The following is a 57671-nucleotide window of genomic DNA, read 5'->3' as shown; positions in this document are numbered from 1 at the left end:
CTCTAAGGATATGAGCACTAAATATAATTTGATTGAAAAATTCAAATATTTTCCACCCGAATGTTGGTTCCGGCAGGAAATCCCTCCTTCTCCTGCTTCCCCCTCCATGGACGTCTATATATTAGGTGTCATGATGAGTATTTTGCAAACAAAAAATAAGCTATCAAACACGGAGATTACTCAACTAATGAATGCCTGTACAAATCAAGTGATCGAGCAGCGCCCTTCATTGGATGAGTTAGAAGTAACATTGACTAATCTTTTAGAAAAAACAGATTCTTTTTATGATGAGTTTAGATCAATAAAAGATATAGAAGAAGCAACGAGACATAAAGATCATTTATTAGCTAAATATCCTACAGAGAGAGAAGATATTTTAAGTAATTATCAACAAAGAAAAGCGATCATTCGAAATGCGGAAAAAATTATTAAGTACACTGTATTAAGCCTCTTGGATTTACCAATAGATGCCAAAACTAAAAACAAGATGATGTTATTAATTAACGACAAAAAAGTACAGCAGGCTTGTGAAGAATTAGGGTTACAAGAGTCTGATGATATAAACTCAGCCAGGAATCTGGTAGAAGAAAAAATAGATCAATTCCAAAAAAATAAGATTCAAGAAATAAATAGTGCACAATTTTTTTCTCCATCAAAAGAAATAAAAACGAGTTCTTCATTGAAGAAAAAAATCGGTTGCTCCCTATGTTAACAGGACTGTTGAAATCAATTTAAACAGGAATGACAGAACAGCTTTTAAATAGTTGCGATATTTTAAGAAATAATTTAAATTTATTGTTTCCTAAGCATCCAGAATTGTTATTCATTTCTGCCAAGCTTGAATTTTCTCCCAAAACCTGCCTAAAAGCTCATGCATGGCAACGCTTAAATAAAACAGATTATACGGATTAGGCAAATAGGTTTTTACCCATCGCTCATCATCCCAGTAAAAAGTAAAATCGGTAGGTGCCGCGATTGCCTGTAGATTGGCTTCTTTACAAAGTTTCATTGCACGAGGCATATGAATTGCCGAGGTGACTAAATAAAAAGGGTCATTATGAACTATCTGTTTAATAGCATTCACTTCATCCACGGTATTGATTGATTTTGTTTCCAACACCATGTCGCTCGCAGGAATCGCAAACCAGGAAGCTAATTCTGACAAATGAGTCGCTTCAGGAACTTCAAATCCATACCCTCCTCCTGACAACAAAAGTTTAGCCGCAGGTAGTTGACGATATAACCGAACACCTTCAATCAAACGTTTGATACTTACAGTACTTAACAATGAATTGGTTGGCATATTAATAATGTTCTTAGCCTGACCACCACTAAAGACAACTACCCAACGTACTGTTGGATCAACGGTTTTTACTGCAGTATATTGATCTTCCAATCGACGTGTTAAATTTTTAGCAACCCACCCCGTACTGAATAAAAGCAACAAAACCAATATCCATAAAAAACCATGTCTTACAACCCGAGTATCCCCATTCAGCCATAATAATACAACGAGAGCGGCAAACACTAACAAAATCAGGAAAAAAGGATTCAGCAAAAACTCCATCACGTGCCGAAAAATAGCCATTATTTTACCTTTTTCATGAGATAAACACCCAATAAAGCAAAAAGGCAGGTGGGACCCAACGCTGCAATTTCTACAGGCCATTGAAAAACCTGACTTAAAGGACCGAAAAAACGATTAACAATATGAAATCCGAAACCAGCGGTAGCGCCTGTCAAGAGCTTTGAACCCATCGTAGAAGAGCGCAGGGGACCAAAAATAAAAGGAATAGCCAGAATCATCATGACTACGGTGGTTAATGGCTGAATCAAACGTTGCCAATAAGCCAACTGATAGTTATAAGCATTTTGATGGCTTTGTTTTTGTGCACGCAAAAATTGTCGTAATTCATGTAAAGTCATCTCATCAGGTTCACTACTGCTTACGCTAAGGATATTGGGCTTTACCGACACATCCCACACCATTTCAGGAAGTCGTTGGGCCTGAGTGTTTTCCCGATTAATAACCGTTTCCTTAACATCATAAGCCCGCCATTGACCATTATCATAGTCTATATGGTTAATCTCTCTTGCCCGTTGCAAATGATACGTTTCATCAAAACGAAATTGGTAGACTTGCCATAATTTATTACCTGGTAAAATCATCCCAATAAAAATAAAATCATTTTGATGCCGTAACCAGACACCTTGTGCTGTGCGTAAGGTTTGTCCGTTACTTAATGCTTGCATTTTCTGATTATTGGCAAAGTAAGCCAACCTGGGTATCAGCACCTCTCCCGTTACCGTTACAATAAGAATTACAATTAAAGCGGCTTTTAACACAGCACCTGTAACTTGGGCAATAGACATCCCGGCTGCGCGCATCACTATCAGCTCGCGGTGATTCGCCATAATTCCTAATCCAATCAGGCAACCCAACAAACTTGCCATCGGAAAAAACAAATACACTTGATAAGGCATCTGTAGAAAAACATACAAGGCTGCCTGTACAATGTTATAACCTCCTTTGCCCAGATCATCCAGCTGATTCACAAAAAGGATGAATATCTGTAAACCAGCCAACATCAAAGTCACTAAAGCAATCGCAGCAAGCACTGTTTTGGCAATATAACGATCAAGCAGCTTCATGACAATTTCATCCGATTACGCCAGAGTAAAAACAAGCCAATCAAAGCGACACTTAAATGAAGCCACCACATGCCAAGCCATAAAGGAATTTTGCCCGCAGCTACCCAGTCACGTGAAATAAACATAAAATTGGCGTAAACAATATAGAGAACAATAGCCGGTAATAATTTTGCATATTTCCCGGAACGAGGATTAACGCGGCTAAGAGGAACGGCAACCAAAGCTAGAACGAGGACCATTAGAGGTACAGACAAACGCCATTGTAATTCAGCAACCTTTGCTCTATCAGAATTGGTAAACGGCAATAAGCTTGCGGTGGGTATGGTTCGCAAGTCTTTATCCAAACTCTTTATTTTAGGATGAGGCAAACGGGCTTTATATTGATCAAATTCCGCAACCTGATAATCGGCCTGTCCTGGCAACCCTTCATATTCATGTCCCCGTTGTAAAACAATATAATCTTCCTGTGTGCTGGCATCAGTTTCAGCAAAAGCACGCTCTGCCCACAAAACATCCCAACGGGGAAGGTTATTCTTCATAGTTAACCGGGCTAAAAATACATTTCTGGCTTTCGTGTGATCACGGTTCATTGCTTCAACATAAAAAACATGCTTACCACTCGATTCCGCGCGAAATCGTCCCGGAACTATGAGTTGGATGAGCGTTTGTACACCCGAAGTTCGTAATAACTTTGCTCGTTCGGTAGCAATGACCGGGCTAAGCCAAATCATAATCATGCCTACGAAAAAACTGATACCTACAGCCATAATCAAACTGTGCTTAAGCAGTTGAGACGGCCCGTAACCACAGGCCTGCAAGACAGTCATTTCACTTTCTGCATATAAACGACCATAGGAAACCAGTAAAGCAACATAAAAACCAAGAGGTAACAGTAACCCCATAAGATTAGGTAATTCAATCATCATTAATTTCATGATAATCATACCAGGTATGTTGCCACTGGCCGCACGATTTAGATAACGTACAAATTGATTACTCATGAAAATTAACAACAGTATTGTTGTTAATGAGACTAAAGTAATAAATACCTCTTTGGCCAAGTAACGAAAAATTAACACACGGTTTTCTCTATTTGTTAGGTAATAATTTCCATAAGACAAAATTTAGTACGCTATCCCATCGTTTTATGAATGCTCCCTGGTAATTGCTGAGCAATTTCATCTTTACTTATAACACAAAAACCTGGTAAACCTTCAGTGAGTCCTGCAATCAGGTGATGTTTTTCGGTTTCTTTAGCTAAAGCATCCCGTAAGGATAAACGTACTTTGGGTGAAGGAATATGAATATACCACATACTTTCCTCTGCTTCATTGACAGAAACAAACTGGGACATAGAAATTGGCATACCCTGGGTATCACGCCAGCCTGCCACAGCACCCCGCAAGGCATCAGGCTCTTGCATATTAACCGCATAAAAGGCACTACCATCGTTAAACTGGCATAAAATACCGGTCAGTGGATGCAACGCCTCTTGTGGTTTACTAACCCAAACCTGTTTAAACCATGCCTTGGAAGCTGTTACAAACTGCTCTTTATTGGCCTCACCTATTTGTAAATGACCATTCAGACGTCCGGTTTGATTAACCAGCAATTCCACGCCAGAGCGAAGATCCTGTATAGCAGGCGTACTAATGGCTTCCCTTAACATATCTACTTTGAAATTAAAGCCTTTATCATTTTTTGCTTTTACACCAAATACCCAACTGTTATTAATTGGATTAAATTGCATAAAAATACGCTCTGCCCGCCAATTCGTTGCTTCAGGATGGTCCAAAATCGTGCTGGCCTCCTCAAAGAGCAAGACTTCCCTGGTTTGACTATCAATCAATGTTGCAATCGCCTGTAATTCCTGATCTTTGCGCTGCATTTGAAAATAATAACTGTAATGTTCGCCACTTTCATTAGCTACGATACCTGAAAAAACCCAATAAGCCTGCAACGCATGAAAAGAAGCTGTATTTTCTGTTGGTTCCAATTCTGTTTTTGCAAGCTCTGCGGAATCTGTAGCATTCACATAATTCGCCCCGAGCAGTAAGGTAAAACATACAAATAACTCACGCAATCCTGTTCGTTTCATTTCAAATGTAACCTTGTAATTGTTCATGTGTCCATAACGTCTGCCAGAAGGAGTCGCTTAATTTTGCCTCTACAGGTAAAAAATACCAGGAGTCCATTGCAAAAGCCTGGCATTTAACCGCATCCTTTTCAGTCATTAATACGGTTTTTTCAAAAAATTGTAGTTCATTTTGCTGAAAATTGTGATGGTCAGGAAAAGGATATTTTTTAAAAACAATACCTGATTTTTCTAATAAATTGAAAAAACGTTGTGGATGACCAATTGCAGCAACAGCTGCTACGGGAGATGATAAGGTATGCAATTCCCTGACTTCACCTGTTGCAAGATGAGTAAGTTTCCCTGGCTCCAGATTCATTGCATGAGCGTTAGGCCACTCGCCACCATTAACTACCAGAATAACCTCTTGATTTAAACGGCTGATTTGCTCTCGCAAAGGCCCGGCAGGCAAGCATAAACCATTACCAAACTTTCTTACGCCATCAATAACCACAATTTCAATGGCTCGCCCCATCGTGTAATGTTGCAAACCATCATCACTTAAAATAATTTGACAGGCATGCTTTTCTAACAGATAGTTAACCGCTTGCATGCGCTTTGGCGCAATAACGACAGGACATCCCGTACGTTTTGCTATTAACAAGGGTTCGTCACCCACTAAAGCAGCGGAGTCATTAAGAGACACTTCATGAGGAAAACGCTTGATGCCAGCGCCGTAACCACGACTGACGATTCCCACATACAAACCTTTGTCTCGCATTTTTTTTGCCAAGGCAATAACCAAAGGAGTTTTCCCAACACCTCCTACGGTCAAATTACCCACTACAATGAGAGGTACAGCAATTTTTTGTTGGCGAAAACGTAGCAAATAACGACGACGCAATCGGACAACGAATGCATAAATAAGGGATAATGGCCATAGAACCCAGCGTATAGGGTGTTTACGATACCATAACTTATCAATTAAAAATGTCATCAAGCAACAACTTCTTCGTTATCTACGCTTAATTGTTGTACACGATACAACTGAGCGTAGTGACCATCCAAAGCCAATAATTGGAGATGGCTCCCTTGTTCGACCACTCGTCCTCGTTCCATAACAATAATCCTGTTCGCTCGTTTAATCGTTGATAATCGATGAGCAATAATTAAAGTGGTACGTGCCTTCATCACCTGCTCCAGAGCCATTTGAATGTAGCGTTCTGACTCTGAATCCAGAGCTGAAGTCGCTTCATCAAGGATTAGGACAGGAGCGTCTTTTAAAATGGCACGAGCAATTGCCAAACGTTGACGTTGTCCTCCTGATAATAAAACACCATTTTCGCCAATCCGTGTATCATAACCCTCTGGCAAACGACTGATAAATTCATCCGCAAAAGCAAGTTTCGCTGCGCGAACAATTTGCTCCCGACTGACATTAAAACATCCATAGGCAATATTATTGGCCAGGCTATCGTTGAATAAAGTCACATGCTGACTGACCAGAGCAATTTGTTTGCGCAAACTGGGCAAGGATAATTGGTCAATGGCTTCATCGTCCAAAGTAATACGACCACTTTTTGGCTCATAAAAACGAGGAAGCAAGCTGGTAATAGTCGTTTTACCGCTACCTGAATGCCCCACCAAAGCCACTGTTTCACCGGCAGCAATACTGAAACTAATGTCATGTAAAACAGGCTGCCCTCGGCGATAAGCAAAATTTACCCGGTCAAATTCGATAGCACCTTTTACCCGTTGTTGCAGCATCTTACCCGCGTTTGGTTCAACAGGTTTATCCATTAAATCAAACACACTCTCGGCACCAGCCAACCCTCGCTGAATAGTCGCATTCAAGGTTGTCAAGGTTTTCATCGGTTTAATAAGTTGCAGCATGGCTGCTATGATAGCGAGAAAAGACCCTGCTGTAATAACAATGACCGTTGAGAGTTTAATTGCAGCCAGGATGATGAGTGCAATTCCCACTGCAATAACAAACTGCACACCGGAAACATTGATCGCTTTGCTGATAGCCACCTTCATGTCATTGCGGCGTGAAATTTCTGTCGCCTCATTAAATTTATTCATCTCATGTTGCTCACCACCAAAAATCCGCACCACTCGATACCCTTCAATGACTTCGCTTGCTATTTCGGTAACAGCCCCCATGGACCGCTGTACTTTATGACTAATGCGACGAACCCGCTTATTCGTATAATTAACAATTAATCCTACAAAAGGTATCGTTAGCAAAAACATGAGCGATAATTGCCAGCAAATAACGAACATGACCGTTAAAAGACCTATTACCAGGCAGGTATTCTGCACAAAATCGGTCAAGGCATCCGCACTAACCTGAGCCACTTGCTCTACATCATAAAGAATTTTGGATAATAATTGTCCTGAAGTGGCTTCATCATAATAATCAGCAGGCAATTTAACGATATGAGCAAAAACGCGTTGACGTAATACTTTCACTACGGAGCGAGCTACCCAGGTCATGCAATAACTGCCTGAAGAGCTGACTAAACCTCTTAGGGCTATCCCTGACAAAACTATAAAAGGAATTTTTTTAACAAAATCCATATCAATATCAATAAAACCTTTATCAAGAAAAGGACGCATCATATAAGTAAAACTGGCATCGATTAGGGAATAAAGAATATTGGCAAAGATGCCTAACAAAAGAACAGGCCAGAAAGGCTTCACATAAGAAAGTAATCGTTTATAAAGCAGACTGGTTTTGCCATGAGGCTTTTTTTTCATCAGTATGAGATATTCTTGATATAAAGTGGGACAAATTGTACCGCTAAATCACCCTATGCGCCAAGTCTTCTGCAAATAACTTATCAGGGGTGCCCTTCACCTGTTTTTGCAAGTTAAAATTTGCGCTAATCAGCGCGATTGTAAACCTTCCACCAACGTCCTCACTAATCCAGGACCTTTGTAAATCAGTCCACTATAAACTTGTAACAATGAGGCTCCTGCCTGTAATTTTTCCCGGGCTGCTTCAGGACTGTCAATTCCACCGACACCAATCAGCGTTAACTCATTGCCCACCACCTGCTTTAAAAGACGCAGGCATTGTGTAGATCGCTCCCTCAGAGGCTTACCACTGAGACCTCCCTCCTCCTGGCCATGAGGCAGTGAAGCCATTTTATCACGTGCACAGGTTGTATTGGTTGCAATAATGCCTGAAATACCTTTTTGAACGCTAATATCAGCGATTTGTTTTAATATCTCATCCGGCTCATCGGGTGATAGTTTAATCACCAAGGGAACAAAACGCTGGTAGCGGTCTGTTAAACGTTTTTGTGTTTCAATTAACTGATCAAGTAAATCACCCAAAAAGGCTTCCTGTTGTAACAATCGAAGCTCAGGCGTATTCGGCGAAGAAATATTAATGGTCACATAAGAAGCGTATTGATAGACTTTTCGTAAACAATAAGAGTAATCTTCCGCGGCCTGAGCCAGAAGCGTCTCTTTATTTTTACCTATGTTAATTCCTAAAATGCCTTTATAAGACGCTTGTTCAATATTGCTAACTAAAGCGTCTACTCCCGGATTATTAAAACCCATACGGTTAATAATTGCTTCTGCTTGTGGTATGCGAAAAAGCCGGGGTTGCGGATTTCCTGATTGAGGACGGGGAGTAATTGTTCCTACTTCAATAAAAGAAAAACCAAGCTTGCTTAAAGCATCCAGATGTTCGCCATTTTTATCCAGACCTGCCGCTAAACCAATCTGATGTGGAAAAGTCAATCCCATAGTCCGGATTTCAAATCCTTCAGGTCGCTTAAAACAGAAACGAGGTAACCAGCGCAGAGCGGCTAAACTTAAATCATGCGCTTGTTCTGTATCCAGGCAAAAAAGTAAAGGACGAATCAGTGAGTACATGCCTGCCTGTTTGGGAAGTCATTAAGAAAATAAATTATACAGATTATTTTGATAAGAGAAATCCCCATCATTTATTACCAAATAATACAAATATTGTTATATTTTTAACCTTTTATGTTGGTTACAAATAGCTTCAACAATGTCGGGGCTAATATCTCGTTCAGGTTTAAAAAAACCAGTTATATATCCCCAACATCCTTTTTTGGACATAGCAAGAGAAAGAGGGGTATCACCGTGATCATTTTCCGCATAGATATCAGCATCTCTTTCTAATAAAGCATTAACAATATCGACTCGTTGTCCATGCAAAACAGCCGCATGAAGCGGCGTTTCACCTATTCTATTCATTTGATTAACATCGGCATCATGTTCTAACCAAAATTTAACTACATCCAACTGTCCTTTTCTTACAGCGATATGAAATTGTGTGTCCTGCGCTTTATTAATGACCTGATTAATATTAGCGCCATGCTCCAACAGGAACTGGACTACCTCAAAATAGTGCTTTTTAACAGCAGTATAAAGTGATGTTTTTCCTTTTGTATCAGGTTGATTCACATCAGCATTGTTTTCTACATGAAGTTTTACCAAGTCGAAGTGACCTTTTTTAGCAGCTACATGAAGTGATGTTTTTCCAGTAACATTAGGTCGATTAACATCAGCATTGTTTTCCAACAATAATTTTACTATGCCATAATGACCATTTTGGGTAGCAATATAAAGAGGAGTTTTCCCATTACTCAACTTATCCACATCAACATTTTTTCCCAACAAAAACCTGACCACATCCAACCGCCCATTTTGGGCAGGAACATAAAGCGGGGCTTCTCTATAGAATCCTACTTTATAGAATTCTATATGCATACCGCTACGAAGATTCACTCCTTTCTCAACCAATGGAATAATAATTTCTTGTAATGACTGCTGACATTGAAGAGCCCAATGAAGAAGCCCTGTATTCTTTTTAATATCACTAATATCAGCTTCAGTGTATATCTCTACAGCAAGCTGGTAAAAATAATCGAGTAATAATTGATGGCCTTTTTCCCGGGCCCATTGCAAAATAGAGATTGCGTTACTGTCCGCTCCCCTTAATTTTTGCAGTTTCTCTACTCCCGACATATTGAGCTTTTTTATTTCATCAACTATTTCCTCAATATGACCTTCTTTAATCAGCGATAATAATTTTTTTCGAAAAGAATCTTCAGGATATTCCTTCTTATAAATTTTATGAAATTCATCCAACCAGTTAACTTCTCCTTCTCTCGCATTTAATTTATCCAAAGCATGAGGGAAATGTTGTTTAAATTTTTCTTTCCAAAATAGATTGTCCGTAACAAAAAAACTTGCAAAGTTTTTATTAATTTTCCTCATTTCCAAAGCATTTTCTGGCCTTAGCTTTAGGTATGAAATTATTTTAACCAGAATTTCTGGAGGTAATTGAGATAGATTAAACATGATACAAGTACTGAATAAATTGCTAATGTTATACTAAAAGGGATCATCTTTTCAAAAAAATAACTTTTTCCTCTACTATCGGCTTCTTTCCAGGAGTGTTGCAACTTGAATTTGATTCGGTATAGTCTAACTCTTTAACGAATACGGGATAAAATCTCAATAACAGGAAGCGATGATGCACACTGATTTACAATATCAACTGGGAGAAACTTACGACCTTTTACGTGAAAGCGTTCATCAGTTTGCCCAAAAAGAAATTGCCCCTCTGGCAGCTCAAATTGATAGAGAAAATGCGTTTCCTAATCAATTATGGCGACAATTCGGCGATATGGGCTTGTTAGGCATTACGGTCAGTGAAGAATACGGGGGGGCCAATATGGGTTATCTTGCCCATGTTATAGCCATGGAAGAAATTTCCCGTGCTTCAGCCTCTGTCGGTTTAAGCTATGGTGCTCATTCCAATCTTTGTGTCAATCAAATTTATTTAAACGGTACAAGTGAACAAAAACGACGCTATTTGCCTAAACTCATCAGCGGTGAACAGGTTGGTGCTTTAGCCATGAGCGAATCAAACTCTGGCTCTGATGTAGTGAGTATGCAATTACAGGCACATGCTGCTGGTGATCAATTTATCCTGAATGGTACTAAAATGTGGATAACCAATGGTCCTGACGCTGATGTTCTCGTAGTCTATGCTAAAACAGACAAGCAAGCCGCAAGCAAAGGAATTACTGCGTTTATTATTGAAAAAGAATTGAGTGGCTTCAGCACCGCCCAAAAACTTGACAAGTTAGGTATGCGTGGTTCAAATACCTGCGAACTGGTTTTTAACGATTGTGCGGTTCCGGCAGAGAATGTTTTGGGCGAAATAAATAAAGGGGCCCGTGTATTGATGAGCGGGCTTGATTATGAACGTACGGTATTGGCAGCCGGGCCTGTGGGTATTATGCAAGCCTGTATGGATGTGGTTCTACCTTATGTCCATGAACGCAAACAATTTAATCAGGCCATTGGTGAATTTCAATTTATCCAGGGTAAGCTAGCCGATATGTATACGGAGTTAAGCGCCTCCCGCGCTTATCTTTATACTGTTGCCCGCGCTTGTGATCAAGGACTGGTTTCTCGTAAAGATGCCGCGGGGGTTATTTTATATGCTGCAGAACGAGCAACGCAGATGGCCCTACAGGCCATTCAAATTTTAGGCGGTAATGGTTATATTAATGAATACCCTACAGGCCGTTTACTGCGTGATGCAAAACTGTATGAAATTGGGGCAGGTACCTCTGAAATAAGGCGAATGTTGATTGGTCGCGAGCTTTTTAAAGAAAACATCCAGTAACACTGCTATTCTTAAAAATAGACATCAGTTACAAGTAAATATTACAGACCCTAAGGAGGAAATTGAAAAATGGAGCCGAATGAGATCGTTATTGTTGCAGCAAAAAGAACCCCTATGGGTAATATGCTCGGTGGTTTATCGCCCTTGTCAGCTCCTGAGTTAGGTGCCGTAGCGCATCAGGCGGTTATTGAACAGGCCGGTATTTCAGCCGCGGAAATTGATGAAGTCATTACCGGTTGTGTGTTACAGGCAGGTATTGGCCAGGCACCTGGACGTCAGGCCGCAATTAAAGCAGGTATTCCTAATTCAGCCAATGCGACAACCATTAATAAAATGTGTGGTTCAGGCATGAAAGCAGTCATGCTGGCTCATGACTTGCTTAAAGCAGGCTCTGCTACCGTTGTTCTTGCAAGTGGTATGGAAAGCATGTCCAATGCACCTTATTTGTTATCTAAAGCCCGCTCAGGATATCGTTTGGGACATGGAGAGCTTAAAGATCACATGTTTTTAGACGGTTTGGAAGATGCTTATGAACGAGGTCAATTAATGGGTTGTTTTGCAGAAGCAACCGCAAGTCACTTTCAATTTTCCCGCCAACAACAGGATGACTATGCCATTCGTTCATTAACCCGAGCGCTGCAGGCACAACATGATAACGCTTTTGTTGAAGAGATTGCACCTGTGACTGTTTCAGGCCGGAAAAGCGAAGTCATTATCACTCAGGACGAAGGCCCTGACGAAAATAAACTGGCCAAAATTCCTCAACTGCGCCCCGCTTTTAAATCAGACGGCACAGTCACCGCAGCGAATTCAAGCTCTATCTCTGACGGTGCTGCCAGCCTTGTATTAATGACTGCAGACAATGCTCATAAACGAGGCATTAAACCTTTAGCACGTATTATAGCTCATGCCAGCCATGCGCAAGCCCCTCAATGGTTTACTACAGCCCCTGTGGATGCCATACGTAAAGTACTCGATAAAGCAGGCTGGCATTCCAGTGAAGTCGACTTATACGAAATCAATGAAGCATTCGCCGTGGTTGCCATGGCAGCGATTACCCAACTGGAACTGGACCCCGAAAAAGTCAATATCCATGGCGGCGCTTGCGCTCTCGGACATCCTATTGGCGCATCGGGCGCCCGAATCATAGTGACCTTAATGCATGCGCTTAAAAGAAATCAGAAAAAGCGTGGCGTTGCATCCCTCTGCATTGGCGGAGGAGAAGCAACGGCTGTTGCTATTGAATTAATGTAACTCTCGTTTGCAAAATTTGCAGGTTGGGCTTTGGCTCAATCTGCTTTCCAGATCCGGACAAATCATTTGTCATCTACACTTTAATTGAAATTAATGAATTAATTATGTACAATATGTGCTTTAAAACACTTATCTTGATGGTTAATGATGCCACGAAATTTATCAGCAGATACCTGTTCTTTTTATGATTTTTTATTGAATTATGGTCATTCAATACCGCTCATTGAAAAACTCGATATGATTTCGCTAATGGCCTTACAGGCCGCTAATAAGAGTCTGTATCAATATATTCTGCATTATTTATTTCAACCAACAAATAAAGAGGCGTTACTGTATCAGAGTAATTGGTTTAAAGTAGCCGTTTCTAACCCCCGGAGTTCATTAAAACCTGATTTTCCAAACAGGAAGTTAATCCAACAGTGGTCTAAGAGAGACGATTTGACAATTGAAATGTGGAGTTATAACTTAATATACAATGCCCGTCAACACAATCTCTCATTACAATTCGATGAAGACGCTTTAAATCTTTTGGATAGCGCCCTGATTAGTCTCAATCAAAAAAATAACTACTATTTACAAATACTGTTACCCCCCTTGTTACCCCTGCTTCCTCTTCACTATAAGAATAATTTGTTTGAACGAATTATCAAGCGAATTGATAATAACAAGCAGGTCAGGCATTTTATTGAACTTATCCCCCGAAATCTGGAAATATTACAGTTAATGATACGGGCTAATTTACTTACTCGACTACAAGTAACCCGGTTAAGTGAAAAAATAGCCCCCTTACTTGAAAACTCCGATCTTGGTATTGCGGCACTCCAGATCCTCTGTTTATTAGTCCCTAAACTTCAAGCAGAACAAGTTAACATACATTTGCCTGTTATTATCAAACTATTAAAAGACAATGATACACGTTCAATAGCAGGCAAAACATTGTCAGTATTATTATCCCGATTATCATCAGAATCTATTGATATTATTTTACAGGATGCTATTGAACCGCCGAAACATCCAAATAGAACTATTCCTCAAACAGCATTATATATTACCACATTATCTGCATTGGCAGACCATTTATCAGCAGATCAAATTAAGGTTATTTGGTTTGATATTATTGACTTGTGTAACGCACATTTGATTGTCTGGCAAGAGGAAATAAACCAACTATTGGCTAAATTATTACCTCGTTTATCCTCAGAACATATTGCCATTATTTTACCGCATGCTATCAAATTACTACAACATCGTTATGAATCTGTACATGAATCTGTACATGAATCTGTACGTCAAGCAGCATACGTAACATTATCTGTATTATCATTCTATTTATCATCAGCCCAAATTAAGACTATCTTGCTTGCCACTATCGAATTACTGAAACGGACTGGCGGTAATGACAAACCAGCGCTCAAAATAATGTCCACACTTTTGTCATCAGACCAAAATACTGTTTGGTCTAATGTTATTACGTTGCTGAAAGATGAAAATGAACAGTTTCAATACGTAGCATGCAAAATATTATCTGCATTAGCACTCTATTTACCATCAAAACACATTGATGCTATTTTGCTTCTTTTTATCAAACTACTAGAAAATACGAATAAGACTTCTCTTCTTCGTGAAACAATAGTCGAAACAGTATTTTCATTATTACCCTGTTTATCATTAAATCACATTGATTCTATTTTACCTGTTGTTATCGACTTGGTAAAAGATACGAATAAGACTTCGGTTTTTAAAACGGCAGGCAAAATATTGTCCGCACTATCCTCTCATTTATCACAAGAACACATTGACACTATTTTGCCTGTGATTATCGAATTAGTAAAAAATACGGATAAGGGTTTGATCCTTGAGACAGCCTACGAAATATTGTCTGCACTATCCTCCCATTTATCACCAGAACACATTGACACTATTTTGCCTGTTGTTATCAAATTGGCAAAAGATAGAGATAATAAATCCATTCTTCGTGAAAAAGCAGTCAAGGCATTGTCCATATTATCATTCCATTTATCATCAAAACAAATTAACGCTCTTTTGCCTGTTGCGATCAAATTACTGAACGATAGGAATGTTCAAGAAACAGCATGCGAAACATTGTCCACCTTATCCCCCCATTTATCATCAGAACAAATTAACGCTATCTTGTCCGATATTGAAAATATGCTATGCAGCAATTACTACTATACTTACTATTCTTATCACGTACCTGAAAAAGTGTTTGAATTGTTGATTACTTTATTACCCAGATTGACACAGGAAGACATTCTTTCAGTGCTGTTTAACGTTAATCAATTGACGCAGAGTAAGAAAGACTTGCCAATCCAGTTATTCAATTTTATTCACAAAGCATTACCCCGAATTAATTTTGCGTTAGTTTCTCAAGAATCATTAAAAAGCGCTCCTCTTTTAATAGTGATGAAATTAATGGCTCAATGGCAACAACAGATTAACAACGCTGTTTCTGTGCCTCCGATTTCTGAGAGGAACAATCGGTTTTTTCCAAAAGCCGTTACGACTCCAAATTTCCAATCTCTAGCGGTAAACCAGAACTCCTCATTAAGCGAGGAACAAAAAAAATGTATTCAAAAATTAATTAATTCGCTGAATAGAGAAGTCCATAGTCGCTGGCCTTACCCAAATAAGACATTAAAACAAATAGAAATGCGAGCATTAGATAGCCTGATTGAATATGCAGATTGTCTTACTTTGAAGGAATCTCTTGCCAGAGTCAAAGCAGAATATCCGCTGGCTCTGGAAGGAAAGATAAGTACTCGTACAAGAAACCTGTTCAATAAACTTGAAAGAGAACAAATTTCATCAAACTCACCCATTGCGATGAAGAAATAATTATAATCCTGGAAAACACATTGACCTATTGCATACAATAGTGAAAACTCGCACTATAAAAATAAATAATCAATAACAAAGGATGGACATGCTTAAACAAAGCCTCATCTACTTATTGTTAAGCATTTTGGTTGTCATTTTTGCCAAATATGCCCATATGCTTCTCGTCTATATAGATATGTTCTATGTTTTCATGAATCTCAAACTGGCTGCTGTTTTTAGCCAGAGTGAATGGGGTATTATTATTCGCAAAGTGCTTCTCTTGGTACTCATACCCGTACTAATTGCTGCAATCCCGGCCCTGATTTATCGATTATTCAAAGGGAAAGAGATGCCTTATTTTATCGAACTCACCTGGTGTTTATGGCTGATTATTGTTCTTAGCACTCTTTTGATACATTTTTAAGGCTCGCCATGGCTAAAATAATCAGTCAGTTAAATCCCGCCAGCAATGAATTTAAAACCAATGAAGCAAGCATGCAGGCTCTGCTTGATGAGTTACGACACACTATTGGAAACATTGCGCAGGGTGGTGATGAGAAAGCACGGGAACGTCATTTAAAGCATGGCAAATTGCTGCCGCGTGAACGTTTGCAACAACTTCTTGATCCAGGCAGTCCTTTTCTTGAATTGTCACAGCTGGCAGCTTATCAGGTTTATGACGATTATGTGCCTGCCGCTGGCATTATTACAGGTATTGGGCGTGTTGCTGATACAGATTGCATGATTGTCGTTAATGATGCCACTGTGAAAGGAGGCACCTACTATCCTCTTACTGTTAAAAAACATTTACGCGCCCAGGAGATCGCCAAAGCCAATCACCTCCCCTGCATTTATCTTGTGGATTCAGGAGGTGCCTTTCTACCCCGTCAGGATGAAGTCTTCCCTGATCGGGAGCATTTTGGACGTATTTTTTATAACCAGGCGATAATGTCTGCGGAAAATATTCCTCAGATTGCTGTAGTAATGGGTTCATGTACCGCCGGCGGCGCTTATGTACCCGCCATGGCCGATGAGTCAATTATGGTTAAAAATCAGGCGACCATCTTTCTTGGTGGACCTCCTTTGGTGAAAGCGGCAACAGGTGAAATAATCAGCGCTGAAGAATTAGGAGGCGCTGATATTCATTGTCGCCAGTCAGGCGTTGCCGATTATTACGCTGATAATGATGCTCATGCTTTACACCTTGCCCGTCTCGCCATTAAACATTTGAATCGGCGCAAACCAGAATCACTCTGCCGTATTCCCAGCCGGGAGCCTCTTTATGATATTAAAGAACTAAATGGCCTTGTACCCGCAGATCCCCGTAAACCTTTTGACATTCATGAACTGATTGCTCGCCTTGTTGATGGTTCTGAATTTGATGAATTTAAAGCGCTGTATGGGACTACTCTGGTTTGTGGCTTTGCCTGGCTTTTTGGTTACCCTGTGGGCATTATTGCCAATAATGGCATTCTATTTGGGGAAAGTGCACTTAAAGGCGCTCATTTTATTGAGTTGTGTACACAACGAAAAATACCCTTAATCTTCTTACAAAACATTACTGGCTTTATGGTAGGTAGCAAATATGAGGCAGGTGGTATAGCCAAACATGGCGCAAAGCTGGTCACTGCCGTTGCCAATGCGAAAGTACCTAAATTTACCGTCATTGCAGGAGGCAGTTTTGGTGCCGGAAATTATGCCATGTGTGGGCGTGCCTATGACCCTCGCTTTTTGTGGTCTTGGCCAAATGCGCGTATTTCGGTAATGGGGGGCGAACAGGCAGCCAATGTATTAGCGCAAATTAACCGCGATAAGCATGCGAAACATGGAACCGAGTGGCCGACAGAAGAAGAGGAGGCATTTAAAGCCACACTAAGGGAACAGTATGAAGACCAGGGCAATCCTTATTATGCCAGTGCAAGACTTTGGGATGACGGCGTTATTGCCCCGGAAGATACTCGAAGAGTTTTAGGTTTAAGCCTGTCAGCCGCTTTAAATGCACCAGTGGAAACCACTCGATTTGGTGTGTTTCGTATGTGAATTCTATTAGAGTCAGTTGACATTTTGCTGGCTTGAGCCAAAATAGGTTGATTTTCGAGCATAAAACGCCGCATACACGAAGTATGTGAGTATCAGAGCACAGAAAATCGGCCTGTTTTGGCCAATGATGACAATGTCAACTGACCCAGGGAGAAAAGGTGACTGACTTATTAAATGAATTACAAGGTCGTATTTATATCATTACTTTAAATCGGGTCAGCAAGCACAATGCCTTTGATGATCATTTATTAGCCGCTCTGCAATGTTGCCTTGATGAAGCAATTAATGATTCACAAGTTCGGGTAATCCTGTTAAAAGCAAATGGGCGTCATTTTTCAGCCGGCGCTGATCTTGCCTGGATGCAACGCATGGCCCAATTTGATGAAACAGAAAATATTAACGATGCTCTGGTACTCGCTCGAGTAATGCGTACCTTACACCAAAGTCCAAAGCCTACTATCGCTATGGTGCAAGGATCAGCCTTTGGAGGCGGAGCGGGTCTTGCAGCAGCCTGTGATATTGCTATTGCCTCCAGGAGCGCGCGTTTTTGCTTTTCTGAGGTCAAATTGGGTTTAATTCCCGCAGTAATAAGTCCTTATGTGGTAAAAGCGATTGGCGAACGCACAGCAAAGCATTTATTTATGACAGCCGAAGTTTTTGATGCTGATTATGCAAAACAGTTACATTTAGTGCAACATTGTGTGGCCGATGAGGAACTATGGCCTTTTACTTTAAATTATGCCGAACAAATTGCAAAATTGGCGCCCCAGGCGGTTAGTGCCTGTAAGTCCCTGGTTGATCAGGTATCAGAACAGCCTGTTAATGAAGATCTCATGCGTCAAACGGCTGTTCTCATTGCAAAAAAACGGGTTTCAGCCGAAGGCCAGCAGGGTTTACAAGCCTTTCTTAATAAAGAGACACCTCACTGGAATTAGGGGATTTTCATGTTTAACAAGATTCTTATTGCCAACCGTGGTGAAATCGCTTGTCGTATTATTAAAACCGCTAAAAAAATGGGCATCCACAGTATTGCCGTTTACTCGACAGCCGATAAAAACAGTCTGCATGTAGAACAAGCCGATAGTGCTTACTGGATAGGTGATTCTCCTGCTCAAACAAGCTACTTGAATATTGAAGCTATTATTTCTGCTGCAAAAACCAGTGGCGCCGAAGCTATCCATCCCGGTTATGGTTTTTTATCAGAAAATCCTTTGTTTGCCAAAGCTTGTGAGAAAGCCGGTATCTTTTTTGTGGGTCCCACTATTTCGGCTATGGAAGCAATGGCTTCCAAACAACTGGCTAAACAACTGCTCGAAAAAACCGATGTCCCGCTTACCCCAGGGTATCATGGTAATCATCAAACTGATGAACAGTTATTAATGGAAGCACAACGTATTGGTTTTCCAGTCTTACTGAAAGCAGCCAGTGGTGGAGGGGGGAAAGGTATGCGTGCCGTCCATAATGAAACCGAATTTGGACAGGCTTTGGCAGGAGCCAGACGTGAAGCACTAGCGAGCTTTGGAGATGAGACGATGATTATTGAAAAATTAATCAATAATCCTCGCCATATCGAAGTACAAATTATGGCAGATAACTACGGACAGGTGGTTCATCTTTTTGAGCGAGATTGCTCGATACAACGAAGACATCAAAAAATAATTGAAGAAGCGCCAGCACCCGATTTGTCATCTACCTTGCAACAAAACCTCGCCAGGGCGGCTTGTGAAGTAGCACGTTCAATTCATTATCGTGGTGCCGGAACCGTGGAGTTTTTAGTGGCTGACACGGGGCATTTTTATTTTATGGAGATGAACACCCGTTTGCAGGTAGAGCATCCCGTTACAGAGATGATTACTGGCTTTGATTTGGTTGCCTGGCAATTAAAAATTGCCGCCAACGAACCTCTACCTTGTACGCAGGATAAAATTACTATTAAAGGCCACGCGATAGAGTGTCGTATTTATGCCGAAGATCCCCATCAGAATTTTGTTCCTTCTATCGGCCAGTTAGACTGCTTAATCGAACCGACAGGTGAAGGCATTCGAATCGACAGCGGCGTTACTGCCGGTTCTATGATCTCTCCTTATTATGATCCCATGATCGCAAAATTAATTGCCTGGGGTGAAACACGAGAGAATGCTCTACATCGTTTACAACAAGCGCTAAGTTATTATGTTGTAGGAGGTATAAAAACCAATATTCCTTTTTTACAGGCCATTTGTAAACATTCCCGTTTTATTAACGGGGATTTAAGTACAGATTTTTTAACTCAGGAAATGATTCACTTGGCTCATCCCGATGAACATTTAGCGCTTTTGATGGCAGTGGGTTATGATTATCTGGCTCTTTTCCAAAAAAACACTGACCCGTTGTCAATCAATTGTTTTGGCTGGCAAATGCATATGACCAGTCAATGGGAGTGGCAATATCTTATTGAAGAAAAACCCATAACCGTTAGGATAACACCTCTTGATTCAAAGCGCTTTCGCTTACAAACAGACCACAAAGAATGCTTGCTCAATGTGCATATTGATAACAACACACTTTATCTTCAAGATAATCAGCAAACACGGCATGCTCTATTTACCAACCAGGCTGAAGCCATTTGTTTTTATTTTGAAGAAGGTCCATTGCAGGTTGAACGTTTTAACTGGCAAAACTATGGCAGCCATACAATCGCGAAAAAAGGTCGACTTACGGCACCGATGCCTTCTACAATAGTCGCCATACTCAAAAAAATAGGCGATCATGTTAAAGAAGGCGATAGTTTGATTATTCTTGAGGCCATGAAAATGGAGCATACAATTCATGCGCCGAAAGATGGCGTACTGAGTGAGTTATTTTATGAGGTCGGTTCGCAGGTCAATGAAGGGGCTGAATTGGTAGCCTTAAAAGATTAAGGATAATTATGAACTATCCATCACAGGTAACAATTGTTGAAGTGGGTCCTCGCGATGGTTTACAAAATGAACCTTCCTTTGTGGCTACTGATTCCAAAATAGAATTAATCAACTTATTGAGTCAAAGTGGTCTGCGACATATTGAAGTGACCAGCTTTGTTTCAGCCAAAGCGATCCCCCAACTTGCCGATAGCGAAATTGTTTTTAACTCCATTAACCAACCGGCTACGGTGCATTTTTCTGCATTAGTGCCTAATGAGCGTGGTATGTTAAAAGCTCTGGAAACTGGCGTAAAAGAGATTGCCGTGTTTACAGCAGCCAGTGAATCATTTAATCAACGCAATATCAATTGCTCAATTGCAGAAAGCATTGCACGCTTCGAACCGGTGATAGCCTTGGCAAAAAAGCATAAAATACAGGTCAGAGCTTATATTTCCTGTGCTTTAGGCTGTCCCTACGAAGGCGAGATCACACCTCGACAAGTGGTTTCTACCAGTCGGCAATTGCTTTCCTTGGGTGCTGATGAAATCTGTCTGGGCGATACAATTGGCGTGGGTACCCCCAAACAAACCAACATTTTAATTAAAGAAATGCTGAATTTTCTTGCGCCTGACCAATTAGCGATGCATTTTCATGATACCTATGGGCAGGCCATCGCCAATATTTTTGCGTCTTTGGAATGTGGAATAAACCGTTTTGACAGTTCTGTGGCAGGGCTTGGAGGCTGTCCTTATGCGCGGGGGGCAACTGGCAATGTAGCAACTGAAGATGTGTTATATCTGATGCATGGTTTAGGCATTGAAACAGGTGTTGATATCTTCAAAATCGTCGCTGCAGGCGATATGATCTGCAAAACATTAGGGAAAAAAAATCAATCAAAAGTTGCCAATGCTTTGCTTGCCAATCAAGGCTAGGGTTAGTTGACATTTCGCGGAGCACAGATAATCGGCCTACTTTGGCCAAGATAGTAGAAATGGGAACTGACCCCGGTGAACAGGTAATGGCATCAACTTAAGAAGAATACCTGCGTTTCTCGGCTTGTCCGCAGAATCCAGGACGCAGGTAATGAAGAATTGTCTTAAGTTGACGCCATGAAGTTAACAGGACAATAAACTATCCAGGGATATTTTCACGATGAAGACAGTAGTATGGGAACCCAGGCAGCCAGAAAAAAGTAATATGTGGCAATTTATGCATTTTGCCGCAAAAAAACATCAGCTAAACTTTAACAATTATCAACAATTGTATGAATGGTCAATTAACCAACCCGCTTTATTCTGGGAAACGCTGCGCAACTATTTTGACTTGACTTTTACTACTCCACCGACCGAACTACTTAATAATTACGAACAGATGTGGCAGGCGCACTGGTTTAACGGCGCGACTTTTAACTTTGCGGAAAAATTGTTACATCGGCGCGATGATCACATCGCCCTTATCGCAATCAACGAAAAGGGCGAGCGACAATGCCTTAGCTATAAAATGCTCTATCAGGAAGTTGCCCGTTGCGCGCAAGGCTTAAAAGAAATTGGTGTAAAAACAAACGATCGCGTGGCAGCTATTATGCCGAATGTTCCTCACACGATTATAGCCATGCTGGCCACAACCTCACTGGGCGCAATCTGGTCGTCTTGCTCACCGGATTTCGGCGCTCAGGCTGCTATCGATCGTTTGGGGCAAATAGAACCCAAAGTGCTCTTTGCGTGTGATGGCCATCAATATTCAGGCAAGCAGCACAACGGTATTGAGAAAATTGTGGACATCAGCAAGGCAATGCCTTCTCTGCATAACATAGTAATATGCCCCATTATTAACTGCCATGTTGATTATAAAACCCTGCCACAGGCAACATCCTGGGATGATTTTTTGCAGCCAGCAGAACATTGCCATTTTGTTTCTCTGCCTTTCGCCCATCCTGTTTATATTCTTTTTTCATCCGGAACTACCGGAAAACCCAAATGCATTGTGCATGGTGCAGGCGGAACGCTATTACAACACTTAAAAGAATTAAGTTTACATAGCAATTTAACTGAACAAGATAATCTCTGTTTCTATACCACGTGTGGCTGGATGATGTGGAACTGGATGGTTTCAGCCCTGGCTTTAGGGTCAACACTGACGCTTTATGAAGGCGCACCCCATTACCCCGATACCAATCGCCTCTTTCAGCTGATTGATGAGGAAAAAATTACTGTTTTTGGTACCAGCGCCAAATTTATTTCATCGGTAGAAAAAGCAAATATTAAACCGATTAGCGAGTTTTCTTTACAAAGTCTGCATACCATTTTGTCCACTGGTTCGCCTTTGTTGCCAGGAAATTACGATTTTGTCTACCAACAAATTAAACCTGATGTACAATTAAGTTCCATTTCTGGCGGTACCGATATTATCTCTTGTTTTGCTTTGGGTAATCCCCTCCTTCCGGTTTATCGCGGTGAATTGCAGTGTATTGGTCTTGGCATGGCAGTCAACATTTTTGATGAACAAGGCCACGTTCTTCATGAACAACAGGGGGAACTGGTGTGTACCCAACCTTTTCCTTCCATGCCAGTGGGATTCTGGAATGATCCTGAGCAAAACGCTTATAAAAAGGCTTATTTTGAACGTTTTCCCAATGTGTGGGCGCATGGCGATTTTGCTGAATTGACAGCCCATAATGGCCTTATCATTTATGGGCGTTCTGATGCCGTATTAAATCCGGGGGGAGTGCGGATAGGTACTGCCGAAATCTATCGTCAAATTGAAAAAATCCCCGAAATCCTGGATAGTGTGGTAATAGGGCAAAATTGGCAGGATGATGTACGCATTGTTCTTTTTGTCAAATTAAGAGAAAATGCCAGGTTAAATGAGCAGTTGAGCGAAACGATTCGTCAAACAATACGCCACAATGCATCACCGCGCCACGTTCCTGCTAAAATCCTTCAAGTGAGAGATATCCCACGGACTATAAGCGGCAAAATAGTAGAAGTCGCAGTACGCCGGATAGTACATGGTCAATCCATTAATAATCTGGGCTCCCTGGCCAATCCAGACTCACTCAATGAATTTAAAAATAGAAAAGAATTGCAGGAATTATAGAGTAGTAGATTACTTGATATAGACTTCATTCAGGTAGCAACCTCCATTATCTCTCTTTACCAATGACAATCTACTGGATGAATCCTGTTATTTGGTGTATTATTTTTACTTGCGCCGATTTGAAACTCAGCTTGCGGGCGCTCATCTGTCTGGTTCTACCAGCATTTGAAAATACGGCTAAAGCGGTGGGCACTTCCCTCCCTGGCATTCCGCACGCTACTAAATTTCCGGGTTAACTCATGATTGAACTGAATGGATTAACAAAATCCTATGCAGGAAATATTGCCTTGAATAATATTAATTTATTTATACAGGAAGGCGAGATTTTTGGCATAATTGGTAAAAGTGGGGCTGGTAAATCCACCTTACTTCGTAGTATTAATCTACTGGAACAGCCTGATAGCGGCGAAGTTATTATTGATAATCAGGACATCACCAGACTGAGTCCCGCTAACTTGCGAAAAGCCCGCCACAAGATGGCGATGATTTTTCAACATTTTAATCTGCTGAACTCTAAAACTGTTTATGACAATATCGCTTTACCTATGCGCATTCAAGGCATGGATGAAACAGTAATTAAAAACAAAATCGCTGAATTACTCCCCTTGGTAGAACTTGCTGAAAAAAGACATGCTTACCCGGATCAGCTCAGTGGTGGGCAAAAACAACGAGTAGCTATTGCCCGGGCTCTTGGGTGTTCACCCAAGATTTTACTTTGCGATGAAGCAACTTCCGCGCTGGACCCTGAAACTACCAATTCCATATTAGAGTTACTAAAAAAAATTAATAGTCTTTATGGCATCACGATCGTCCTGATTACTCATGAAATGGATGTGGTTAAACAAATTTGCCATCGTTTGGCAGTTATGGACGCCGGAAACCTGGTTGAAACGGTTGCGTTGGCTTCTATTTTTAATCAAGAAAACAGTATAGCCCGTGCCTTATTGTATGCTCAATTAAGCCCTCAATTACCCGTTTGTTTAAGTGCTCACCTATCCCCGAATCCCACTAATAAGCCTTTATTGCGTTTATTTTTTCAGGGTGAAGCAGCTACTATTCCTTTTATCAGTAAAACCAGTCGTGAGTTGCAATTGGATATCAATATTCTCCTGGCAAATATTGATCGCGTTGATACGTTAACCTGTGGCGTATTGATTGTTGAACTCACAGCAAACCAGACTTTACTCGAACAATTTATTCAGCGATGTGAAGAATCCAGGCTAACTGTGGAGATTTTAGGGTATGTCAATGACAGTATATTATGATTTACTTTGGGCGAGTGGCGAAACGGTTTATATGGTTATTGCCAGCACCTTATTCTCTACTTTACTAGGCTTACCGCTGGGCACACTTCTTTTCGTCACTACCCGAATTAAACCTCATGCCTGGGTAAGTCGCTTTATTTCCAGTACAATCAACATAAGCCGCTCCATCCCTTTTATTATATTACTTGTAGCTTTGATACCATTCACACGTTTACTGGTAGGAAGTTCCATTGGTATTCATGCCGCAATGGTCCCTCTTACGTTGGGCGCAATTCCTTTTTTTGCCAGGCTGGTTGATAATATCTATCAAACCTTACCTGAAGGTTTGATAGAAACAGGGATATCGATGGGAGCCAGTAGCTGGCAAATGATTCGCCATATTTTACTGCCAGAAGCCCTTCCCGCTCTCATTCAGGCAATAACAGTCACTGCAATTACTCTGGTTAATTATTCAGCAATGGCAGGAACTGTTGGGGGCGGTGGTTTAGGAGATTTGGCCATTCGTTATGGCTACCAGCGTTTTAATGTAATTATCATGCTGGCTACCGTATTTATATTAATTCTACTCGTTCAATTGTTACAAATGGGCGGAGATCGTCTGGCACGTCATCTGACGCGTCACTAAGTATTGAAGAGATTTAACAGGAGATTTTAATGCGTATTTTGAATGTGATTATCCTCACCCTGAGTCTGTTGGCCTGTCACAAACCCGCCTCTAATACATTAACGATCGGAACCATTGCCGGCCCTGAAACTGATCTGGTCGAAGTTGCTCGAGATGTTGCGCAAAAAAAATACGGATTGACGATAAAGATTATAGAGTTCAATGACTACAATCTCCCTAATGAAGCGTTACAGGATGGTAGTCTGGATGCCAATGTCTATCAACATTTGCCTTATTTACAAGCAGCCATGAAAGCCCACCGTTATGATTTGGAAATAATCGGTAAAACGTTTGTTTATCCGGCAGGGATTTATTCAAATAAAATCAAGTCGTTAGAGCAAATTCCTGTTAAAGCAGTGATAGCTATCCCCAATGATCCCAGCAATGAAGCACGCGCTTTATTATTATTACAAAAATCAGGTTTAATTCATTTGAAAAAAAACACGCTGGTGTCTGTAGAAGATATTACCAATAATCCTAAAAATCTGGTTATCAAAGCACTGGATGCAGCTCAGCTACCCCGAATTTTGCCAGATGTGGATGCTGCAGTTATCAATACTAATTTCGCTGTTCCCGCTGGTTTAAATCCCTTACGAGACGCCATTTATAGAGAAACCAAAGACTCACCCTATGCTAACCTGATTGTTACTCGTCGAAATAGTAATAAAAAAGTTCAGTTAAACGAATTTGTAAAAGCATTGAATTCACCCGAAGTGAAAGAAAAAGCAAAAGAACTCTTTAACAATGCGGCCATACCAGCCTGGTAAAATGCAAAAGTCTAACTTCTCTTAAAAAAATAGGGTAAACTCATCAAAATTCGATTTATACACGTTGGATTAGGATCAAAAATTTGTAGATTGGCCTTGGTCAATCTACTTTATTTAATATGAACTAACAGGTATGAAATTATACTTTGGTGAAAATTTTATTAATTTTAAGTTAATTTATTGGTGTTATACTTTAAATTAAATTAACATTGATGGTGATGAATTATGGCGCCCAGGATACCCGACCAATCTGATCTTACTTCAAGAGATTCATTCAGTACCCATGAACGTATTAAAGCAGCCAATCTTTTTGATGAAAGTCTTGAAAGTAGTAAGGAAGAATTAAAATCAACCACAGCGTTTAAAGATTATTATGCTAAACGAATAACGGGACTTTCCGGATTTTCTTCTTTAAAAAGAGGCGACACAAGCTATGCAGAACTATTTAAGGCAGATTCGGAAGATAATAAAACAATCAAGGGCGAACTGGCAAAAGCATTAGAGTTCACTCCTTTAAATCAAAAACGTTACAATAAATTAAATTCTGATCTTAAATCGCTTGGCGACAGAATGAAGAGTGGACAATCCTGGCCACCAGGAGCCGTTGCTTCCTACTTGGCCGATACCAAAGCCAAGTCAGAAAAAGTATTGCAAGCTCAGCATGCTGAAGAAGAAAAAAATATTAAAAATTTATTTACACAACCTCAATTTGTTAACGCACTAAAAACGAGCTTACATTTAGAAAATGACACCCAGGTTGATGATATCAAGAATGATATGCTTAACCATTTAAAAAAGGGGCAGGAAGAAAGAGTTCAGGAGTTTCAAAAATCAATAAATGACGATATTACCCAAAAAAAAGAGGAAGCACGTAAGGAGTTTGAGCGGGTTTCTTATTTTGCACAAGCATTTTTGCGTAAAGGGGTAATGCAAGATGAGATTAATAGAATAGCTCATGAAAAAAATCCACTAGACGAAGAGGTATTAACTACCAATCAACAAGGCATAAGCGCTCATCTTAAAGGCATTGAAGTTAACGATCTAAAGAAGCTTGAAACGATTAGAGGGACAGAAATTTCTAAAAATGGAGATTCCTATAGTGTGAAGATAGATGGGCCAAAAATGTTATTTTCATGGCCCTGGCCGCTCTCGGCACTGGCTGAAGATGCGATATTAAAAGATTTAACCAGTCTGGCTATGACAATAAAAGCAAGTGGTGCAAAAGGAATTACCATGAATGTTCATCATTCTGATCCTAAAAAAGCAGAAGAATTAGCCCGGCATTCTTATGAAGCATGTATTGATGCAGGTTTTCCGCCAGAAGCGATTACCATTCAAGTCAATGGTGAAACCAAAGTATCTCCCAAAGGGAAAAATCAAGAAGCAAAAAATGAACTATTCAATAATCATCCCCATCGCCTGCAAAAACTCAAAAAGAAAGCAGCTACTATAGCAGAAGACGCCAAGGCGCAAGTGGATGAGAATTCAGCATCCAACAAAGCAGGGGCAGCTCAAATAAAAAAAGAATTGAAACAGGGCCGGACAGCAGCTAATAACCCGATACCACCATCTAATGCGCCGAAACCTTAGTTATTTTCCTGACAATCGGCTCGAGTAAACTTCGTTCACTCGAGCTTGTTTTTCGTGCAAACCAATTGCTGTGCATAAAAAAATCAGCCGCTATTTTACAATAAAATACCCGATTTTTTTCTGTTCCTTATCGGAGAATTCTGGTACCTTCAATAGGTCGAAATTGATCTTTTCATTTCTAACATAAGACGTTTAACTAAAGGACCAGGGAAGGATAATCAGCAAGGAGATTGCAATGAGCACTCGACGTTTTAATGATTTTGAAACAGAAATTGAAGAATACATTGACTCTCAGGATAATATCCATGAAACCAGTTCGAGCGCCCGATTGGATCGCCGTCGACGTATCGAAGAATTATTTGAAGAAAAACGCCTGCGCAAGGAACTGGAAGAGTTTTGATTAATCGAGATCGCCGGTAAAATTAGGGTTACTGACTCATTTCGACAACCGAACCCGATGAATCGGTAATCCAAAAATTTCTGGCAAGCAAATTCATTCAATATTGCAAGTATGGGCAATGAAATCTACTTGCAAATGAATAAACCAGCTTGGCAGTATTTCAACATCGAACCTTAGACCTAATGGAACCATTTTTCGCTACTCTCACTAGACTGTCTTTCTGAATCAAAATCGTTCACAGGTGCTTCCATATGTGCAAGAGAATTATTTTTCCTCTCTTCTGTATATTTTTTAATTAACTTGTTTAGTAGGTCTGTCCGTTCGTTCTGATCCTTTAGGTACAGGCGCCAATCATTATGCGATCCTATTTCTTCACAATATTTAAGGAATAGTTTTTTATCTGGATGTTTGTGATGTAAAATCGCCTGCTGGGTCATTTTTATAAAAAATTTAAACTTGATGATTTCAAGCTGTACGTCCGAAGAGTTCTGTAAACGTTTTCCGTGACGATCAGTTTCTATTTTTTTAACAAAAAAACGGCCTGGATTACTTAACTCAAGTTTCATCGGAGTAAGAAAGTACTTCTTTTCCTTAGAAGAATCAGGGTCGATAGTAAAGCACATATTCACATGCAGTTTCTTTATGGGATCAAAATCAACTCGATAGCTGATCGAAAATGAAGATAGAGTGGCTGTCAATCCGATAATTAAACCTTGATTGAAAAGAGGTGAATGAGGTTTGTTCATGTCTCCTGCTTTGGGACAAATATGACCAAATTCTTTTTTTGCTAATAAACCGAAGATAGTATCGGGATTACTTGTGTAAAATTTAGAATCGCTATTGAATGAGGTCAGGATGTCTTCCAAGCCAGACTTTCTTTGTTCCGAATGCTTTTCAGACAATTTTTTGAGTGTCCGGGTTATTCTCTCTATATCGACTTTATCTAAATTGAACATGAAATCATGTATGTGGCGTAATAACGTAGGGAAGCTAAACTGAGTATCCATACAAATTTCGTGTGTATTATTCATTGTTAACCTTTTAAAAAGGTTGGATTGTACCTATGTTGTCCTTTCAATACCAGGGCTTGTTTATGATAAGATACGCCATTAAATCTCTTTAAGAAACTGACTTTGAGTAATAAAAAATATCATTATCAGGATTTGATTACCCTTTTCAATAATTGTTTTGCTTTGGATTACAATACGCGATTAGTTAAAGGCGGCACTGAACCACTTTATCTTCCAGCGAACGAGACATGCGCCCATCATACTCTTTTGTTCGCCCATGGTTTTTTTAGCAGTGCTCTGCATGAATGCGCCCATTGGTTAATTGCTGGAAAAGAGCGAAGAAAACTGGTGGATTTTGGTTACTGGTATTTACCTGATGGACGGTCAACGGAACAACAGGCCCTTTTTCAACAAGTGGAAATAAAACCTCAGGCAATGGAATGGATACTGTCCAAGGCAACAGGGCATCGTTTTCGTGTCAGTATTGACAATCTTGATGGCAGCGAAACAAATACTACTGAATTTAAACAAGCTATACATCAACAGGTTATCACCTATTGCACACAAGGCATTTCCCAGCGTGCAACACGCTTTCGACAAGCATTATGTCATTTCTACGGCACACCACCCCGATTACATCATCATGATTTTGATTTGAAAATGCTGGACTAATTCAGCTTGCAATAACATCCTTTTCAGAAAGACGTTGAGGAGATAAAAATACTCTTTTCTTTTCAATCCACTGATTAACCGATTGGATAACACCGGCTCCCGCTGCTATTCCAGGCTTCTCAACCAATACGTGGATTAACCAACTCATTGGCAAGGTAAATCCTAGTGAAAAGAAAATTAATATTAAAAAGGTCTCAAATTGATTTGCTGCCTGTAATTGCAGGAAAACGATTAGTTTTTCTGCCACTAATGTACCAGCAACATGAGTCAAATAAAAAGAGTAACTGATTTTCCCTAAAAATTGAGGAATAGAGGATCTTAAAAACCTGTATTTCTGATGAATAACTGCACCCACCACAATAAAAGACGTAAAAAACCGCACATTCAAAGAAAAGAAATTTCTTTGTAAAAGAAAATCAACCGTTACCAATACAAGATAGGCTATTATCGCCAATGAGACCATTCGGAATGGCCGAGCAGGTAAATAATGCAAAGAAGCGCCTGACAGAAAAGGAAGAAACAATAAAACAAACTGATGACTGTAAGGATGAATAAAATAAATTCCTGCCACCAAAGGAACAATAAACACCCATTGTTTTCCTGCAATTAAAAAAGCAAAAAAGAGAAACAGGCTTGCCAGCAATTCCACTTGCAATGACCATTGAACACCATTCATATTTGAACTAAGCAATAAGGCATTCTGCGCGACATCTTTTCCAGATGCCGGCATAATAAAAGCCAATATTATCGCGCTGATAATAGCAACAGGCATCAGGCGATACACGCGATTTATCATGTAAGGTACTACGGTAACTACTGAACTCACCCCGCGCCTTAACATGGAACCCCATAATACATAACCACTCAAAACAAAAAAAATAATGACTGCTGCATCTGCCGGAAATAGAATGTGCCCAAAACGTCCAATGATTTGAGAGAATGACATATGAGGCAAATCCTTGATACTTTTCGTCCACACCTCATATCCGCTAGCATTGGTATTACAGTGTCCTAATACAACAGCCAAGGCAGCAAGACCGCGAAGACCATCTAATTCCTGATTTCTCAACGGATTGTTCATGGTTCCATCCTTTTAGAAAAATAATTAATAGTGGGCATTATTGTAAATTCATCCTACCTATGCATGCTGCCTTTCGGTGCGTCTGTTTTGGTTCATGCCAGCGAAGGTCAACAGGCTTTGGTATAAATATCGAAACGGACTGTTTTACCGGCCATGCTGGACGTTGGCTTTAAAAGAGGTTTCAAATGCTGCGGCCATTTAACAACAACTCGTTTTTTTGTTCTATTTTTAGCAAGCTCTAACAAAGTCAACGCGCTATCATCCCTATTAATTAATTGTTGCAAAGCCTGCATATCCTTTTTTACCAAAGCAGACTTCTGGCGTTGAGGATGCATTGGGTCAATATAAATCAAATCAGGGTAGTCATCAGGCTGAAGCGTTTGCAAATAAGACAGTGCATCAGTATTACAAAGTTTAATATCAAGCATTTTTTGCGCATGTTGATCTTGACGTTGCAAGGCGTCAGCAAGCAAAGCAGCCATTACCGGATTTCGTTCCAGCATTAATACTTCTGCACCACAACTCGCAAGCACTGCAGCATCTCTACCCCAACCTGCGGTTGCATCAATAATACGTAACCCATGACCTGGTTTACAGGCGCGCACTAATCCCTGCTTTTTTCCCGCATCGCGACGCTTTTGCCAGGTTTGACAACTGAAATCAGCATATAAAGGTGAAAAAGATTCCAGCTTGAGCACAAGTTTATCTGAAGTCAGTAATAATTGATCGGCAGCCGAATTATCAATAGGCAGATTAAGCTGCGCTGCAAGCTGTTTTGCCTGCGTCATTAATGTTTCATTTTCATAGCCTATGGCTAAATAATCAATCATTCTCTGTCAACAAATAATCCACATAATGAAAAAGTGACGTAAAAACAGGAACATGAGAATAAGCCTGTAAATTCGCTTTATCAGTCATTGGTGAAGGGATCATGATCGGAGTCGCCCCTACGGTTTCTGCTGCCTGAATATCAGATACTCTATCCCCAACAAAGGGAACACCTGTTAAAGAACAATTCAAGCGTTCCGCAAGTGCATAGAGCATACCAGGTGCAGGTTTACGGCAATTGCATTTTCCTTCAGGCAGATGAATACAATATTCAATGGCGGCAATTTCTCCTCCCGCAGCATGCACCAAATCAAGCATTTTGGCATGAATAGAATCCAGTATCTTTTCATCATAAAGACCACGGGAAATGCCTGACTGATTAGTGGCTACACCAATCTGATACCCTGCTGCAGTTAAACGGGCAATTGCCTCTATACTACCCGGTAAAGGAATAAATTCTTCAGCGGATTTAATATAATGAAAAGAATCCTGATTAATTACCCCGTCTCTGTCTAAAAGAATAAATTTATTCATACGTTCAATTGCAACAAAGAAATGTCAGCAACTCCTTGTAATAACGATTGCAAACGGGTGAGTAAGGATAAACGATTCATTTTAATCACCGGATCATCAACCATAACCATCACCTGTTCAAAAAAAGCATCTATCGGCTCACGTAAACTTGCCAGCTGATTTAAAATGTTTACATATTCTTCGTTGATATAAAGGGGTTGCACCACTTGTTCTATCGCTTGAAGGTGAACAAAAAGTGCTTTCTCAGCCCCGTCTTCTAACAAACTTTCATTAACATCTTCAATCATAGTACCAAAATAAGCCGTTTGCTGTAATAGATTATTGACTCGTTTACACGCAGCAGATAATGCTGCCGCCTCGGGTAAATTAATAAAAATGGCCAGGGCATGAATCCGTTTATCAAAATCATAAAGCCAGTCTTCTTGCCGGGCGCGTACAGCCAGTATCAAATCCCCACTGAAACTTTGCTGTCCCTGATAGTATGACTGTAAACGCTCTAAAATAAAAAGCGACAATTCTTTGGCCACCTCGGCTTTTGACTGATGGGGGAGCAGAGCACCATATGCTCGTTGTGTTTCTTCAATTAATTGGGTTAATTTAAGCGGCGTGGGAACGCTCAGCAAAAGACGGACGACTGCTAATGCATGACGACGTAATTTAAAAGGATCTTTAACACCAGACGGTTTTTGTCCAATTGAAAAAATACCAACCAAAGTATCCAGACGATCAGCAAGCGACAAAGCAAAACCAATCCTGGAATCGGGTAATTTATCTCCGGAAAAACGAGGCATGTACTGTTCATTCAAAGCAAGAGCGACCTCTTCTCCTTCGCCATCATGACGTGCATAATAATAACCCATTAACCCCTGTAACTCTGGAAACTCCCCGACCATACCTGTCATTAAATCACATTTACTTAATTCCGCAGCCCGGTTTGCCTGTTGCACATCCAAAGAAAGTACTTTCGCCAGAAAACGCATGATCAGTTGCAAACGTTTCGCTTTATCTTGCAAGCTGCCTAATTGGGCCTGAAATATCACTTTTTCTGTCGCAGCCAGATGATGACTTAATGGTTGCTTTTTATCCTGATGAAAGAAAAAAGCAGCATCGCTCAGTCGCGCCCGCATTACTTTTTCATTACCAGCAATAACCTGTTTCGGTTCACGACTCGCAATATTAGCGACTGTAATAAAATAAGGGAGCAACGCTTTTTCATCATTTTGCAAAGCAAAACATTTCTGATGGTTTTGCATGGAAGCAATTAAAGCCTCAGCCGGGACGGTAAGAAAATCGGGTTCGAAACCCGCTAATAATGCCTGTGGCCACTCAACAATTGCGGTAACTTCATCAATCAGCGCATCGGGCATAATAGCCTGAGCTGCATGCTGACTGGCCAACTGTTCGACCTGCTCGATGACAAGAGTCCTGCGAGTAGTAAAATCAGCGATGACAAAAGCGTTTCTCAATAAAGACTCATACTTTGAGGTATGCAAAATCTCAATGGATTGAGGATGATGAAAACGATGGCCATAGGTGAAACGTCCTGCTCTGACTCCCAAAATCTCGCAATCAATCACTTGATTATTTAACAACATCACAACCCAATGTACGGGGCGAACAAACTCGGTATCCCCGCTCCCCCACCGCATGGGTTTAACGATAGGCAACGCCGTTAACGCCTGGGTGATCATCGTGGGTAACAAATCGCTGGTTTTTGTGCCTTTCGTCACTGTCTCATGAATCAGCCATTCACCTTTATCGGTTTTACTGGTAGTAAGTGCTTCAATTGTAACACCACAGGATTTGACAAATCCCAACAATGCAGGAGTAGGTTGGCCCTGTGCATCATAAGCCGCAGCCATAGCGGGGCCACGACGCGAAACTACCTGAGCAGGTTGTTCTTCCTGCAAATCACTAATCAGGATTGCCAGACGCCGGGGGGTTGCAAAAGAACGCCATTTGCCATACCCAATTTGCGCCTTGTCCAAAGCAGCGAGTAGATGCGTTGTTAAAGCGTGAGCCAACGGTTGAACAGCACCCGAAGGAAGCTCTTCACAACCCAATTCAAATAAAAAATCACTTGCCATTACATTCTCTCTGCATAGGGAAACCCAGCGCTTCACGCGCTTCATAATACGCTTGGGCAACGGATCGGGCTAAATGTCTGACACGTAAAATATAACGTTGTCGTTCAGTGACTGAAATAGCACGCCTTGCGTCTAATAAATTAAAGGCATGCGATGCCTTTATAACCATTTCATACGCCGGCAAAGGAAGGTTAAGACTAACCAGTTTTTGTGCCTCGCTTTCATAAAGATCAAAAAGCCGAAATAACGCATCAACATTCGCCTGCTCAAAATTATAAGCTGACATTTCCACTTCATTCTGATGAAAGACATCCCCATAGGTCACTATACTATGTGCTGTTTTAGACCAAGGTAAATCAAAGAGATTATCGACACCCAATACATACATGGCGAGCCGTTCGAGGCCATAAGTTAACTCGCCCGTGATGGGTTTACAAACCAGCCCACCTACCTGTTGAAAATAAGTAAACTGTGAGATTTCCATGCCGTTTTGCCAGACTTCCCAGCCTAATCCCCAAGCTCCTAAAGTCGGTGATTCCCAATTATCTTCTACAAAACGAATGTCGTCTGTCAAAGGATCAATCCCTAACGCACGGAGTGAGTTGAGATATTTATCCTGTATGTCAAGTGGAGACGGTTTTAACACTACCTGAAATTGATAGTAATGTTGTACACGATTTGGATTTTCTCCATAACGTCCGTCAGCAGGACGTCTGGATGGCTGTACGTAAGCAGCAAACCATGGCTCTGGGCCTATAGCCCGTAAAAAAGTCGCAGGATGAAAAGTCCCTGCTCCTACTTCCATATCCAATGGTTGAAGAATTACACAGCCCTGGGAAGCCCAGAATTGCTGTAGAATTAAAATGATATCTTGAAACGTGGCCGGTTTTGTCATGTTTATCTCGAAAAACGAATACAGCGAAAGAACTTAAACTCAAAACGAATTGGAAGTTCACATCTACCTGAATGATCCTCTCATTGTTGTATGTTTTTGTTAAAAAAACTCTTCTCTATTTATTTGTAGCACTCTGAAAACGAGATGGCTCCCCGCTTTTGCGGGGACGACAAATAAATCACATGGAATCAATAAGTTCAATAAATCCGCTAGGAATTTGATGTTGCTTTCTTAATAAGTTCCTGAAGCGCTTCTTCACTGGCCGCACCCGGGATAAACGCGGGCGTAGTGCCTGCTTTTAATTTACCATTGGGGGTTGTTGCTATAATAAACGCTGGAGTTCCCATCAGATTCAATTTTTCAGCGAGTTGTCGATTCGCTGCCAGCGCATCAGTCACTGTCTGGCTATTCATATCTGTTTTTAATTTTGCCATATCCAGACCCACTGATTTTGCCACATCCATAATTGACTGGTCATTCAAGCGATTTTCCTGTTTAAGCAACGCTTCATGCATAGGCATGTATTTACCTTGCATGGCTGCTGCCAACACCGCACGTGATGCCGTTTCTGAACTTTTACCAAAAATAGGGAATTCTTTATAAACAACTCGCAAATTTGAATTTTGTTTAATTAATGAACTGATAACGGGTGCCATTTTTTTACAGTGGATACATTGATAATCAAAAAACTCCACCAGGGTGGCATCACCTTTGGGGTTACCTGCGACGGTCATATTATCGTTAAATAATTCGTCGGCATTTTTTTGAATAGCCGTCTGAGCTTGTTGTTGCATGTGTTGCTGCTGCTGTTGTTGCAGTGCCTGAGACGCTTCCATCAATACTTGTGGATTGTTAACTAAATAATCATGGATGACTTGTTCAATCTGTTTTTTTTGCGCCTCTGGCATTCCGTTATTCGAAGTGTTCGCCGCAGCTAAAGCCATCGGTGAAGACATTGCCGCCATTAACGCACCTGCTGTTAATAGTGTTGTAAATTTCACGCCGCTCCCCTTAAGTAAGATAAACATTTATTGGCAACAAACCGTAGCACCAGCTCGTATTAAATTCAACCCTATTTTTTAGATATTCCTTAATTTCTCTGCCACCAGGAAGATTTAATGCGAGGTGTAATTTCAGCAATCTTGTCTAAACAAGCTTTAATCCGGGATTCTGATCAACAGCCTATTGGAAAACCATGCCCTACCCGGTTTTGGATAAACGGGTAAGGCTGGTGAGTTATGCTTAAAAAGGGGCGCAGTTATCTTCAAGGACGGTTAAATTGGCATAGGCCAATACCAGCCATTTACTTCCTTCTGTCGCAAATTTTACCTGCACGCGAGTATGAGCGCCGGCTCCTTCAACGGCCAGAACAATACCCTGTCCAAACTTGGTATGACTCACGCTTTGCCCTAATCTTAGCCCTGCATCTTTAGCCGCGGAAGGAATAGTTTTCTGCGCAACAGGCGTTTGAAAACGAGCTTTAACCCGGATTTCATCCAGCAGATCAGGGGGTAATTCACGTAAAAAACGAGACGGTCGATGATATTCTTCCCGTCCATACTGACGCCGTATTTCAGCATAAGACAAAATCAATTTTTTCATAGCCCGTGTCATACCCACGTAGCAAAGACGACGTTCTTCTTCCAACCGACCCGGCTCTTCTATCGATTGTTTGCCGGGAAACACTCCTTCTTCCATACCCACTAAAAATATGACCGGAAACTCCAGGCCCTTTGCTGCATGTAGTGTCATTAAATGCACATAGCGTTCATGCTCTGCCGCCTGCATCTCGCCAGCCTCCAGGGAGGCATGAGCCAGAAAAGCAACAAGAAGCGGTAAATTGTCTTCCTCATCCTGTTCATACCGAAATTGCTTGGCTGCGTTAACTAACTCCTGAAGATTATCCAGTCTTGATTCCGATTTATCCCCTTTTATTTTAGCAAAATGAGCATATAAACCACTGTGTTCTATTACCGTAGCGATTTGTTCTTCGAGATCCATGGATACTGTCTGTTGCTGTAGTTTTTCAATTAATTCAATAAATCGAATTAAAGCGACCGTTGCCCGTTGAGGCAACAACTCCCGCTGTAAAACCAGTTTCGCAGCCTGCCATAGCGATATTTGCTCTGTTTTGGCATGATGACGTACTTCATCAAGGGTTTTTTCACCAATACCCCGTGTAGGAAAATTAATTACCCGCTCAAAAGCCGTATCATCCTCTGGATTAGCCAGAAGACGTAAATAAGCCAAAGTATCTTTTATCTCCGCGCGCTCGAAAAAGCGCACTCCGCCATGAATACGATAAGCAACCCCGGCCCGTAATAAAGCTTCTTCCAAAACCCGGGATTGTGCATTGGAGCGATACAAAACAGCGATTTCGTCAGCGTTATATCCGTGGTTTATTTCCACCCTAATACGTTCGCTAACAAAGCGTGCTTCTTCCAATTCGTTAAATGCACTATAAACCATAATTTTTTCGCCCGCAGCACCTGCTGTCCACAATTCTTTGCCCATTCGAGAGTTATTATTGGTAATAAGGGCATTAGCCGCATCTAAAATAGTGGAGGTTGAACGATAGTTCTGTTCCAATCTGATAATCTGAGTATTCTTGAAATCGCGCGAAAATTGCTGAATATTTTCTACTTTGGCACCTCGCCACCCATAAATGGATTGATCATCGTCACCCACAGCCATTACTGATGCATGTTCCCCGGCAAGTAACCGAATCCAGGCATATTGAATTGTGTTAGTATCCTGAAACTCATCCACCAAAATGGCTTGGAAACGCTGACGATAATGAGCCAATAACTCTGGAGTATCACGTAAAAGCTCATGAGTACGCAGCAGGATCTCGGCAAAATCAATCACCCCGGCAATCTGGCAAGCCTGCTCGTAAGCTTTATAAATTTGCACCAGCGTGCGACCAGGACCGTATTGAGTGACCTGAATATGTTGGGGCCTTAATCCCTCATCCTTTTTACTATTAATAAAGCTCTGCGCCTGCTTTACCGGCCACTGATCTTCATCAAGATTAAGAGAAGAAATAACTCGTTTAATAAGACGGGCCTGATCTTCGCTGTCCAGAATATGAAACTGCTCAGGTAATTTAGCCTCCTGATAGTGTCGACGTAGTAACCGATGACACAACCCATGAAAGGTTCCGACCCACAAACCAATCAGCGGCGTTTCGAGCAAGCTGTTCAAGCGGTTTTTCATTTCACCCGCTGCCTTGTTGGTAAAGGTTACTGCTAAAATAGCATGAGGAGATAGATGTTGTTGTTCAATAAGCCACGCGATTCGACTAACCAGCACCCTTGTTTTACCACTACCGGCGCCTGCCAGAACCAAAGTATTCCCCAGCGGTGCAGTGACCGCTTCACATTGCTTTTCATTAAGCCCATCGAGCAGTGCGGTTATTGCCATAAATCTATCCAGCTAAAAAATCGTTTATGCATTATCTTAAATTTAGCAGCCAAAAACAAAGCTTTCCCAAAATATTAATTTAAGCCTGGCTTGATTGAAATTTAATTGATTTATACAATTTTTTATAAAAACTATTGTGAGTTGCTTTTATTTTAGGTATGGTGAAATAGCTCATTGTAAAATGAGTAGTTAACACTTGTCATTTAGGGATAAATGGAGTTGATCAGTCAGCAACTACTAATGATTGATAAGCTTTAGCAAAAGGAGGATTCATGGCTACGGGCGAAGTCAAATGGTTTAATAATGCCAAAGGTTGGGGTTTTATCATGCCTGAAGGAGGCGGTGAAGATATTTTTGTTCACTTCTCTGCAATTCATGGCACAGGCTATAAAACATTGGTTCCTGGACAACAGGTAAGTTATGACCTTGAAAAAGGCGAACGTGGCTTACACGCTTCTAATGTCATTGCATTGGATGAACCGGAAACTGTCTAGTTCAAGCTCGGTACGAGAAAAATGTGCTCAAAACACTGTTTCGTGTTCTTATGGGCTTATTAGAGTGAAATAGAGCTCTTACACAATCCGGTGTTTTGAGGCTATTTGTTCAGTGCTTTAGTCTGAGGCTGGCTATATCTTTATGTTGTATCAGGGTGACTTTTACCATGGTGGTTTGTTTTTGTAATGAAAAATGGTTTACTACTTATTAATCTTGGTACACCTGATAACTCGAAGATTGTTGCAGTCAGGCGTTATTTACGGGAATTTCTTCTCGACAAACGTGTGATTGATTTACCTGCTTTAATACGCTACCTGTTAGTTTATCTTACTATTCTACCTTTTCGACCCCAAAAAACGGCCCAGGCTTACCAGACAATCTGGACTGACAAAGGCTCACCCTTGCTTGTTCACAGTCGCAATTTACAATTTAAACTACAAACCAGACTGGGTAATACTTATTGGAAAGTTGCTTTGGGAATGCGCTATGGCAATCCATCAATCGCGCAAGCTTTAAATGAGTTAAGCGACTGTCATAAGTTAATTATACTACCTCTTTATCCCCAATATTCTTCTGCTGCAACAGGTACTTCTCTAGAGAAAGTTTTCGAATCATTAAGCCATCGATATGTATTCCCTTCATTAACAATTATTCGGGACTTTTATAACGATTCTGGTTTTATTGAAGCGCAGGCGTCATTAATAGCCCCTTTACTCTCTGAGCATGATTACTTCTTATTTAGTTATCATGGCATACCAGAGCGCCACTTACGCCGTATTGGCTGTCATCCAGTATGTGCAAAAGCCTGTGCTCCTGAGAATCTGATAGAACCCGTCTGTTATAGGGCACAATGCTACGCAACCACCCGGGAATTGGTAAAACGATTAAACTTATCACCCGAGAAATACGGTGTATCCTTCCAGTCGAGATTAGGAAAAACACCCTGGATAAAGCCTTATACTGATCAGGTACTCGCTGAACTGGCTAATAAGGGGATAAAACGCCTTGCAATCGCTTGCCCTTCTTTCGTTACTGATTGCCTGGAGACGCTGGAAGAAATTGGCATTCGAGCTAAAAAACAGTGGCAGGAACTGGGGGGACAACAATTAACATTGATACCCGCTGTCAATGATGGCGACTTGTGGGTTGAGGGTCTTATCCGATTAATCAATGAGAATTTAAACTAATTTAATTGCAAAACCATTTTTTTATGCTATAGAACATACATATGAAAAATTTACAGTGAGACGGGCATGCCAAACAAACAATTTGCGGAGCGGCTTAATAAAGAGCTGGATGCTATTGATGTGCCGCAACGTCTTGATGAGCGAATTGCTGTGTTTTCCAAACTACTAAAAATTCCTAAATTCAAAGCGGAAGCGTTTTTAAATGGTATCACCCTTCCTGAACAAGCGCTCCTTAATCGCCTGGCAGAAGAGTTTGATGTGAATCCGGATTGGTTATCAGGAAAAACCCAACAACGACAGAAAAAAGCGCGAGGTGATGACGCTTAATATCCAGCTTGTGTTGTTCATACAGATCTCACTCCCACTCATCCGGATTATCAAGCGGCCACTCCAGATTATTCCAATCTTCAAATAAGGCAATATGAAAAAGCGCATCGCCTTCATTCACTAATGGAATATTGGTTTTACCGATAATCACGCCATCAAAAGGAGAACAAACCCCGATTTCATTGTTTCCCAAGGGATCTGCGATCATACAAAGCAATTCACCCTGTGAAATTTTAGCCCCAAGGAGTTTGCTTTCAATGACCATCCCGCTCCTCAAAGCACGTACCCAGACGGTCGTTTTTGCAATGACTGGGGGTAATTTAGCCTTCGCCACGTGCATTCCTTGCGAGGGAGCAAGCATTTTCAAATACACCATGACTTTTAATATGCCTTGTACACCCAATTTAATTGCAAAATTATCAAAACGTAACGCTTCCCCTGCTTCATAAACAATCATAGGTATATCCAGATTTTCTGTGGCATGACGTAACGAACCATCTCGAAGATTGGAAGGTACGATAATTGGCGCAGCGAAAGCCTGTGCCATTAAGGCAGATTTGACACTTTGCTGACTGAAACGTATTTGAGGATAATTGCTACGATGGAGCGCGCCTGTATGTAGATCAATCCCGTGTGTTGAATGCGTGACAATTTCTGTCATAAGCAGTTTGGCAAGTTTCGAGGTCATTGATCCTTGCTCGCTGCCGGGAAAATGACGATTTAAATCGCGACGATCGGGTAAATAGCGGGAATGCAGGATAAGTCCATACACATTCACTACAGGAATAGTAATCAATGTACCTCGCAAACGTTTAATTTGCGGACTATGGCGAAGCCTGCGGATAATTTCTACCCCATTAATTTCATCCCCATGAATGGCTGCCGTAATAAACAGTATGGGGCCTTCTTTTTTGCCATGAACTACGTAAACCGGTACTTCGATAGGCGTTGAAGTATACAGCATCGCCAGTGACAATTTGATGCATCGTTCTTCTCCGGCTTCAATCGTTTCACCGGCAATAATAATAGGTTGTCTCGTCTTCATCCCTGGAACCGTTGATTCACCCCTTTAGGTTTGGCGTTTTTTTCAACATATTGAATAATTTTAGCAGCAATATTAACATGCGTGGCTTTTTCGACTCCTTCAAGCCCTGGTGAGGAGTTAATTTCAAGAACCAAGGGACCATGATTGGAACGAATCAAATCCACTCCAGCCACTTTTAATCCCATTGTTTTAGCAGCACTAATAGCAATGGCTCGTTCCTGCGGTGATAATTTTACCTTGACTGCTTTACCTCCCTGATGAACATTTGCCCGAAAATCACCTTCTTTGGCTTGTCGTTTCACAGCAGCAACCACTTTATCACCTATAACAAAACAACGAATATCCGTACCACGCGATTCTTCGATAAATTCCTGAACTAAAATGTTAGCTGACATTTCCTTAAAGGCATTAATAATACTCACTGCTGATTGATGGCTATCCGCTAAAATAACCCCTTTTCCCTGTGTGCCTTCCAGAAGTTTAATCACCAAGGGTGCCCCTCCTACCATGCGCACCAAATCTTCCGTATCATCAGGTGATTGTGCAAAACTGGTTAAAGGCATCGGGATCCCTTTGCGCGCCAGCAATTGTAACGAACGAAATTTATCGCGTGAACGTGAGATTGCAATGGATTCATTCAGAGTATAAATACCCATGGTTTCCATATGTCTTAATAGCGCTGTACCATAATAAGTATTGGAAGCACCAATCCGGGGAATCACCGCGTCAAATTGAGGTAATGGCTCCCCCCCACGATAATGCACTTTAGGATTAGACGCTGCGACATTCATGTAACAATATAAAGGGTTAATAAAGCTAACCTCATGCCCCGCCTCCTCACCAGCTATTTTTAAGCGCCGATGTGAATATAATTGAGGATTTGTGGCCAATATTGCAATTTTCATGAATCGATGTTCCTTTTATTTATAATTTTTTATAGGTCTGCATTTCGCTAACTGGCACTAAAGCCTGCTTTTAAGCACAGAAATTAAAGTATTTTGGCCAAGAGAGTAGAATACCTGCAAATCCAGAATCTATTGTCCTATTTAAAGCCTAGTTAGAATCTGTAAACATTTCTACTATTTTGGTTTATTTTTTAACACTAATACTGCCTGGGATTACGGCAAGATGAGCGATAATAATATCGCCCTCATTTCAATTTCCGAGTTATATCCTGTAGAAATTTAGCCTTATGAAACTGAAACTAATAGCTGATAATCGTTAGCTAATAAAGCAGCTTGATGAGGAGTGGTGAAAAATGCATTTAATTCACCTTTTGGATTAAAAAGCATGATGGCTCCACTATGTTCTATATCATAATTCGTTGCATCTTCCGAATTAGCCATGGCGACTTTGGTGTATGCGATTCCCATTTCCCGTGTCATTTGTTTTAACATGTTATCATCGCCTCTGGCACCATAAAAATGAGCATTAAACGCTTGAACATAATGCGCTAGCTTATCAAGACTATCTCTGTCCGGGTCCACAGAAATCATAACCACTCGGGGCAACTCTACTCCCTTTTCTTCGAGGAGATGATACATTTTACCCAGCTCAGCCATGGTTGTCGGACATACGTAACCACAACTGGTAAATCCAAAAAACATCATTGTCCAGTGTCCTTGAAGACTGGCGTTATTAAAACTTTTTTTATCAACACCGGTTAGGCTAAAGGTTTTTATTCCTCGTGGTTGTTCAAGCAAAGTACCATTAAACTCACTGGGATCAATTTTCTTTTTCTGGTGAAAATGTTGAGAAATAAATAGACCGGCAATTAAAGCCATGAATGCTATCAACGCTATTACTGTTCGGTTAATATGATTGTTTCGAGTAGACATTTTATCCTCTAGACATAATGATCAATTAATAAAAAAACGAAGAGCATCATTAAATAAATGATAGAAAAACGAAAAGTACGCAGGGCAACGACTGGTTCTGTCGATCGATACAAGATTATCGTCCATTGTAAAAAACGCACTCCTAATAGAACTGCTCCGACCAGATAAAGACCACCACTCATACCCACAATGAAAGGCAGAATACTTACAATCAACAACAGGATTGTATATAAGACTATATTTAATTTAGTGAAAGCAATACCGTGCGTAACAGGCAGCATCGGAATTTCAGCATATTTATATTCTTCAAAACGATAAATAGCAAGCGCCCAAAAATGTGGCGGTGTCCAGGTATAAATAATCAGCACCAAAAGAAGAGCCTGGGGATCAAGCTGATTAGTTACTGCAGTCCAACCCAGCAAAGGGGGTGCCGCACCAGCCAACCCTCCGATAACAATATTTTGCGGTGTTGCACGCTTAAGATAACCCGTATAAATACCTGCATAACCTATAATAGTAACAAAACTGAGAATTGCGGTTAATGTATTAACAAACAGACTCAATATCGTCAGTCCTGCCACAGCCAGAACAAGTGCAAAATAAATAGCCTGACGAACTGAAACCCGGCCGCGCGCTACAGGGCGCTGTTTAGTGCGTGCCATAATTGCGTCAATGCGCTTATCAACCAAATGATTGATAGTTGCTGCAGAACCGGCACAAAAACCAACACCCAGCAAAGAAGCTAACAAAACCGACACAGGTACCCAGCCAGGAGTGGCTAAATACATACCCACTACCACTGTGAGCAGCATGAGAGCGACCACGCGAGGTTTGCAAAGCTCCAGATAATCATGCCAGTTTATTTTCAAACGAGGTTTCATTTCAGCCTGCGTCATAACCTCTCCCTTGACCAAGATAGTGCATTATCACCAGAGTTGCCATCAATAATGCTGCCACCCCATTATGAGCAACTGCAATCCACAGAGGCAATAAATAAATTACATTAATTATACCCAGAGCAAATTGAATAACAACGAGCAGAAAAGCAAATAAGGCAAACAGGCGTAAATTTCGATTATTTACCTTAATTAGTAATAAAAAAGCAAGGATAGAGACATAAGCTGCAGTTATCATGGCCCCTAAACGGTGAATGTATTGAATAGTTATTCGAATATCATTATCGAGTAGCCCCCCCTGATAATTAGCCCCTACCGGTGAAAACAAATTAAACCCCTGTGAAAAATGCAAGGTTGGCAGCCATTGTCCGTTGCATTGTGGAAAACCAATGCAAGCAATGCCAGCGTAGTTTGAACTTACCCATCCACCCAAAGCAATCTGACAAAAGACAATCACAGCGCCTAAAACAATCCAAAAATGCCAGCGCGGCAAATTAACGGGTACAATGGGACTTAATTGCACGCATAAACGACTTAAGCAAGAAAAAATGAGGATTCCTCCCAGCAGATGTCCCATAACAACTACAGGTAATAATTTCAAAGTGACCGTCCACATCCCTAAGGCGGCTTGAAATAAAAGCAAACCCACAAGAATCAAGGGTAATTGCCAGGGCAAACACAGTCCTCGTTTGCGTAATCCAAAAACTGACCCCGCAATAAACAAAATAAAAAGTCCAAGCGTACCCGCGGCATAACGATGAGCCATTTCCGTCCAGGCTTTAGCTGTTTCAATCGGAATCTCAGGATACTGACTTTGGGCAAAGTTTAATGCCTGCTGCGCACCTGGCAATACCATATGACCATAGCAACCCGGCCAATCAGGACAACCCAAACCGGCATCGGTCAAACGAGTGTAGGCACCCAGCATTACTACAAACAAGGCCAAAACTGTGGCTATTATTGCTGCAATCCGTATTATTTTAAGTTGCATTTGTTTAACCGCTCTTCTTTAATAGTTGTTTAATATCATGATAAATATCTTCCGGTTGCGCGGACTCTGTATAGGTTAAGACCAGATAACCCTCTGGATTGGCGATAAATACCTCTGGTTTTGCAGTCAAGAGAGGCAGTTTTGCCTGCATATTCTTTGTCAGACGTAAGACATGAATATCCTGTTCGCCTAACGAATGCATCAGAGCTATTGGCATTTGCGAGGTACCTTTTTCCAAAACCAGCCATTGCTCAATTTCATAAAGATGGCGACCTAATGCCAGACGTACTCTAGCCAGTTTATTAATTTGCTGCAAACAAGCCACTTCACAACCATTGGGACTCCAAAAAATAAGACGCCATTTGTGTTCTTTATCCTCCATGCTCGGAAATAACACGGAGGGATTTAACAATTTTCCTTTATTTGTTGTATTGGAACCAAGCCATTGAGGGTTAAGATAACATAAATAAGCCATAATACCCGGCGTTGCAAAGACCAAAGCCAACAACAGTAAGATTAAATAATTACGTTTAAACAGGTTCATAAGTTTTTTTCAAATTTAATACAATAAAAAGAATGAGTATCAGGGATGCCATGGCAAACCACTGTAAGGCATAGGCATAATGTCGTTCTGGCGACATTGCAACAATGGGCCATTCACGTACAAATCCATCCGATTCCCCTTTGCCAAGGCGAATAATAAACGGATAGACCGATTTATGCAAAAACTGACCTAACATTTTTGTATCAATTCGCTCAATAATGGCTATATTTCCCTCTTTCTTTTCATAAACCTGCCCCAATACCCAATTCCTTTTCGACGGATAATAGGTATAACCAGTCAAATGCAGGTTATGGGCAGGAGTAGCAATAAGGGGCAATGTTTTTCTGCTTACATCACCAATCACCCACCCTCGATCAACTAATATTATCTCGTTGGAGGATAACAATAGAGGACTAAAAACATGATAACCGAATTGGTGCTGATAGTGCTGATTATCCAAAAACAACAGCGCAGGTAAATAATGTCCTTCTACTTTTAAAGGTTGATATTGCTCAGGATTTTTCAGTCCAGGCTTCCAATTCACCGGCACCTGTTGAGCAAGACGGGCCTGTGTTGCCAGCATTCGTTTTTTTTCCGCGGCGCGCGCTAATTGCCAAAAGCCCAGGCGAAAAAAAAGACCCGCTATTAAAAATGTTAACACCAGCATGCGCCAGCCAGGCGTGAAACGGCGGTTAAAACAGGTTAAACTGACCATCTTTATCAATCACTCGCTAAATTAAGAGCAGGAGTATAACAAATGTTCACTAAAGCTATCATCCTTACCGCTATGTTAATTATCTTAATTGCTTTAGGTAGCGGTCTTGTCTTTCTTGTCCGTGATGGTGGACACTCCAAACGCACGGTGAAAGCCTTGACCTGGCGCATTGGTTTATCGCTGATATTGTTTCTTTTTTTGTTTCTGGCATTTAGCGCAGGCTGGATTAAACCGCATGCCCTGTAAGGCAATACTGATAAAAATTAATACGGCCCAGATTTTTGCACTTTAAGAACCGACCATAATTTTTAAGAGTAGTTTAAACAGGAATTATCCAGTCGAACGAAGCATGGGCAAATCTTATCGAATCAGTTAAAACAAAATGAGTTTTTTATGATTAATTACCAGGTAATTTAATCCATGACATAAGTACGATAGTACCTGGCACATAGAAAAAATCTGGCTTATAGTTTAGAAGACATCTTCATGTAATTTTATACAATCCAGGGATGATACTATGTATATTCTTTATTCATTTGGCACACCTAATGGCATTAAACCAACTATTATGCTGGAAGAATTGGCAACACCCTATGAAATTAAATCAATTAACATAGGCGAAGGCGAACAATTCACTCCTGAATTTTTACGTATCTCACCCAATAATAAAATTCCAGTGCTTTATGATGCTGAAAATGATTTTTATTTATTCGAAAGCGTTGCCATTCTTGAATATTTAGCTGAAAAACACGAACAATTTTTACCTCAGGAAATGAAGCCAAAATTTGAAGTGCTTAAATGGTGTTACTTTCAAGTGGGACATATTGGACCTATGTTTGGTCAGTATGGTCATTTTTGCCATTTTGCTTCCAAAAGTATTCCTTACGCTAAAAAACGCTATACTGAAGAGGTGCTTCGTTTAATGGCAGTCATGGATAAACAACTGATGCAGAATAACTATTTTGCAGGGAAAGATTATACCATTGCAGACATGGCTATCTGGCCGTGGCTATATGGCTATGAAAACTTCTATAAAACGGCCATTAATGATCATAAATTTCCTCATTTGGCAGAATGGTATAACACGGTCAGCAAACGCCCTGCGGTGAAAGCAGCGCTTGCTGCATATGATAAAAAATAATCTGACTATTCAAGGGACTTTATGGCAGAAAAAACGCAAGAGATTTTGATCCGCATCAGGCAGGAAAAGCCTGCCATATTAAATATTACCAATTATTATGCGACTTATCTTATTGCGAGTGGATTACGCAGTATAAACGCTTTTCCGATACTTAGTAATGCGGAACAAGAGATAGAAGAGTTATTAACATTAGCCCAATCAGTCGTAATAAATCTGGGAAAACTGGATGATTGTTTTATTAATCTTTGTAACCGTATTTGCCAAATAGCGAACAAAGTCAATAAACCAATCATTTTAGATCCAGTAGGCGCAGGAGCCAGTTGCTATAGAACAAATACAGCCGTTCATCTTATTAAAAATCATAACATTGCCATTATTCGAGCGTATCCCAACGAAATTGCCGGATTACTAAACAGGCCCCTCTCTAGGGATCATAATAATAAAGTTGAGCATGAGGCAGCGATTGAACAGGCAACACTATTATCAAAAAAATACAACGTCGCGGTAGTAATGTCAGGAAGAATTCATGCTGTTATCGATGCGAATCAACTAGCCCAATTTAATTTTGATTCTTCCCTTCTGCAAAAAGTAGCGGGCATCGCCAGTTTACTTTCTTCAATTATTGGTGCTTTTCATGCCATGGAAGAAGAACGTTTCCTGGCAGCCAGTTCCGCTGTTGAATTTTATGCCAATTGCGCAGGACCCGCAACAAGCAGAGCTACAGGGCCTGCTTCTTTTAAAACAGAGCTTATCGATAGGTTATATATTAATTCCTCTGAAGTACGCAACTGGTAACTCTGCTCTTTATTCCTCCAAGTCTTTTTTAAAGTATTTTTATTGCCTTAGTACTAATGACGCACATAACAGAACAGATTCTAAATCTTTGTGCCAAATAAAAAATAAATTAGCTTGACAAGACTGATTTTTACTCTCTACACTTTCGGTTGCCGATGCTGTTACTTTTTAATCACTGCTCGGCATTCATTCATTTGGCTCATTATAAAAGGAACTTTTATGAACAAAGTACAGCTCACCGGCGCAGCATTAGCTGTTGGCGCAGCAACCCTATTTTCAGTAGCTCCAGCATTGGCATCCTCTTCTTCCAGTGATGCATCCACTATGGTTCATTGTAAAGGTGTCAATTCTTGCAAAGGTCAAAGTAGCTGTAAAACCGCTTCCAACTCTTGCAAAGGTCAAAATTCCTGCAAAGGACAAGGTGTTTCCATGATGACTCAAGATCAATGCCAACAAGCCGGTGGCACAATAGACGCCTCGAATACTACAGGCACTGGTAGTGCTCCAGACAGTACTACTCAACAACAATAAATTGAAATCTTAATACCGGACATATTTTAACATGTCCGGTTTTGGTTATTTTATGCACTCTCAAAAAAATGGATTTCCCTATCTTGGTTTTGGGTTAGGTTTACGTTCCGAACATTATGAAACTATTTTACAACAAAAGCCTCCTGTAGACTGGTTTGAAATAATCAGTGAAAATTACCTGATTCCAGGCGGTAAACCCTTGTATTATCTGGATCAGATTCGTGCCCACTACCCTCTTGCCATGCATGGTGTTTCACTCTCACTCGGTAGCACGGATTCATTGGATTATAATTATCTTAAACAATTAAAATCATTGGCAGAACGTATTGAGCCAGTGTGGATTTCGGATCATTTATGCTGGACTGGCATTAATGGCTTAAATATGCATGACTTATTACCTCTACCTTATACTGAAGAAACCATTACTCATGTTGTTTCGCGTATCAATGAGATTCAAGATTACCTGGGGCGCCAGATTTTAATTGAAAACGTTTCAAGTTATCTTACCTTTCTTCAATCAGAAATGACTGAATGGGAATTTATTTCAGAGATTGTTAAACAGGCTGACTGCTATCATTTACTGGATGTCAATAATATCTACGTCAGTGCTGTAAATCATGATTTTCACCCGTTGGATTACATCGAAGCAATAAAACCTGAGCGTGTTGTGCAAATTCATCTTGCAGGTCATTCTAATCAAGGCTGCTACATAATCGACACGCATGATGCGTCCATTGTTCCACCGGTTTGGGATCTTTACGCTAAAACCATTGCCCGATTTGGCCCAATATCTACCATGATAGAACGCGATGACCATATTCCTCCCCTGTCTGAATTATTAATAGAATTAAATCAAGCCAGAAAAATCGGTGAACAAAGTCCCGCGGAAGGACTTGTCTCATGAGAGGTTTACTCAGTCTGCAACATCAATTCCAGGATTACTTATTGAACGGACAGAGGAATATAGAAGAAGATATTGTACGCTCCGAGAAATTATCGGTTGATCAACGTCTGGGCATTTACCTTGATGCCTATCGGTGTCGTTTACTGGATGCCTTGGCCCACAATTTTCCAGTGTTAAATACTTACCTGGGTGGTGATGAATTTCAACGTCTGGGTAATAATTATATTGATCAATATCCCTCCTCCTATCGCTCTATTCGCTGGTATGGTGATGCATTCGCCAGTTATTTATGCAATGACAAAACCAGACCGTATTTGGCAGAATTAGCCGAGTTTGAATGGAAAATGACTCTCGCCTTTGATGCGGCAGACTGTGAGGTTTTAACTATTGAGCAAATGGCAACCATTCCTCCAGAATCCTGGGCCACCACCCGGTTTATTTTTCATCCATCAGTACAGCGTATGAATTTTTTCTGGAACAGTGTAGAGTTATGGCAATCTATCTCCGAAAAACAGACCGTGCTTTTACCCAGCCCAAAATCATCTCTTGCTTCCTGGGTTTTGTGGCGACGAGATTATATCAACCACTTTTACACGTTGGTTGAAGAAGAAGTCTGGGCGCTGGATACTTTAATTCAAGGTTCTACCTTTGCTAAACTCTGCGCAGGTCTTTGCAAATGGCTGAATGAAGAAGACGTTGGCCTGCGAGCAGCCTCTTTGTTAAAAGGATGGATACAATCTGGTTTGATAACAGCAATTAAATGAAATATAGAGAATGAAAAATGGATAGGTACATAAAAAATATGGCGGGTGTTTTACTGATATGTATATATAGTGGTTTGATACAAGGAGCACAACCCACTTTTAGTATCATTCCAATTACACCAACTACCCTGCAACTCTTTCCCAATCAGATTGCAACGGTGAGTTATCAAGTGACCAATAATACTAAAATCATTCGCACCTTAACCATGAGACCTCAAGCTGGCATTAGTCAAAACGTTGTTGGCACAAATGGATGTACTAATCCATTCACTCTGTTTCCCGGACAAACCTGTCTCTTAACCTTGCAAGTCAATGGTGGGCAGTTACCATCTACAGGGTTTATCTTTGGAGGGCCAATAATCTGCAAAACAAAAGGATTGAACGATAATACACCCGATCCTTTTCTTTGCTCACAGCCAAGCCAACAAGCCATTTTACGGGTTACTGCCCTACCTCTGCCTGCCAGTACACTTAGCCTTTCTACCAATACACTTGTATTGGCAGCGCAAGGAATTTTTACAGTAGCATCCGGTGCGGGAGTCAATACATCCAAAGCACGTACCTTGACCATTACTAATCTAGGCAGCGGACCTGCAGAAAATGTGAATTATGTCATCTCGCCCGCCCTGCCGAGTGGAACATCCATATCACCTGCAAGTTGTGGAACCTTGGCACCAGGCGCAACCTGTTTATTAACAATTACTCCTGGTACTGTACCAAGTAGTCCTTCACCTAATGTCCCAACACCTAGTATACTTACTATTCAAGGAAGTAATACAAATCCCCTGGCAGCAAGTATTATTGTTCTGACCTATGGAAATCAATACCAAAATGGTTATGTATTTAGCATTGATGATTCGACGCCTGTTTCAGGTAGTGTAAGTGGTAAAATTGCAGCGCTTGTGGATCAATCACCCTCCAGCGGTATCATCTGGGATTCCAGTAGTGGATGTACTACCCCGCCTTATGATAACTGCATTATTACTAATGCAGACAGTGTAAGCAATGGTTTGAATCAACCTTCACCACCCCCTGGCGGTAATACTTTCCGGATTATTGAAGCCTTAACGGTTAATAATGGTCTGGATCCTTATACCTATGCCGCAGGGCTTTGCAGCGCTCCTATTAATGGTGTTTCAGGCTGGTATTTACCTGCCATTTGCGAAATGGGATATGGCGCGAATCCCGTTTTGGGAGTTAATTGTGGTACAGTAACAAACCCGCTGCAACAAAACATGCAATCTAATTTAATCAATAACCAGAACACTGACATTGCTGGCCTGACTACAGGAGGAGCTGCAACTGATCCTGGTCTTTATTGGAGTTCTACTGAAACAGCCTCTTCTCCGCAAGAGAGTGCCTGGTTTAACGCCTTCTCTACCAATAGTTCCAGTGCTTCTCAGGTTTTTGTTTTGAAAGGATTTATTATTTTTGGTGTACGTTGTATCCGAATTTTTTCTTAAATGGAAATACTGCGAGCGATATAAGACTTTATATCGCTCGATGAATATTATTTACGCACAATCAACCCATTTTGCACCCCTTTAACACCGGGTACATTCGCTGCCAAATTACCAGCAGTATCACTTTGGCGAATTGTTTTTACATAACCATTTAAAAAGACCACTCCTTTTTGAGTTTCAACTTGAATACGAAGATTAGAGAGTTCTTCACTGTTTATTAGTGCAGAATTAACAGAAGAAGTAAGGGCTTGATCGGAAGAAAACGAATTAAAAAAATTCATATTACTCGCTTTCTGACAACCAGCCAACAAAGCAACCCCTATAATTATTAAACTGAACAGGTACGATTTTCTCATGAGTTTTTCCTCTTTTTGTTTCTGATGGCTGACCTTAACACGACTTGTTCCTGATTTCTAACTGTCAGACAAATTTCTGGTCAGCAACGCCCTTAAACGCTCAATCTCGGTCATTAATTCCAAAGCAAGTCCTGCGCCAGCTAAATTAACCCCCAAATCCCGATTTAATTGTAATACCGTGCGGATACGGCGTATTGCTTCATTATCAAATAACCATTCATCTTTTTCATCTTTTTTTACGGTAATAATTCCTTCATTAATAATTTCTGTGACTATCTCCGTAGACACGCCAAAGGAAGAAGTAACCTCACGCAATGACAGAAAAAACCATTCTTCACACTCTGCTGTGAGAGGTTCTTTTTTATGTTCAACCATTGCTCACTCCTAGTTTTTCCCGTGGATTAAAATGAACAGTATTAGCCAGTTGCGTATACAATCTGGCTACCTCCGGATCGTCTGTCTGAGGAATAACAATCTCAAGACTAATATATTGATCCCCCGGTGGGTTGCCAGGTAAACCTCTACCTTTAAGACGCATCTGTTTACCCGTCTGAGAACCTTTTGGAATTTTTAACTTCACAGGTCCTGCAAGCGTAGGAACCTGAATAGTGGCTCCCAGAGCGGCTTCCCAGGGAGATACAGGAATTTTTAAATAAATATCTTTTTTTTGTAAATGAAACCAGGGATGCGGGTTAATGTTAATTTCGATATATAAATCCCCGGCATGGTGATGAGCACCTTTTCCACCTTGCCCTTTTAAACGAATTTGCTGTTTATCACCAATCCCTTTTGGAATTTTTACCTTGATAGCCCGAACACGATCATCCACATTACCCTGACTATCGATAACAGGAATTTGTAATTGCAACGTTTTTTCCGCACCTTGAAAACTATCTTCCAGACTAATAGTTAATTTGGCATGAATATCCTGCCCCTGATCATAAAAAGAACTATATTGCTGATGATAACGCTCTCGAAAGATACTATTAAGAAAATCCTCAAAATCAGCAGCCTGGCTTTCGTCAGCCTGTTGGTAGTGCTGTTTTTTCGTATAAGGATTCGCCCCCTGCTCTTTCCAATACTCACCATATTGGTCGTATTTAGCACGTTTTTCAGGATCACGTAACACGTCATAGGCTTCACCCAGTTCTTTAAATTTAGCTTCGGCGTTTTCCTCTTTACTTACATCCGGATGGTATTTGCGTGCAAGTTTGCGATAAGAACGTTTAATTTCTTCCTGGCTTGCGCCACGATCAAGCCCCATTATTTTATAGTAATCTTTATATTCCATGACTGATTTTTTTAGTTGCTTTATTCATTTTGGGTGAAGACAAGGAAATTTGTCAATTTACAACACGCCAATTTTCTGCGTTTAGGACACAAAATAGCTCTCGCCAGGATTAAGAATACTGATAGCTCGTGCTGCTAACATTAAAATAATAGTGAGCGAGATTAAAGATTGTATCATACACACACATTTTGCCCAGCGAGTTAACACTGGAGTATCGGTAGGAGAAAAAGCCGCTGTGGTGTTAAATGATAAAAATAAATAGTCGATAAAGTTTGGCACCCAATTTCTTACGGAATCAGGAATAGCTGATTCTTTTTCAGCCAATAACATTTGCGTTTGTGGAAATAAAAAGGCCGTAATACCTTTGTTTTCTCTTAATTCTCTCCGACTTGGCCCCCCGGCATCAAGACTCCAGTACCATAAAGCAAAAACGAAAATATTCGTACACCATAATATTATCGAAGAAATAAGTAAATGCTTAGGACCTATATGGCCATGCATCGTAGCGAAAACCAAACGGCTAACTGACATAACAGTATAAATGGTGATCAAAATATTCACGCTTAAAAAGAGAAAGCGAGTGATTCGAAGATGTTTACGCCAGTGGGTTACCATGATGGGTATGATAAGAAGAGTAACCAAACCAATCATTAAACCCCGTGGTCCCCAATAAAATATTTTGGGCAGCGCCTCATACAATAAAGCGACAATAATCAGAGCAAGCCATGCAGGCCAGCGCGCATTAAAGCTTTTCATTCGACTGTATTTTATCGGGGGTCTTTCTTTCATAATAAGAAAAATCTCTTTCTGATTAGCATTAGTAGCATAACTAAAAACAGGCCAATGAGCGACTATTTTATGTCAGACTCTTCTCGAATTATGTTATAGTTTTTTGATAGTCTCATTCAGCATGGAGTTGCTCATCATGAACAATCGTTACTCTGGAGTAATAACCCGATTTCTTCGTAATGACGAGCGCCTGATTCTTTCAGAGGAAAAAGAGATGCCTTTGGTTATTGAAGCCAACGGTGCTAATGACCTTGAATTCCTGCAACGCTTCCTTGCTTCTCATTATGAGAGTATTTTAAATGATTTGTCAATTTATGGTGCAGTTCTATTAAGAGGTTTTGATGTTCATTCAGACGAAGACTTTGAAAAAACCGTAACCACTATCCCTGGCTTACGAGGAATAAGTGACGCGTTCATGTCGGAAGAAGGGCGAATTCATGCGAGTAACTTAAAGTTTGTTTTATACACAAATGCAATTTATAAAACAGGAGGAACCTTATATTTAGGAGGATTTCATACTGAAAATTACTACACACCTGATGTGCCTAGTTATATTGCCTTCTGCTGTCATAAACCGTCTCTTCTTGGAGGCGAAACTGGATTGATTAATACCGAGAAACTCTATCAAAGTTTGGACCCTTCACTAACAGAGCGCTTGGAAAAAAATACCTGGTTTGTAGCAAAATGGCTCGTTTCGGAAGCAGCTGAACGATATAAAATTGCCCCAGAAACCGTGGAAAAAATAGCGATGCAATTTGATCTTCCAGTTGTCGGCGATAAAGACAAATTTATTCTAATGTATAAACCCAGTGTTTTACTACATCCTGTGACACAAAAAAAAGCATTACAAATTAATCTGTTTGAAATTCCTTCTCTTAATGCAGAATTGCGAAAGTCTTTTATGCAAGACTACCAGGGAAAGACTTGGTTTTGGCACCGCTTTGTGTGGAAGTTACCTTCTTTTGTGTTTCATTTTCTGGAATCTTTTTACGTGATGTTGGCCTCTTTTTTTTATTCACCTAAAGAATCACTTCATCTCTTAAGATCCAAATGGATGATCCACAGAGCACAAAAGAAGCTACCATCTTTCAATAACATTAAAGTAGGAAGCTGTTTCAACAAAAAAGACATTCAGAAATTAGCTAAATCAATGCGAAACCATTACTCTTCTTTTTTATGGAAAAAAGGCGATATTTTATTAGTCGATAATAGAAAAGTCATGCACGCAGGCATGCCAGGTTCAGGACCCCGGCTGGTAAGAGCGCTTATTTGTAATCCCATTGACATGCAGTACTCTTTTTTAAAACCAGGATACCTCCCTTCTAAAGAACGTGTAACAGAAACCATTGGGTTTTACATGACGACAGGCAATCTGCCTGATAGCTAAGACAATAATATAGTGATTACTGAATAAGTATTATTAACAATACATGTTGTTAATTTAACAAACAAACATTATAATTTAATAACTATGTTGTTATTATAGGTTCACTATGTTACAGGATAATATACAAAAATTATACAGCAATGACCCTTCTATATGGAAAAAAGCATTACATAACCTAGCCAAACTTAAAGATTTTTCCTCTCTTTCTGAAATTAATATTCAACATATTTTTGAGGGAATTTCAAATTTAATTGAAAATGTTGGCAATAATGACTTCCAGGAAGAAATTAATGAGGATTTTTATAAGGTAATGGAATTTATAGCTCCCTATCTCACTGATGAACAAGTAGATACTTACCTCGAATTAGTAACTCGTTCCAGAGATAGCTCCAAGTTCCTCTATGGGGACGATAGGGTAGTAGTAGATGGGGCAGTAGATTCCATGATTATAGAGTATCATCGAATAATGGTGAAGACTTTGATTTTATTCGTTCCTCGAATTAAAAAATTAACAAAAAATGACCTTAAAGATGACATACACGATTCAACAGATATTATAAATTTCGCTGCGCTGGTATCCACTTTAACCCCTGATGAAATCAGGGATAAATTAAATAAATATTACCCGACAGAAGAGTTTTATGCTTTGGCTGGACTAACAGATAAAAAATATTTAGAGGGTACTAAAATTAAATTGCCAAAGCTAAACAAAGAGCAGATTACAGCAGTTTTTGAAAGCGCTCTCCGCGAGTTAAATGTCAGCTTGGAAAGGGAAAATACACCACAGGAGGAGTGGATAGCTACTATTGATGGTACTTACGCGGCAGCTTATACCTTATTAAATTTGATTCCTTCTCTTACTAAAGAACAAATTAAGTTAGCTCAACCTCAAGTCCTGAGAATACTTAACCTTAGTAAGGATGAGATACCTGAGCAGTTTGAACCTCTGCTAGCTTTCATGCGAGCGACAGTTGACATTAAATTTCAAAAAAAGAATAGCAGGTTCTTTTCTCAAGTAGAGCCAGAATATGATGAAAATGTGTTGATCAAAACACCAAAACTGAAGGGTTGATAATTTCTTTTAAAACTGCAAGCCTTCTAGTAAGTTAGAAGATTTGTTCTATTCAAAAATATAGTTTTTCAACAACGTTGCAACTGACACTCAAAACAATACTGATTATTATGATGGTCGCCATTCCCAAAAAATATTTAAGGCATTAAGAAGGGGGGTTTCTAGACAGTGCAAAATGAAAAAGTCATATAATTTACCAAATTGATTCAACAATAATCATCAACTAGGGTATAATAACCTTGTTTTATTCTTACAGAGTGATGTAAAGCATGTCTAACGAAGAAGCTCCCTTTTTATCGACAGTCGGTTTCAACAAATTGGTGAGCTTGGGAGTCAAGCCTGAGGTACTCATTGCGGCAAGACTACAAGAGCAAAATTATCAGCCGCTGTATTCACG

Annotated in this window: 55 protein-coding genes (1 of these 55 running past the window's edge); 28 read left to right on the top strand and 27 right to left on the bottom strand. The window is 40.5% G+C overall.

Annotated elements, in window-relative coordinates; translation table 11 throughout:
• Positions 1–712: the 3' portion of a protein kinase domain-containing protein gene (locus tag T345_RS0102645; RefSeq protein WP_028387985.1), read on the top strand. The gene continues 584 nt to the left of window position 1, outside the view; the window shows 712 of its 1296 coding nt (coding positions 585–1296); the start codon falls outside the window, past its left edge; the stop codon is at positions 710–712.
• A 111-nt stretch (positions 713–823) separates the two neighbouring features.
• Here the strand turns inward: T345_RS0102645 and T345_RS0102640 are convergent, their stop codons facing one another.
• The 8 genes from T345_RS0102640 to T345_RS0102605 form a co-directional block, all read right to left on the bottom strand.
• The gene (locus T345_RS0102640; protein ID WP_028387984.1) at positions 824–1588 is read right to left on the bottom strand and encodes a YdcF family protein; all 765 of its coding nucleotides are present in this window, start codon (positions 1586–1588) and stop codon (positions 824–826) included.
• On the bottom strand, positions 1588–2658 hold the full coding sequence (gene lptG / locus T345_RS0102635; protein ID WP_035918003.1) for an LPS export ABC transporter permease LptG: 1071 nt from the start codon (positions 2656–2658) through the stop codon (positions 1588–1590). Before lptG ends, T345_RS0102640 begins: the two co-directional genes overlap by 1 nt.
• Entirely contained in the window at positions 2649–3731 is a 1083-nt protein-coding gene (gene lptF, locus T345_RS0102630; RefSeq protein ID WP_028387982.1) for an LPS export ABC transporter permease LptF, read from the bottom strand. Before lptF ends, lptG begins: the two co-directional genes overlap by 10 nt.
• 53 nt (positions 3732–3784) lie before the next feature.
• Positions 3785–4750 carry a hypothetical protein gene (locus tag T345_RS13340; protein WP_051555096.1) on the bottom strand — a complete coding sequence of 322 codons (966 nt, stop codon included), beginning with the start codon at positions 4748–4750 and terminating at the stop codon, positions 3785–3787.
• Position 4751: 1 nt separating this feature from the next.
• Positions 4752–5723 carry a tetraacyldisaccharide 4'-kinase gene (gene lpxK, locus T345_RS0102620; protein ID WP_028387981.1) on the bottom strand — a complete coding sequence of 324 codons (972 nt, stop codon included), beginning with the start codon at positions 5721–5723 and terminating at the stop codon, positions 4752–4754.
• Entirely contained in the window at positions 5723–7489 is a 1767-nt protein-coding gene (msbA, locus tag T345_RS0102615; protein ID WP_028387980.1) for a lipid A export permease/ATP-binding protein MsbA, read from the bottom strand. The genes lpxK and msbA overlap by 1 nt, the downstream gene beginning before the upstream one ends.
• Positions 7490–7618: 129 nt before the next feature.
• Positions 7619–8620, bottom strand: a complete 1002-nt coding sequence (locus T345_RS0102610) for a quinone-dependent dihydroorotate dehydrogenase (protein WP_028387979.1) — start codon at positions 8618–8620, stop codon at positions 7619–7621.
• Between the two features lie 96 nt (positions 8621–8716).
• Positions 8717–10078, bottom strand: coding sequence for an ankyrin repeat domain-containing protein (locus T345_RS0102605; RefSeq protein ID WP_084273716.1), 1362 nt, complete (start codon positions 10076–10078; stop codon positions 8717–8719).
• A 175-nt stretch (positions 10079–10253) separates the two neighbouring features.
• Here T345_RS0102605 and T345_RS0102600 point away from each other — a divergent pair, with 175 nt between their 5' ends.
• The 14 genes from T345_RS0102600 to T345_RS15155 all read left to right on the top strand — a co-directional run bounded on the left by T345_RS0102600 (position 10254) and on the right by T345_RS15155 (position 28213).
• Entirely contained in the window at positions 10254–11417 is a 1164-nt protein-coding gene (locus tag T345_RS0102600; RefSeq protein ID WP_028387977.1) for an isovaleryl-CoA dehydrogenase, read from the top strand.
• 69 nt (positions 11418–11486) lie between these two features.
• Positions 11487–12671 (top strand): acetyl-CoA C-acyltransferase, encoded by a 1185-nt coding sequence (locus T345_RS0102595; RefSeq protein WP_028387976.1) that lies wholly within the window; start codon positions 11487–11489, stop codon positions 12669–12671.
• Positions 12672–12815: 144 nt separating this feature from the next.
• Positions 12816–15527, top strand: a complete 2712-nt coding sequence (locus T345_RS0102590; protein WP_035918001.1) for a hypothetical protein — start codon at positions 12816–12818, stop codon at positions 15525–15527.
• Positions 15528–15615: 88 nt separating this feature from the next.
• On the top strand, positions 15616–15933 hold the full coding sequence (locus tag T345_RS0102585; protein ID WP_028387974.1) for a hypothetical protein: 318 nt from the start codon (positions 15616–15618) through the stop codon (positions 15931–15933).
• 8 nt (positions 15934–15941) lie between these two features.
• Complete coding sequence (locus T345_RS0102580) at positions 15942–17549, top strand: carboxyl transferase domain-containing protein (protein WP_028387973.1); 1608 nt, start codon at positions 15942–15944, stop codon at positions 17547–17549.
• A 158-nt stretch (positions 17550–17707) separates the two neighbouring features.
• On the top strand, positions 17708–18484 hold the full coding sequence (locus T345_RS0102575) for an enoyl-CoA hydratase-related protein (RefSeq protein WP_028387972.1): 777 nt from the start codon (positions 17708–17710) through the stop codon (positions 18482–18484).
• A gap of 9 nt (positions 18485–18493) precedes the next feature.
• The gene (locus T345_RS0102570) at positions 18494–20449 is read left to right on the top strand and encodes an acetyl/propionyl/methylcrotonyl-CoA carboxylase subunit alpha (RefSeq protein ID WP_028387971.1); all 1956 of its coding nucleotides are present in this window, start codon (positions 18494–18496) and stop codon (positions 20447–20449) included.
• An 8-nt stretch (positions 20450–20457) separates the two neighbouring features.
• Positions 20458–21363, top strand: a complete 906-nt coding sequence (locus T345_RS0102565; protein ID WP_028387970.1) for a hydroxymethylglutaryl-CoA lyase — start codon at positions 20458–20460, stop codon at positions 21361–21363.
• 220 nt (positions 21364–21583) lie between these two features.
• A complete protein-coding gene (locus T345_RS0102560) occupies positions 21584–23527 on the top strand; it encodes an acetoacetate--CoA ligase (RefSeq protein WP_028387969.1) in 1944 nt (647 codons plus the stop codon).
• Positions 23528–23766: 239 nt separating this feature from the next.
• A complete protein-coding gene (locus tag T345_RS0102555; protein ID WP_028387968.1) occupies positions 23767–24792 on the top strand; it encodes a methionine ABC transporter ATP-binding protein in 1026 nt (341 codons plus the stop codon).
• Entirely contained in the window at positions 24770–25417 is a 648-nt protein-coding gene (locus T345_RS0102550) for a methionine ABC transporter permease (protein ID WP_028387967.1), read from the top strand. The genes T345_RS0102555 and T345_RS0102550 overlap by 23 nt, the downstream gene beginning before the upstream one ends.
• A gap of 29 nt (positions 25418–25446) precedes the next feature.
• The gene (locus T345_RS0102545) at positions 25447–26223 is read left to right on the top strand and encodes a MetQ/NlpA family ABC transporter substrate-binding protein (protein WP_028387966.1); all 777 of its coding nucleotides are present in this window, start codon (positions 25447–25449) and stop codon (positions 26221–26223) included.
• Between the two features lie 225 nt (positions 26224–26448).
• Complete coding sequence (locus tag T345_RS0102540) at positions 26449–27813, top strand: hypothetical protein (protein ID WP_028387965.1); 1365 nt, start codon at positions 26449–26451, stop codon at positions 27811–27813.
• Between the two features lie 235 nt (positions 27814–28048).
• Positions 28049–28213, top strand: a complete 165-nt coding sequence (locus T345_RS15155) for a PA3496 family putative envelope integrity protein (protein WP_165476846.1) — start codon at positions 28049–28051, stop codon at positions 28211–28213.
• A 179-nt stretch (positions 28214–28392) separates the two neighbouring features.
• On the opposite strand, the gene T345_RS0102530 is transcribed toward T345_RS15155, so the two are convergent.
• Entirely contained in the window at positions 28393–29220 is an 828-nt protein-coding gene (locus T345_RS0102530; RefSeq protein WP_131777715.1) for a hypothetical protein, read from the bottom strand.
• A gap of 126 nt (positions 29221–29346) precedes the next feature.
• On the opposite strand from T345_RS0102530, the gene T345_RS0102525 reads away from it, so the two are divergent.
• On the top strand, positions 29347–29895 hold the full coding sequence (locus tag T345_RS0102525; RefSeq protein WP_028387963.1) for an elongation factor P hydroxylase: 549 nt from the start codon (positions 29347–29349) through the stop codon (positions 29893–29895).
• Position 29896: 1 nt separating this feature from the next.
• On the opposite strand, the gene T345_RS0102520 is transcribed toward T345_RS0102525, so the two are convergent.
• The 7 genes from T345_RS0102520 to uvrD form a co-directional block, all read right to left on the bottom strand.
• Complete coding sequence (locus tag T345_RS0102520; protein WP_028387962.1) at positions 29897–30976, bottom strand: acyltransferase family protein; 1080 nt, start codon at positions 30974–30976, stop codon at positions 29897–29899.
• Between the two features lie 107 nt (positions 30977–31083).
• Positions 31084–31806, bottom strand: coding sequence for a class I SAM-dependent methyltransferase (locus T345_RS0102515; protein WP_028387961.1), 723 nt, complete (start codon positions 31804–31806; stop codon positions 31084–31086).
• Positions 31799–32338 carry a D-glycero-beta-D-manno-heptose 1,7-bisphosphate 7-phosphatase gene (gene gmhB, locus T345_RS0102510; RefSeq protein ID WP_028387960.1) on the bottom strand — a complete coding sequence of 180 codons (540 nt, stop codon included), beginning with the start codon at positions 32336–32338 and terminating at the stop codon, positions 31799–31801. Before gmhB ends, T345_RS0102515 begins: the two co-directional genes overlap by 8 nt.
• Entirely contained in the window at positions 32335–34425 is a 2091-nt protein-coding gene (gene glyS / locus T345_RS0102505) for a glycine--tRNA ligase subunit beta (RefSeq protein ID WP_028387959.1), read from the bottom strand. The genes gmhB and glyS overlap by 4 nt, the downstream gene beginning before the upstream one ends.
• Positions 34415–35320, bottom strand: a complete 906-nt coding sequence (glyQ, locus tag T345_RS0102500) for a glycine--tRNA ligase subunit alpha (protein WP_028387958.1) — start codon at positions 35318–35320, stop codon at positions 34415–34417. The genes glyS and glyQ overlap by 11 nt, the downstream gene beginning before the upstream one ends.
• Positions 35321–35529: 209 nt before the next feature.
• Positions 35530–36321 (bottom strand): DsbA family protein, encoded by a 792-nt coding sequence (locus tag T345_RS0102495; protein WP_028387957.1) that lies wholly within the window; start codon positions 36319–36321, stop codon positions 35530–35532.
• Between the two features lie 241 nt (positions 36322–36562).
• Positions 36563–38743, bottom strand: a complete 2181-nt coding sequence (gene uvrD, locus T345_RS0102490) for a DNA helicase II (RefSeq protein WP_028387956.1) — start codon at positions 38741–38743, stop codon at positions 36563–36565.
• A gap of 272 nt (positions 38744–39015) precedes the next feature.
• Here uvrD and T345_RS0102485 point away from each other — a divergent pair, with 272 nt between their 5' ends.
• From T345_RS0102485 to T345_RS0102475, 3 genes are all read left to right on the top strand, one after another.
• A complete protein-coding gene (locus tag T345_RS0102485; RefSeq protein ID WP_028387955.1) occupies positions 39016–39237 on the top strand; it encodes a cold-shock protein in 222 nt (73 codons plus the stop codon).
• Positions 39238–39423: 186 nt separating this feature from the next.
• Positions 39424–40425 (top strand): ferrochelatase, encoded by a 1002-nt coding sequence (hemH, locus tag T345_RS0102480; protein ID WP_028387954.1) that lies wholly within the window; start codon positions 39424–39426, stop codon positions 40423–40425.
• A 66-nt stretch (positions 40426–40491) separates the two neighbouring features.
• Entirely contained in the window at positions 40492–40752 is a 261-nt protein-coding gene (locus tag T345_RS0102475; protein ID WP_028387953.1) for a hypothetical protein, read from the top strand.
• Between the two features lie 28 nt (positions 40753–40780).
• Here T345_RS0102475 and T345_RS0102470 read toward each other — a convergent pair whose 3' ends face one another.
• The 7 genes from T345_RS0102470 to T345_RS0102440 form a co-directional block, all read right to left on the bottom strand.
• Complete coding sequence (locus tag T345_RS0102470) at positions 40781–41797, bottom strand: succinylglutamate desuccinylase/aspartoacylase family protein (RefSeq protein WP_028387952.1); 1017 nt, start codon at positions 41795–41797, stop codon at positions 40781–40783.
• Positions 41794–42702, bottom strand: a complete 909-nt coding sequence (rimK, locus tag T345_RS0102465; protein ID WP_028387951.1) for a 30S ribosomal protein S6--L-glutamate ligase — start codon at positions 42700–42702, stop codon at positions 41794–41796. Before rimK ends, T345_RS0102470 begins: the two co-directional genes overlap by 4 nt.
• Before the next feature lie 285 nt (positions 42703–42987).
• On the bottom strand, positions 42988–43635 hold the full coding sequence (locus tag T345_RS0102460) for an SCO family protein (protein ID WP_028387950.1): 648 nt from the start codon (positions 43633–43635) through the stop codon (positions 42988–42990).
• 8 nt (positions 43636–43643) lie between these two features.
• Positions 43644–44531, bottom strand: coding sequence for a heme o synthase (gene cyoE / locus T345_RS0102455; RefSeq protein WP_028387949.1), 888 nt, complete (start codon positions 44529–44531; stop codon positions 43644–43646).
• A complete protein-coding gene (locus T345_RS0102450; RefSeq protein ID WP_028387948.1) occupies positions 44518–45522 on the bottom strand; it encodes a COX15/CtaA family protein in 1005 nt (334 codons plus the stop codon). The genes cyoE and T345_RS0102450 overlap by 14 nt, the downstream gene beginning before the upstream one ends.
• Before the next feature lie 4 nt (positions 45523–45526).
• A complete protein-coding gene (locus T345_RS0102445; protein WP_028387947.1) occupies positions 45527–46066 on the bottom strand; it encodes a hypothetical protein in 540 nt (179 codons plus the stop codon).
• Entirely contained in the window at positions 46053–46781 is a 729-nt protein-coding gene (locus tag T345_RS0102440) for an SURF1 family protein (RefSeq protein ID WP_028387946.1), read from the bottom strand. The genes T345_RS0102445 and T345_RS0102440 overlap by 14 nt, the downstream gene beginning before the upstream one ends.
• Positions 46782–46823: 42 nt before the next feature.
• Here T345_RS0102440 and T345_RS0102435 point away from each other — a divergent pair, with 42 nt between their 5' ends.
• The 7 genes from T345_RS0102435 (at position 46824) to T345_RS0102405 (ending at position 52379) form a co-directional block, all read left to right on the top strand.
• On the top strand, positions 46824–47027 hold the full coding sequence (locus T345_RS0102435) for a twin transmembrane helix small protein (protein ID WP_028387945.1): 204 nt from the start codon (positions 46824–46826) through the stop codon (positions 47025–47027).
• 271 nt (positions 47028–47298) lie between these two features.
• Positions 47299–47922 (top strand): glutathione S-transferase N-terminal domain-containing protein, encoded by a 624-nt coding sequence (locus T345_RS0102430; protein WP_028387944.1) that lies wholly within the window; start codon positions 47299–47301, stop codon positions 47920–47922.
• A 21-nt stretch (positions 47923–47943) separates the two neighbouring features.
• Positions 47944–48717 carry a hydroxyethylthiazole kinase gene (thiM, locus tag T345_RS0102425; protein ID WP_028387943.1) on the top strand — a complete coding sequence of 258 codons (774 nt, stop codon included), beginning with the start codon at positions 47944–47946 and terminating at the stop codon, positions 48715–48717.
• 219 nt (positions 48718–48936) lie between these two features.
• Positions 48937–49248 carry a BufA2 family periplasmic bufferin-type metallophore gene (bufA2, locus tag T345_RS13335; protein ID WP_051555095.1) on the top strand — a complete coding sequence of 104 codons (312 nt, stop codon included), beginning with the start codon at positions 48937–48939 and terminating at the stop codon, positions 49246–49248.
• Between the two features lie 52 nt (positions 49249–49300).
• Positions 49301–50152 (top strand): MNIO family bufferin maturase, encoded by an 852-nt coding sequence (gene bufB / locus T345_RS0102415; protein WP_028387942.1) that lies wholly within the window; start codon positions 49301–49303, stop codon positions 50150–50152.
• Complete coding sequence (locus T345_RS0102410; RefSeq protein WP_028387941.1) at positions 50149–50916, top strand: HvfC/BufC N-terminal domain-containing protein; 768 nt, start codon at positions 50149–50151, stop codon at positions 50914–50916. The genes bufB and T345_RS0102410 overlap by 4 nt, the downstream gene beginning before the upstream one ends.
• A 17-nt stretch (positions 50917–50933) precedes the next feature.
• Positions 50934–52379 carry a DUF1566 domain-containing protein gene (locus T345_RS0102405; protein WP_131777714.1) on the top strand — a complete coding sequence of 482 codons (1446 nt, stop codon included), beginning with the start codon at positions 50934–50936 and terminating at the stop codon, positions 52377–52379.
• Positions 52380–52426: 47 nt separating this feature from the next.
• Here the strand turns inward: T345_RS0102405 and T345_RS0102400 are convergent, their stop codons facing one another.
• The 4 genes from T345_RS0102400 to T345_RS0102385 all read right to left on the bottom strand — a co-directional run bounded on the left by T345_RS0102400 (position 52427) and on the right by T345_RS0102385 (position 54815).
• Positions 52427–52735: a BON domain-containing protein gene (locus tag T345_RS0102400; RefSeq protein WP_028387939.1), complete on the bottom strand. Its 309-nt coding sequence runs from the start codon at positions 52733–52735 to the stop codon at positions 52427–52429.
• A gap of 57 nt (positions 52736–52792) precedes the next feature.
• Positions 52793–53110, bottom strand: coding sequence for a chaperone modulator CbpM (locus tag T345_RS0102395; RefSeq protein WP_028387938.1), 318 nt, complete (start codon positions 53108–53110; stop codon positions 52793–52795).
• Positions 53103–54026, bottom strand: coding sequence for a DnaJ C-terminal domain-containing protein (locus T345_RS0102390; RefSeq protein WP_028387937.1), 924 nt, complete (start codon positions 54024–54026; stop codon positions 53103–53105). Before T345_RS0102390 ends, T345_RS0102395 begins: the two co-directional genes overlap by 8 nt.
• Positions 54027–54107: 81 nt before the next feature.
• On the bottom strand, positions 54108–54815 hold the full coding sequence (locus T345_RS0102385; RefSeq protein ID WP_242604563.1) for a hypothetical protein: 708 nt from the start codon (positions 54813–54815) through the stop codon (positions 54108–54110).
• 136 nt (positions 54816–54951) lie between these two features.
• On the opposite strand from T345_RS0102385, the gene T345_RS0102380 reads away from it, so the two are divergent.
• Positions 54952–56202, top strand: a complete 1251-nt coding sequence (locus T345_RS0102380) for a TauD/TfdA family dioxygenase (RefSeq protein ID WP_028387935.1) — start codon at positions 54952–54954, stop codon at positions 56200–56202.
• Between the two features lie 106 nt (positions 56203–56308).
• Positions 56309–57274 (top strand): hypothetical protein, encoded by a 966-nt coding sequence (locus T345_RS0102375; protein ID WP_028387934.1) that lies wholly within the window; start codon positions 56309–56311, stop codon positions 57272–57274.
• Positions 57275–57671: the final 397 nt, after the last annotated feature.

This window comes from Legionella fairfieldensis ATCC 49588 (assembly GCF_000621525.1).
Classification (GTDB): domain Bacteria; phylum Pseudomonadota; class Gammaproteobacteria; order Legionellales; family Legionellaceae; genus Tatlockia; species Tatlockia fairfieldensis.
The sequence above is the reverse complement of the archived record's forward strand: the minus strand, read 5'-3'. Positions and strand labels throughout refer to the sequence as shown.

Excerpts from the sequence above, each read along its gene's own strand:
- T345_RS0102640 (WP_028387984.1), bottom strand. The coding sequence starts at position 1,588 with ATGGCTATTTTTCGGCACGTGATGGAGTTTTTGCTGAATCCTTTTTTC.
- T345_RS13340 (WP_051555096.1), bottom strand. The coding sequence starts at position 4,750 with ATGAAACGAACAGGATTGCGTGAGTTATTTGTATGTTTTACCTTACTG.
- lpxK (WP_028387981.1), bottom strand. The coding sequence starts at position 5,723 with ATGACATTTTTAATTGATAAGTTATGGTATCGTAAACACCCTATACGC.
- msbA (WP_028387980.1), bottom strand. The coding sequence starts at position 7,489 with ATGAAAAAAAAGCCTCATGGCAAAACCAGTCTGCTTTATAAACGATTA.
- T345_RS0102610 (WP_028387979.1), bottom strand. The coding sequence starts at position 8,620 with ATGTACTCACTGATTCGTCCTTTACTTTTTTGCCTGGATACAGAACAA.
- T345_RS0102605 (WP_084273716.1), bottom strand. The coding sequence starts at position 10,078 with ATGTTTAATCTATCTCAATTACCTCCAGAAATTCTGGTTAAAATAATT.
- T345_RS0102600 (WP_028387977.1), top strand. The coding sequence starts at position 10,254 with ATGCACACTGATTTACAATATCAACTGGGAGAAACTTACGACCTTTTA.
- T345_RS0102595 (WP_028387976.1), top strand. The coding sequence starts at position 11,487 with ATGGAGCCGAATGAGATCGTTATTGTTGCAGCAAAAAGAACCCCTATG.
- T345_RS0102590 (WP_035918001.1), top strand. The coding sequence starts at position 12,816 with ATGATGCCACGAAATTTATCAGCAGATACCTGTTCTTTTTATGATTTT.
- T345_RS0102585 (WP_028387974.1), top strand. The coding sequence starts at position 15,616 with ATGCTTAAACAAAGCCTCATCTACTTATTGTTAAGCATTTTGGTTGTC.
- T345_RS0102580 (WP_028387973.1), top strand. The coding sequence starts at position 15,942 with ATGGCTAAAATAATCAGTCAGTTAAATCCCGCCAGCAATGAATTTAAA.
- T345_RS0102570 (WP_028387971.1), top strand. The coding sequence starts at position 18,494 with ATGTTTAACAAGATTCTTATTGCCAACCGTGGTGAAATCGCTTGTCGT.
- T345_RS0102565 (WP_028387970.1), top strand. The coding sequence starts at position 20,458 with ATGAACTATCCATCACAGGTAACAATTGTTGAAGTGGGTCCTCGCGAT.
- T345_RS0102560 (WP_028387969.1), top strand. The coding sequence starts at position 21,584 with ATGAAGACAGTAGTATGGGAACCCAGGCAGCCAGAAAAAAGTAATATG.
- T345_RS0102555 (WP_028387968.1), top strand. The coding sequence starts at position 23,767 with ATGATTGAACTGAATGGATTAACAAAATCCTATGCAGGAAATATTGCC.
- T345_RS0102550 (WP_028387967.1), top strand. The coding sequence starts at position 24,770 with ATGTCAATGACAGTATATTATGATTTACTTTGGGCGAGTGGCGAAACG.
- T345_RS0102545 (WP_028387966.1), top strand. The coding sequence starts at position 25,447 with ATGCGTATTTTGAATGTGATTATCCTCACCCTGAGTCTGTTGGCCTGT.
- T345_RS0102540 (WP_028387965.1), top strand. The coding sequence starts at position 26,449 with ATGGCGCCCAGGATACCCGACCAATCTGATCTTACTTCAAGAGATTCA.
- T345_RS15155 (WP_165476846.1), top strand. The coding sequence starts at position 28,049 with ATGAGCACTCGACGTTTTAATGATTTTGAAACAGAAATTGAAGAATAC.
- T345_RS0102530 (WP_131777715.1), bottom strand. The coding sequence starts at position 29,220 with ATGGATACTCAGTTTAGCTTCCCTACGTTATTACGCCACATACATGAT.
- T345_RS0102520 (WP_028387962.1), bottom strand. The coding sequence starts at position 30,976 with ATGAACAATCCGTTGAGAAATCAGGAATTAGATGGTCTTCGCGGTCTT.
- T345_RS0102515 (WP_028387961.1), bottom strand. The coding sequence starts at position 31,806 with ATGATTGATTATTTAGCCATAGGCTATGAAAATGAAACATTAATGACG.
- gmhB (WP_028387960.1), bottom strand. The coding sequence starts at position 32,338 with ATGAATAAATTTATTCTTTTAGACAGAGACGGGGTAATTAATCAGGAT.
- glyS (WP_028387959.1), bottom strand. The coding sequence starts at position 34,425 with ATGGCAAGTGATTTTTTATTTGAATTGGGTTGTGAAGAGCTTCCTTCG.
- glyQ (WP_028387958.1), bottom strand. The coding sequence starts at position 35,320 with ATGACAAAACCGGCCACGTTTCAAGATATCATTTTAATTCTACAGCAA.
- uvrD (WP_028387956.1), bottom strand. The coding sequence starts at position 38,743 with ATGGCAATAACCGCACTGCTCGATGGGCTTAATGAAAAGCAATGTGAA.
- T345_RS0102485 (WP_028387955.1), top strand. The coding sequence starts at position 39,016 with ATGGCTACGGGCGAAGTCAAATGGTTTAATAATGCCAAAGGTTGGGGT.
- hemH (WP_028387954.1), top strand. The coding sequence starts at position 39,424 with ATGAAAAATGGTTTACTACTTATTAATCTTGGTACACCTGATAACTCG.
- T345_RS0102475 (WP_028387953.1), top strand. The coding sequence starts at position 40,492 with ATGCCAAACAAACAATTTGCGGAGCGGCTTAATAAAGAGCTGGATGCT.
- T345_RS0102470 (WP_028387952.1), bottom strand. The coding sequence starts at position 41,797 with ATGAAGACGAGACAACCTATTATTATTGCCGGTGAAACGATTGAAGCC.
- rimK (WP_028387951.1), bottom strand. The coding sequence starts at position 42,702 with ATGAAAATTGCAATATTGGCCACAAATCCTCAATTATATTCACATCGG.
- T345_RS0102460 (WP_028387950.1), bottom strand. The coding sequence starts at position 43,635 with ATGTCTACTCGAAACAATCATATTAACCGAACAGTAATAGCGTTGATA.
- cyoE (WP_028387949.1), bottom strand. The coding sequence starts at position 44,531 with ATGACGCAGGCTGAAATGAAACCTCGTTTGAAAATAAACTGGCATGAT.
- T345_RS0102450 (WP_028387948.1), bottom strand. The coding sequence starts at position 45,522 with ATGCAACTTAAAATAATACGGATTGCAGCAATAATAGCCACAGTTTTG.
- T345_RS0102445 (WP_028387947.1), bottom strand. The coding sequence starts at position 46,066 with ATGAACCTGTTTAAACGTAATTATTTAATCTTACTGTTGTTGGCTTTG.
- T345_RS0102440 (WP_028387946.1), bottom strand. The coding sequence starts at position 46,781 with ATGGTCAGTTTAACCTGTTTTAACCGCCGTTTCACGCCTGGCTGGCGC.
- T345_RS0102435 (WP_028387945.1), top strand. The coding sequence starts at position 46,824 with ATGTTCACTAAAGCTATCATCCTTACCGCTATGTTAATTATCTTAATT.
- T345_RS0102430 (WP_028387944.1), top strand. The coding sequence starts at position 47,299 with ATGTATATTCTTTATTCATTTGGCACACCTAATGGCATTAAACCAACT.
- thiM (WP_028387943.1), top strand. The coding sequence starts at position 47,944 with ATGGCAGAAAAAACGCAAGAGATTTTGATCCGCATCAGGCAGGAAAAG.
- bufA2 (WP_051555095.1), top strand. The coding sequence starts at position 48,937 with ATGAACAAAGTACAGCTCACCGGCGCAGCATTAGCTGTTGGCGCAGCA.
- bufB (WP_028387942.1), top strand. The coding sequence starts at position 49,301 with ATGCACTCTCAAAAAAATGGATTTCCCTATCTTGGTTTTGGGTTAGGT.
- T345_RS0102410 (WP_028387941.1), top strand. The coding sequence starts at position 50,149 with ATGAGAGGTTTACTCAGTCTGCAACATCAATTCCAGGATTACTTATTG.
- T345_RS0102405 (WP_131777714.1), top strand. The coding sequence starts at position 50,934 with ATGGATAGGTACATAAAAAATATGGCGGGTGTTTTACTGATATGTATA.
- T345_RS0102400 (WP_028387939.1), bottom strand. The coding sequence starts at position 52,735 with ATGAGAAAATCGTACCTGTTCAGTTTAATAATTATAGGGGTTGCTTTG.
- T345_RS0102395 (WP_028387938.1), bottom strand. The coding sequence starts at position 53,110 with ATGGTTGAACATAAAAAAGAACCTCTCACAGCAGAGTGTGAAGAATGG.
- T345_RS0102390 (WP_028387937.1), bottom strand. The coding sequence starts at position 54,026 with ATGGAATATAAAGATTACTATAAAATAATGGGGCTTGATCGTGGCGCA.
- T345_RS0102385 (WP_242604563.1), bottom strand. The coding sequence starts at position 54,815 with ATGAAAGAAAGACCCCCGATAAAATACAGTCGAATGAAAAGCTTTAAT.
- T345_RS0102380 (WP_028387935.1), top strand. The coding sequence starts at position 54,952 with ATGAACAATCGTTACTCTGGAGTAATAACCCGATTTCTTCGTAATGAC.
- T345_RS0102375 (WP_028387934.1), top strand. The coding sequence starts at position 56,309 with ATGTTACAGGATAATATACAAAAATTATACAGCAATGACCCTTCTATA.